The sequence below is a fragment of the Algoriphagus sp. oki45 genome, assembly GCF_036245605.1.
Taxonomy (GTDB): Bacteria; Bacteroidota; Bacteroidia; order Cytophagales; family Cyclobacteriaceae; genus Algoriphagus.
The window spans coordinates 576715-633656 of sequence record NZ_BTPC01000001.1; the positions used below are offsets into that span (position 1 = coordinate 576715).

56 protein-coding genes and 1 riboswitch (2 of these 57 only partly in view) are annotated in these 56942 nt (G+C 43.5%); of the genes, 29 read left to right on the forward strand and 27 right to left on the reverse strand.

The window, feature by feature from the left end; translation table 11 throughout:
- Together AAA942_RS02500 and AAA942_RS02505 are read left to right on the forward strand one after the other, a co-directional pair.
- Positions 1-678, forward strand: the 3' portion of a protein-coding gene (locus AAA942_RS02500; protein ID WP_338218651.1) for an MFS transporter. 1668 nt of this gene lie to the left of the window's left edge; the window shows 678 of its 2346 coding nt (coding positions 1669-2346); its start codon lies off the left edge, out of view; the stop codon is at positions 676-678.
- A 5-nt stretch (positions 679-683) separates the two neighbouring features.
- Positions 684-1568: a glycoside hydrolase family 17 protein gene (locus tag AAA942_RS02505; RefSeq protein ID WP_338218652.1), complete on the forward strand. Its 885-nt coding sequence runs from the start codon at positions 684-686 to the stop codon at positions 1566-1568.
- A gap of 39 nt (positions 1569-1607) precedes the next feature.
- Here the strand turns inward: AAA942_RS02505 and AAA942_RS02510 are convergent, their stop codons facing one another.
- The 16 genes from AAA942_RS02510 to AAA942_RS02585 all read right to left on the reverse strand — a co-directional run bounded on the left by AAA942_RS02510 (position 1608) and on the right by AAA942_RS02585 (position 17660).
- Complete coding sequence (locus AAA942_RS02510) at positions 1608-1940, reverse strand: nucleotidyltransferase domain-containing protein (RefSeq protein WP_338218653.1); 333 nt, start codon at positions 1938-1940, stop codon at positions 1608-1610.
- On the reverse strand, positions 1915-2364 hold the full coding sequence (locus tag AAA942_RS02515; RefSeq protein WP_338218654.1) for a nucleotidyltransferase substrate binding protein: 450 nt from the start codon (positions 2362-2364) through the stop codon (positions 1915-1917). Before AAA942_RS02515 ends, AAA942_RS02510 begins: the two co-directional genes overlap by 26 nt.
- Positions 2365-2407: 43 nt before the next feature.
- Positions 2408-4039 (reverse strand): M1 family metallopeptidase, encoded by a 1632-nt coding sequence (locus tag AAA942_RS02520; RefSeq protein ID WP_338218655.1) that lies wholly within the window; start codon positions 4037-4039, stop codon positions 2408-2410.
- A 27-nt stretch (positions 4040-4066) separates the two neighbouring features.
- The gene (locus AAA942_RS02525) at positions 4067-4405 is read right to left on the reverse strand and encodes a type II toxin-antitoxin system PemK/MazF family toxin (RefSeq protein WP_338218656.1); all 339 of its coding nucleotides are present in this window, start codon (positions 4403-4405) and stop codon (positions 4067-4069) included.
- Positions 4402-4695 (reverse strand): AbrB/MazE/SpoVT family DNA-binding domain-containing protein, encoded by a 294-nt coding sequence (locus AAA942_RS02530; RefSeq protein ID WP_338218657.1) that lies wholly within the window; start codon positions 4693-4695, stop codon positions 4402-4404. Before AAA942_RS02530 ends, AAA942_RS02525 begins: the two co-directional genes overlap by 4 nt.
- 91 nt (positions 4696-4786) lie before the next feature.
- The gene (locus tag AAA942_RS02535; RefSeq protein WP_338218658.1) at positions 4787-6979 is read right to left on the reverse strand and encodes a S9 family peptidase; all 2193 of its coding nucleotides are present in this window, start codon (positions 6977-6979) and stop codon (positions 4787-4789) included.
- Between the two features lie 64 nt (positions 6980-7043).
- The gene (locus tag AAA942_RS02540; RefSeq protein ID WP_338218659.1) at positions 7044-8042 is read right to left on the reverse strand and encodes a Gfo/Idh/MocA family protein; all 999 of its coding nucleotides are present in this window, start codon (positions 8040-8042) and stop codon (positions 7044-7046) included.
- 276 nt (positions 8043-8318) lie between these two features.
- The gene (locus AAA942_RS02545) at positions 8319-9437 is read right to left on the reverse strand and encodes an acyltransferase family protein (protein ID WP_338218660.1); all 1119 of its coding nucleotides are present in this window, start codon (positions 9435-9437) and stop codon (positions 8319-8321) included.
- A gap of 5 nt (positions 9438-9442) precedes the next feature.
- Entirely contained in the window at positions 9443-10780 is a 1338-nt protein-coding gene (locus AAA942_RS02550; protein WP_338218661.1) for a Gfo/Idh/MocA family protein, read from the reverse strand.
- A 24-nt stretch (positions 10781-10804) separates the two neighbouring features.
- Entirely contained in the window at positions 10805-11953 is a 1149-nt protein-coding gene (locus AAA942_RS02555) for an N-acetylglucosamine-6-phosphate deacetylase (RefSeq protein ID WP_338218662.1), read from the reverse strand.
- Positions 11938-13263 carry a sugar MFS transporter gene (locus tag AAA942_RS02560; protein ID WP_338218663.1) on the reverse strand — a complete coding sequence of 442 codons (1326 nt, stop codon included), beginning with the start codon at positions 13261-13263 and terminating at the stop codon, positions 11938-11940. Before AAA942_RS02560 ends, AAA942_RS02555 begins: the two co-directional genes overlap by 16 nt.
- Before the next feature lie 95 nt (positions 13264-13358).
- Positions 13359-14099, reverse strand: a complete 741-nt coding sequence (locus tag AAA942_RS02565; RefSeq protein WP_338218664.1) for a glucosamine-6-phosphate deaminase — start codon at positions 14097-14099, stop codon at positions 13359-13361.
- Between the two features lie 9 nt (positions 14100-14108).
- On the reverse strand, positions 14109-14582 hold the full coding sequence (locus AAA942_RS02570; RefSeq protein ID WP_338218665.1) for a hypothetical protein: 474 nt from the start codon (positions 14580-14582) through the stop codon (positions 14109-14111).
- Positions 14582-15001, reverse strand: coding sequence for a DoxX family protein (locus tag AAA942_RS02575; protein WP_338218666.1), 420 nt, complete (start codon positions 14999-15001; stop codon positions 14582-14584). The genes AAA942_RS02570 and AAA942_RS02575 overlap by 1 nt, the downstream gene beginning before the upstream one ends.
- The gene (locus tag AAA942_RS02580) at positions 14998-16149 is read right to left on the reverse strand and encodes a DUF819 family protein (RefSeq protein ID WP_338218667.1); all 1152 of its coding nucleotides are present in this window, start codon (positions 16147-16149) and stop codon (positions 14998-15000) included. Before AAA942_RS02580 ends, AAA942_RS02575 begins: the two co-directional genes overlap by 4 nt.
- Positions 16149-17660 carry a M20/M25/M40 family metallo-hydrolase gene (locus AAA942_RS02585; RefSeq protein ID WP_338218668.1) on the reverse strand — a complete coding sequence of 504 codons (1512 nt, stop codon included), beginning with the start codon at positions 17658-17660 and terminating at the stop codon, positions 16149-16151. The genes AAA942_RS02580 and AAA942_RS02585 overlap by 1 nt, the downstream gene beginning before the upstream one ends.
- A gap of 143 nt (positions 17661-17803) precedes the next feature.
- Between AAA942_RS02585 and AAA942_RS02590 the strand changes: the two genes are divergently transcribed.
- The 4 genes from AAA942_RS02590 to AAA942_RS02605 all read left to right on the forward strand — a co-directional run bounded on the left by AAA942_RS02590 (position 17804) and on the right by AAA942_RS02605 (position 21863).
- On the forward strand, positions 17804-19063 hold the full coding sequence (locus AAA942_RS02590; protein ID WP_338218669.1) for a sterol desaturase family protein: 1260 nt from the start codon (positions 17804-17806) through the stop codon (positions 19061-19063).
- An 11-nt stretch (positions 19064-19074) separates the two neighbouring features.
- Entirely contained in the window at positions 19075-20193 is a 1119-nt protein-coding gene (locus AAA942_RS02595) for an XdhC family protein (RefSeq protein ID WP_338218670.1), read from the forward strand.
- Positions 20190-20777 carry a nucleotidyltransferase family protein gene (locus tag AAA942_RS02600; RefSeq protein ID WP_338218671.1) on the forward strand — a complete coding sequence of 196 codons (588 nt, stop codon included), beginning with the start codon at positions 20190-20192 and terminating at the stop codon, positions 20775-20777. Before AAA942_RS02595 ends, AAA942_RS02600 begins: the two co-directional genes overlap by 4 nt.
- 147 nt (positions 20778-20924) lie before the next feature.
- A complete protein-coding gene (locus AAA942_RS02605; protein WP_445083330.1) occupies positions 20925-21863 on the forward strand; it encodes an IS256 family transposase, variant Zn-binding type in 939 nt (312 codons plus the stop codon).
- Positions 21864-22077: 214 nt separating this feature from the next.
- Here the strand turns inward: AAA942_RS02605 and AAA942_RS02610 are convergent, their stop codons facing one another.
- The 3 genes from AAA942_RS02610 to AAA942_RS02620 form a co-directional block, all read right to left on the reverse strand.
- Positions 22078-22686, reverse strand: coding sequence for a Uma2 family endonuclease (locus AAA942_RS02610; protein ID WP_338218672.1), 609 nt, complete (start codon positions 22684-22686; stop codon positions 22078-22080).
- Between the two features lie 63 nt (positions 22687-22749).
- Entirely contained in the window at positions 22750-23895 is a 1146-nt protein-coding gene (locus AAA942_RS02615) for a cysteine desulfurase family protein (RefSeq protein ID WP_338218673.1), read from the reverse strand.
- A 13-nt stretch (positions 23896-23908) separates the two neighbouring features.
- Positions 23909-24259, reverse strand: a complete 351-nt coding sequence (locus tag AAA942_RS02620) for a winged helix-turn-helix transcriptional regulator (RefSeq protein WP_338218674.1) — start codon at positions 24257-24259, stop codon at positions 23909-23911.
- A 115-nt stretch (positions 24260-24374) separates the two neighbouring features.
- Between AAA942_RS02620 and AAA942_RS02625 the strand changes: the two genes are divergently transcribed.
- The 4 genes from AAA942_RS02625 (at position 24375) to AAA942_RS02640 (ending at position 28337) form a co-directional block, all read left to right on the forward strand.
- Positions 24375-25142, forward strand: coding sequence for a type 1 glutamine amidotransferase domain-containing protein (locus AAA942_RS02625; RefSeq protein ID WP_338218675.1), 768 nt, complete (start codon positions 24375-24377; stop codon positions 25140-25142).
- A 9-nt stretch (positions 25143-25151) separates the two neighbouring features.
- Positions 25152-25769: an NADPH-dependent F420 reductase gene (locus AAA942_RS02630; protein ID WP_338218676.1), complete on the forward strand. Its 618-nt coding sequence runs from the start codon at positions 25152-25154 to the stop codon at positions 25767-25769.
- Between the two features lie 36 nt (positions 25770-25805).
- Positions 25806-26153: a hypothetical protein gene (locus tag AAA942_RS02635; protein ID WP_338218677.1), complete on the forward strand. Its 348-nt coding sequence runs from the start codon at positions 25806-25808 to the stop codon at positions 26151-26153.
- A 147-nt stretch (positions 26154-26300) separates the two neighbouring features.
- Positions 26301-28337: a glutamine--tRNA ligase/YqeY domain fusion protein gene (locus AAA942_RS02640; RefSeq protein ID WP_338218678.1), complete on the forward strand. Its 2037-nt coding sequence runs from the start codon at positions 26301-26303 to the stop codon at positions 28335-28337.
- 524 nt (positions 28338-28861) lie between these two features.
- Here the strand turns inward: AAA942_RS02640 and AAA942_RS02645 are convergent.
- Together AAA942_RS02645 and AAA942_RS02650 are read right to left on the reverse strand one after the other, a co-directional pair.
- Positions 28862-31024, reverse strand: coding sequence for a xanthine dehydrogenase family protein molybdopterin-binding subunit (locus AAA942_RS02645; RefSeq protein WP_338218680.1), 2163 nt, complete (start codon positions 31022-31024; stop codon positions 28862-28864).
- A gap of 2 nt (positions 31025-31026) precedes the next feature.
- Positions 31027-31485: a (2Fe-2S)-binding protein gene (locus tag AAA942_RS02650; protein WP_338218681.1), complete on the reverse strand. Its 459-nt coding sequence runs from the start codon at positions 31483-31485 to the stop codon at positions 31027-31029.
- A gap of 381 nt (positions 31486-31866) precedes the next feature.
- On the opposite strand from AAA942_RS02650, the gene AAA942_RS02655 reads away from it, so the two are divergent.
- The 3 genes from AAA942_RS02655 to hrpB all read left to right on the forward strand — a co-directional run bounded on the left by AAA942_RS02655 (position 31867) and on the right by hrpB (position 36197).
- Positions 31867-33015: a Gfo/Idh/MocA family protein gene (locus tag AAA942_RS02655; RefSeq protein WP_338218682.1), complete on the forward strand. Its 1149-nt coding sequence runs from the start codon at positions 31867-31869 to the stop codon at positions 33013-33015.
- A gap of 115 nt (positions 33016-33130) precedes the next feature.
- Entirely contained in the window at positions 33131-33643 is a 513-nt protein-coding gene (locus AAA942_RS02660; RefSeq protein ID WP_338218683.1) for a DUF2911 domain-containing protein, read from the forward strand.
- Between the two features lie 67 nt (positions 33644-33710).
- Positions 33711-36197: an ATP-dependent helicase HrpB gene (hrpB, locus tag AAA942_RS02665; protein ID WP_338218684.1), complete on the forward strand. Its 2487-nt coding sequence runs from the start codon at positions 33711-33713 to the stop codon at positions 36195-36197.
- Here the strand turns inward: hrpB and AAA942_RS02670 are convergent.
- Complete coding sequence (locus AAA942_RS02670; protein WP_338218685.1) at positions 36181-36816, reverse strand: hypothetical protein; 636 nt, start codon at positions 36814-36816, stop codon at positions 36181-36183. The genes hrpB and AAA942_RS02670 overlap by 17 nt on opposite strands.
- A 42-nt stretch (positions 36817-36858) precedes the next feature.
- Positions 36859-37380: a HEAT repeat domain-containing protein gene (locus AAA942_RS02675; protein ID WP_338218686.1), complete on the reverse strand. Its 522-nt coding sequence runs from the start codon at positions 37378-37380 to the stop codon at positions 36859-36861.
- Between the two features lie 47 nt (positions 37381-37427).
- On the opposite strand from AAA942_RS02675, the gene AAA942_RS02680 reads away from it, so the two are divergent.
- Positions 37428-38132 carry a hypothetical protein gene (locus AAA942_RS02680; RefSeq protein ID WP_338218687.1) on the forward strand — a complete coding sequence of 235 codons (705 nt, stop codon included), beginning with the start codon at positions 37428-37430 and terminating at the stop codon, positions 38130-38132.
- Between the two features lie 58 nt (positions 38133-38190).
- On the opposite strand, the gene AAA942_RS02685 is transcribed toward AAA942_RS02680, so the two are convergent.
- The 3 genes from AAA942_RS02685 to AAA942_RS02695 all read right to left on the reverse strand — a co-directional run bounded on the left by AAA942_RS02685 (position 38191) and on the right by AAA942_RS02695 (position 40057).
- Positions 38191-38568, reverse strand: a complete 378-nt coding sequence (locus AAA942_RS02685) for a TM2 domain-containing protein (RefSeq protein WP_338218688.1) — start codon at positions 38566-38568, stop codon at positions 38191-38193.
- Complete coding sequence (locus tag AAA942_RS02690) at positions 38561-38866, reverse strand: DUF2752 domain-containing protein (protein WP_338218689.1); 306 nt, start codon at positions 38864-38866, stop codon at positions 38561-38563. The genes AAA942_RS02685 and AAA942_RS02690 overlap by 8 nt, the downstream gene beginning before the upstream one ends.
- A 108-nt stretch (positions 38867-38974) precedes the next feature.
- Positions 38975-40057: an oxygenase MpaB family protein gene (locus AAA942_RS02695; protein ID WP_338218690.1), complete on the reverse strand. Its 1083-nt coding sequence runs from the start codon at positions 40055-40057 to the stop codon at positions 38975-38977.
- A 107-nt stretch (positions 40058-40164) separates the two neighbouring features.
- On the opposite strand from AAA942_RS02695, the gene AAA942_RS02700 reads away from it, so the two are divergent.
- Positions 40165-41010, forward strand: coding sequence for a hypothetical protein (locus tag AAA942_RS02700; protein ID WP_338218691.1), 846 nt, complete (start codon positions 40165-40167; stop codon positions 41008-41010).
- Positions 41011-41014: 4 nt separating this feature from the next.
- Positions 41015-41929, forward strand: a complete 915-nt coding sequence (locus AAA942_RS02705; RefSeq protein WP_338218692.1) for an SMP-30/gluconolactonase/LRE family protein — start codon at positions 41015-41017, stop codon at positions 41927-41929.
- A gap of 67 nt (positions 41930-41996) precedes the next feature.
- Here AAA942_RS02705 and AAA942_RS02710 read toward each other — a convergent pair whose 3' ends face one another.
- Positions 41997-42707 carry a DsbA family oxidoreductase gene (locus AAA942_RS02710; protein ID WP_338218693.1) on the reverse strand — a complete coding sequence of 237 codons (711 nt, stop codon included), beginning with the start codon at positions 42705-42707 and terminating at the stop codon, positions 41997-41999.
- A 230-nt stretch (positions 42708-42937) separates the two neighbouring features.
- Between AAA942_RS02710 and AAA942_RS02715 the strand changes: the two genes are divergently transcribed.
- The 13 genes from AAA942_RS02715 to AAA942_RS02775 all read left to right on the forward strand — a co-directional run.
- Positions 42938-44182 carry an aminotransferase class V-fold PLP-dependent enzyme gene (locus tag AAA942_RS02715; RefSeq protein WP_338218694.1) on the forward strand — a complete coding sequence of 415 codons (1245 nt, stop codon included), beginning with the start codon at positions 42938-42940 and terminating at the stop codon, positions 44180-44182.
- Between the two features lie 445 nt (positions 44183-44627).
- Complete coding sequence (locus tag AAA942_RS02720; RefSeq protein WP_338218695.1) at positions 44628-45311, forward strand: GNAT family N-acetyltransferase; 684 nt, start codon at positions 44628-44630, stop codon at positions 45309-45311.
- Between the two features lie 37 nt (positions 45312-45348).
- Positions 45349-46539 carry an argininosuccinate synthase gene (locus tag AAA942_RS02725; protein ID WP_338218696.1) on the forward strand — a complete coding sequence of 397 codons (1191 nt, stop codon included), beginning with the start codon at positions 45349-45351 and terminating at the stop codon, positions 46537-46539.
- The gene (gene argC, locus AAA942_RS02730) at positions 46532-47497 is read left to right on the forward strand and encodes an N-acetyl-gamma-glutamyl-phosphate reductase (RefSeq protein WP_338218697.1); all 966 of its coding nucleotides are present in this window, start codon (positions 46532-46534) and stop codon (positions 47495-47497) included. Before AAA942_RS02725 ends, argC begins: the two co-directional genes overlap by 8 nt.
- Before the next feature lie 87 nt (positions 47498-47584).
- Complete coding sequence (locus AAA942_RS02735) at positions 47585-48718, forward strand: aspartate aminotransferase family protein (RefSeq protein WP_338218698.1); 1134 nt, start codon at positions 47585-47587, stop codon at positions 48716-48718.
- 29 nt (positions 48719-48747) lie between these two features.
- Complete coding sequence (locus AAA942_RS02740; protein WP_338218699.1) at positions 48748-49692, forward strand: acetylornithine carbamoyltransferase; 945 nt, start codon at positions 48748-48750, stop codon at positions 49690-49692.
- Positions 49693-49716: 24 nt separating this feature from the next.
- Positions 49717-50517 (forward strand): acetylglutamate kinase, encoded by an 801-nt coding sequence (gene argB / locus AAA942_RS02745; RefSeq protein ID WP_338218700.1) that lies wholly within the window; start codon positions 49717-49719, stop codon positions 50515-50517.
- Complete coding sequence (locus AAA942_RS02750; RefSeq protein ID WP_338218701.1) at positions 50517-51608, forward strand: M20/M25/M40 family metallo-hydrolase; 1092 nt, start codon at positions 50517-50519, stop codon at positions 51606-51608. Before argB ends, AAA942_RS02750 begins: the two co-directional genes overlap by 1 nt.
- A complete protein-coding gene (argH, locus tag AAA942_RS02755) occupies positions 51605-52939 on the forward strand; it encodes an argininosuccinate lyase (RefSeq protein ID WP_338218702.1) in 1335 nt (444 codons plus the stop codon). The genes AAA942_RS02750 and argH overlap by 4 nt, the downstream gene beginning before the upstream one ends.
- 102 nt (positions 52940-53041) lie before the next feature.
- The gene (locus AAA942_RS02760) at positions 53042-54583 is read left to right on the forward strand and encodes a SulP family inorganic anion transporter (RefSeq protein ID WP_338218703.1); all 1542 of its coding nucleotides are present in this window, start codon (positions 53042-53044) and stop codon (positions 54581-54583) included.
- Positions 54580-55233, forward strand: coding sequence for a carbonic anhydrase (locus AAA942_RS02765; protein ID WP_338218704.1), 654 nt, complete (start codon positions 54580-54582; stop codon positions 55231-55233). Before AAA942_RS02760 ends, AAA942_RS02765 begins: the two co-directional genes overlap by 4 nt.
- A gap of 84 nt (positions 55234-55317) precedes the next feature.
- Positions 55318-55428, forward strand: a riboswitch (SAM riboswitch).
- A 170-nt stretch (positions 55429-55598) separates the two neighbouring features.
- Positions 55599-56903, forward strand: a complete 1305-nt coding sequence (locus AAA942_RS02770; RefSeq protein ID WP_338218705.1) for an O-acetylhomoserine aminocarboxypropyltransferase/cysteine synthase family protein — start codon at positions 55599-55601, stop codon at positions 56901-56903.
- Positions 56904-56915: 12 nt separating this feature from the next.
- On the forward strand, positions 56916-56942 hold the beginning of the coding sequence (locus AAA942_RS02775; RefSeq protein WP_338218706.1) for a homoserine O-acetyltransferase family protein. Its footprint extends 1014 nt past the window's final position; 27 of the gene's 1041 nt are visible here — the first part of the coding sequence; the start codon lies at positions 56916-56918; the stop codon falls past the right edge of the window.

A 56942-nucleotide genomic window follows, 5' to 3' on the forward strand; every position in this document is an offset into this window, starting at 1 on the left:
ACGCAGTGGGTTCGCTCCTTCTCCTGTACCGATGGCAATGAATTGATTCCGAACATCGCCAAAGAAAAAGGCTTGAAAACCATGGTGGGTGCCTGGCTGGGAACGGACAAGGCCAAAAATGAGGCAGAAATCGAGCAACTCATCCATCTGGGCAAGCAAGGTCTGGTAGATATCGCTGTGGTAGGAAATGAAGTACTCCTTCGTGGTGAACTCAGCGAAAAAGAGGTGTTGGATTATCTTCTTCGGGTCAAGGAATCCCTTCCAAAAGTCCCTGTAAGCTATGTGGATACCTACTACCAGCTTTCTCAACGACCTCAAATCGTAGAAGCTTGCGATGTGGTACTAGCCAACTGCTATCCATTTTGGGAAGGTTGCAACGTCGAAGAAGCACCGATCTATCTTCAGAAAATGTATCAAACCGCAAAAGGTGTAGCTCAGGGCAAGGAAGTCATTATCACCGAGACGGGCTGGCCAGACTCCGGTGAAAGTATGCATTCTGCGACTCCATCTCCGGAAAACGCCATGAAATACCTAATCGCATCCATTGAATGGGCTAAAAAGGAAAAAATTGCTTTATTCACCTTCTCGTCTTTTGATGAACCTTGGAAGGTCCATCATGAAGGGGAAGTAGGTCAGAGTTGGGGAATTTGGGATAAAAACGAAAACTTAAAATACTGATTACTATGTCATTTAATGCTGACAAAATTTTGGCACTTGCAGGGAAAAATCTGCAGGGTTTAAGCAAACAAGAACTTGCGGAATCATTCCGGGAAATCCTTGCTGAAGGAATGCATGGAATATGCATCAGTCCGTATGAAGAAGGACAAAAACCCGGTGACACGCTCACAGAGCAACAAATCCGGAGAAGATTGGAAATTCTCCGGCCCTATACTCAATGGATTCGCTCCTTCTCCTGTACGGAAGGAAATGAATTGATTCCTGTCATCGCCAAAGAAATGGGAATGAAGACGCTGGTCGGCGCTTGGTTGGGAAAAGATGACGAAATCAATCAGGCTGAGGTAGAAGGCCTGATCAAATTGGCAAAAGAAGGCTATGTGGATATTGCAGCGGTAGGGAATGAAGTCATGTACCGAAAGGACCTGACTGAAGATCAACTGTTGGAATTCATCGAAAGGGTGAAAAAGGAAATCCCCAAGATTCCGGTGGGCTATGTGGATGCCTATTACGAGTTTGAGCACCGTCCAAGGATCACCGAAGCTTGTGATGTAGTCCTTTCTAATTGCTATCCGTATTGGGAAGGTTGTGCTATGGAATATTCCCTGCTTTACATCAAGGACATGTACAATCGGGCTAAAAGAGCCGGAAATGGCAAACCTGTGATCATCACCGAGACAGGTTGGCCAAGCCAAGGCACTCCACTTTACGGGGCTGTACCTTCTGATGAAAACTTCATGAAATACTTCATCAATATCCAAACCTGGTCCAAGCTGGATGACATCCCGGTATTTTACTTTTCCTCATTTGATGAATCTTGGAAAGTCGGTGCCGAAGGCGATGTAGGTGCTTATTGGGGGATTTGGGATAAGGATGAAAAGTTGAAATATTAAAAGCTTTGAATGGCTACTCGGATTTGGGTAGCCATTTTTTCACCGTTCAAAAAACACAATTCCTACCTCGTTAATATGATCTAAGAGATCTTGATTTTTAATATGATGGAGTAATGAAATATCTATTTTGTATGGCATCATCAAATCGTCAAGTTCATTTTCTATCTCAAATTGTTTATCCAAAGTCAGGCTTTCTCCCTGAATAGTAAGATCAATATCTGAGTTAGGTCTCCAAGTACCCATGGCCCTCGAGCCGTACAATATGACTTTCTTGATTTTTCCCTGTTTGGAAAAAATCTCAATCATTCTTGTGATTTCTTCTTCGTCTAAACCTGAATTAGCAAGCTTAGAATAGGTTTCCTTGATTTCCACTTCGTTTGTCCTCCATTATAGATTGAAATTCCAAAAACGCTGGATAGTATAATTTTAGAATTTTTTCAAAAATTTCATCCGCGGTATCTTCATTGTAAGTATGTGAAGTCTTATTTCTACTATTGATCATATCCATCCACAATTTTCCATCAGTTATTAAATGAAGTTGAAAAGCTTCGCGGGTAGAATCACGACTTCCCCCAACCTCGAAATTCCCTTGAAATTCAGCATAGTCTTTCATTACATTCCAAGCAAGCTCATGGGTATATTCGAATCGTTGAATCAGACCTTCTTTTACAATTTCATCTAAGATAATATTTTCTTGCCCTTCTTTATTTGAGATATAGTTTATAGCCTCCGAAAGCTTTTTAAGTGCTTTATTGAAATTTTTAAACCTCTGTTGCCATCTTATGCCCTTTTCCATGGTCAATAATTTTAGGGTTATAATTTTTTGATAATGAAGATTATCACCTCATCTTCGCCACTCCCATATAATAATCCAAATCTACAGTCAAGTCTCCCACATCTTTTACCTGAATTTTACTCCAGCTTGCTTTTGGCTGAATTCGAACCTTTTCTCCTCCAATTTCCAAATCTACCGGCATGGTGAATGAAGGCAAACAGGAAATCCATCGGTAATTAAGTATCTGATCATCTGAGTAATAATACTCCAAAACCGGAATCCGAAAATCCCTTAAATATTGGTCAAAAACAGGTTTGAGATCCATGCCAAAGACCTGAGAAATATAGCTTTCCACCTGCTGAGTAGTCACGGTCTGATGGTAATACTCCTGATTCAAACCTCTCAGAATCTGCCTCCATTTTTCGTCATCGTTCAGGATTTCCCGAAGCATATTGAGCAGGTTACCCCCTTTGTAATACATATCTCCCGAACCCCGCTGATTGACTCCGTAAGTCCCAATAATGGGTCGATCGTTGGCGATATTTATTCGTGTACCTCGGACATATTCCTGTCCTGCCTCTTTTCCGTAGTGAAAATCCAAAAAGAGGCTTTCTGAGTAGTTGGTAAAGCTCTCGTGGATCCACATATCGGCCACATCCTTGTAGGTGATGTTATTGGCAAACCATTCGTGACCAGCTTCGTGGATGATAATAAAGTCAAACTTCAATCCCCAACCTGTTCCGCTCAAATCCCTTCCCCTATAGCCCATTTGGTAGCCATTACCATAGGTCACCGAGCTTTGATGCTCCATTCCGAGGTAAGGTGCATCGACCAGTTTGAAGCCGTCTTCATAAAACGGATAAGGCCCAAACCAATGCTCGAAAGCTTCCATCATACGTCGGGCATCTTTGAAATGGACTTTGGCTTTCTCTAAATTTTCTCTCAGGACAAAATAATCCATGTCCAGCGTGCCTTTTTCTCCCTCGAATTTTTCACCAAAATGAACGTAATCCCCGATGTTGATATTCACCCCATAATCATTGATAGGATTGGCTACAGACCAGTGATAAGTATTTTTACCCTCACCTATTTCGACTTCCACCAATCGCCCATTGGACACGTCCATTAATCCATCCGGAACTGTAACGCTGATCATTAGACTGTCTACCTCGTCCGCAGGATGGTCTTTGAGCGGCCACCAGATACTCGAACCGATTCCCTGGTTGGATGATGCGATAAAGGGTTTTCCATTGCTGTCCTTGGTCCAAGTAATTCCTCCATCCCAAGGAGGACGAATGGCTTCTTTGGGTTGCCCTTCGTAGGAAACAATCAACTCCTCAAAGTTTCCTGAAACCTGCTTTTTCTTCAAGGTCACAAAGTGAGCAGCACCTTCCCTTTTGAAATCCAGCTCCTCTCCTTCCTGAATTATGGAAGTGATTTTCAAAGGTTCCTGCAAATCCAACTGTAAAACCTGATTATCAGATAATACCTTGTATCGAATTGTATTTGAGCCTTTAATGGATTTGGTTTCGGGAAAAATTTCTACTGCCAAATGGTAGTGATTCAAGTCCCACCAAGCCCGTTCAGGAGTGATACTTCCACGTAATGTGTCAGCACGGGTGAAGGATTTTTGGGAGTAGCTTGGATTTATAGCAAGTACAACAAAAAGGATTACTGGAGCGATTAAGCGAATCATAAATTAGATTTTTGCTATGGTTTTAATTTAAAAGAGGTCTAAAACTAGGATTAATTCCAACTTAACGGCGTCAAATTCCTCTGAGGATAATTCTCCGATTTTTCTGATAAAGCGTTCCTCCGAAATTGATTTTATTTGAAAGCAGTCGGCCATGCTTTCTTTGGTCAATCCATTTGACCCAGATGGGGAAAGACCTACCAGCCACTGTTTTGGGTTTTTCAAGGCATCGGTAATAGGAACTACCACTTTCAATTTTAAACTTCCAATTGAGTTATGATTTACCACCACAGCAGGTCTGATTTTGGCTATCTCCTGTCCAATTTGTGGTGCAAAATCAACCAACCAAACTTCTTTAGATCGGATCATTTGACATCTGGATCAGCTTCAGAAAAATTATTTTGAGGATTTGAATAGTATTCTTTCACCTCTGGGTCATTTACTTCTAATTCTATTTGACTATAAACCTCATTTTTATATTTCTTCAACTGCTCAAGTTTTTTCTGGAAGTCACTTTCCTTACTGGCAGACCTTATCAATAACCCTTCAGCGGTTTCCTCAATAATCACGCTCTCCAGGCCATATTTTTTGATCAAATCCGAAGGAATGATCAAAGCTTTGCTATTACCTACTGAGGTTAATGTCTTTTCTATAGCCATAGAATTGGAATTTACTTGTACTAACCAAGTTATAACAAAATTAGTGCTTTAGCTAAATCAAATTTCAAATCACTAATTCCAAATGGAAACCTTATTTCCCTCCCGGAGGACAATACCTTTTCAAGAAATCTGTGTATAATTTTCTCAAATGAGCCGTTGTCCCCTCGCCTTCTCCGATTCCATGGGAACGGTTTGGATAAGGCATAAACTGGAAGAGCTTACCATGTTTGATCAGCTCGTTGATCAGCATTTCGGCATTGTCGTAGTGCACGTTGTCATCTCCGGTTCCGTGGATGTAGAGCAGATTTCCTTTCAGATTTTTCGCATGGGTGATGGGTGAACCTGCCACAAAATCCTCCAAATTTTCCTGTGGAAGGCCCATGTAGCGTTCCTGATAGATATTATCATAGGTCAACTGATTGGCTACAGCTGCTAGAGAGATCCCGGTTTTATAGATTTCCGGATACTGGAACATCAGGTTCAAGGTAGCCGAACCTCCCCCACTGTGTCCCCAAACGGCCACGCGCTCAGGATCTACAAAGTCCCATTTTACGATTTGTGCTGCAGCTTCTGCTTGGTCGGAGATATTTATGCGCCCGATTTTTCGGTAAATGCTTTTTCTCCAGGCCCGGCCTTTGGGTGCTGGAGTGCCTCGGTTGTCGATCGAAATGTAGATATAGCCATCCTCTGCCATATCACCGTCGTAATTTCGGTTTCTGGCCACGCCGTAGCCATCCTTTACAGTGGCACCCCAAGGTTCGGTATAGACATAAAAGACCACCGGATACTTTTTGGAGGGGTCAAAATTGGTTGGCTTGACCATCCATCCGTCCAATTCGGTCCCGTCGGCGGTGTTGATTTTAAAGAACTCCACGGTTTTGGATCCCTGATTTTGAGACAAGTTAGCTTCAATGCTTTTGCTCGGGTCAATCGGGCTATGTTTGGCTAAATTGATCCATTCAGAAGCAGGACGGGTAAAAGAATTGCTGAACTGATGCATGGCAAACTGTCCTGAAGGGGAAATAGTGTATGTGTTAGTTCCTTCAAAAAGAGCTGGCGTTACACGTTCTGCTTTGCTTTTTCCATCCAATTTGATCCGATAAAGGTACTTTTGCGTGGCATTTTCCGGAGAGGCATGGAAGTAGGCCATCTTGTTTTTTTCATCCAAGTGCAAAAGGTTGATTACGTCATAATCACCCGGTGTCAGGAGAGTTTCTTTCCCGTCGAGACCAATGGAATAGACATGTCTCCAACCGTCTTTTTCGCTAAACCACAGGAAAGATTTTTTGTCGTTTAGCCATTTGAATTCATGCCTGTAGGTCAATCCATAGACATTTTCCCAGTTGGAAAGCACATCGATCCAAGTTTCTTCTTTTTCCTCAGAGATCACTTTGGCCTCGTTGGCAGGCACATTAACTGCGTAGATTTTGCTGTGGTTTTGCTTACGGTTAAGCTGTTGAACTAGGATCAAATCCGGGCTATTCCACTCCATTCGCGGCAAATAGTGCTGCTGAGGATCACCGGGGATATTCAGCCAAGTGGTTTTTTGCGAAGCCAAATCAATCACTCCGATCCGAGCTGGGGAAGGCGATTCCCCAACTTTCGGGTATTCGACCGGAATCACCCGGGAATACACCGAATCGGTGAAATTCATCATGTAGTAATCCCGAATCTGATTGGCATCAATCTGCCAGAAGGAAATCATTTTTCCGTCAGGACTCCACTGGAATCCATCCCGACACGCAAATTCCTCCTCATAGGCCCAATCGAAAGTTCCGTTGATCAGCTTTCGGTTTCCGTCTTTCGTCAATTGGGTGATTTGACCGGAAGCCAAATCTTCCACATAGAGATTGAATTCGCTGACATAAGCGATTTTGGAGGCATCCGGAGAGAGATTGGCAAAGCGCTGAGAAGAAGCCGACAGCCCTTTTCCTGTCTTTTTCAAACTTTTGGCAGCCAGATCCATCACCCAATATTCCCCCTGGGTATCTAGTCGCCATACACGTTTAGTATTGGTGTAGATGAGGAGTTTTTGATTGTCTTGGGAAAAGGTAAAATCCCGGACACGAATTGGACTTTCGCCCGAAGGAGTCAGGTCCGCTTCAGAAAGTAGGATTTCCTTCTCCAAAGAAGGCAAAACATATTTAACAAGTTGGTTTTGCTCAATTTGAAAATAGGAATTGCCATCTGGACCCCATTGGAAGTTTTGGGCAGATACAGGACTTGTAAGAAGGAAAAGGCCAATAAAAAGCCAGCTGAGTAGGATTTTTCGGAATGGATTCATAGCGGAAAATAAAAGGAAATTCTAAGTCTGCCCAACAAAGTTTGCGGAATGGATCGAAGGAATATTAAACTTCTGAAAGAGAAACTTTTGTCCCACCTCTTCTCTTGCTTTCATCAGCTGCCTCCATAAAGGCATAAATTTCCAAGGTTTCATCATCTTCCACAGGGGATTTTCCAGTTTGGAAAAACTCGGCAATCTTCACTACCAAAGGTTCATAGCCTTCGTAATTACCCAAAACCAAGTTTCCTTCTGATCCAAAGGCTGTTCCGCCATACTCATGCTTTCCGGCTCGCATGCCTCGAAAAGTCCCTATCCGTCCATCTTTCCAAGTGCCAACGACTACCTCTCCATCCACTGTGCTGAATCGGGTTACCGACTCACAGCCCGGCCCCATGACGGTGAAAAGAATTTCCACGCCATGGATTCCATACCAAAATAAATCCGGATGTCCAGGTTCCAATTCAGCAGGACTAAAGGCGTCACAGCCCAGTACTTTTCCGATTTTGTTTTCGTGACGCACTGCCTGAGCATTTTTCAAATACCGAAGCGATGATGCTGAAAAAATAGGGACACCTGCGCTTTGGGCTTCTTGGTAGATTGTTCGGGTATCAGCCAAGCTTACCGCCACAGGTTTATCTATAAAAAACGGTTTTTTGGCCTGGATTATCTTTCTGGCCTGATCTAAACGTGGTTTTCCATCATTGGTTTCCAGAAGAATCACATCAACCATCTCCAATAAGTTTTCTATCGAATCCACAATTTTCACTCCCAAAGCTTCTACCTGCTTGATATAATCCGGGATGCGCTTATAGCTGGACTCGATATCCTGACTTCCATAAGGATAAGCGGCTACTACCCGAAATCCAGAAAGTTCAGGCTTTGGATTTTCAGCATTGAAAAGCTTGGTAAAGGCAGGTGCGTGAGAGGTGTCTAAGCCGATGATTCCGATCCTAATGGGCTCGGCTTTGGTTTTTCCTAGTATGGAAAAAGGTAGGGAACTTAAGCTGGCGGCAGCTCCGAAAGCGGTGGTTTTCTTTATAAATGATCGACGGGATAATTTCATAAACTATTGAAAATAATATTGTTATAATCCTTTTACTTAATTTTAATTCAATAAAGCTCGTGCTTTCAGCACTCTTGATAAATCTAATCTGGCTTTTACCCAGAATTGAATTCTGGGCTAAAACAGAGCGTGCTTTTGGCACTATTTAGTAATTTCGATTTGCCCTGAAGGGGCAACCTGTATTAGCCCCAAATTCAATTTGGGGCTATGAATTCAATTCATTTCCAAGAGCACCAAAGGTGCGATCTGTATATAATCGGATGCCAAGAATAAATCCTAAACCTTAAAGAAAATCTTCTTTCGATAAAGGAAATACAAAAACAACCAAACCAAGGCCAATGCACCCAGACTTTCCATCACTGGCATCCAATTTTCACCGAGTGGTTTGTAAAGACCTTCAAACAAAAGCCTACTGGTGTACCTGAAGTTGACAAAGCGGTAGATCATGTAGATCGTCAAACTGTTCATTCCAATGACTACGAAGAAGAAAGACCATTTTTTGATTTTCAGGATATCGATGATTCCATAAAAAAGGCCCAGGGAAAGAAAAGCCATTCCTGAAGTCAACATGATAAAGGAACTCGTCCACATGCGTTTGAAAATCGGGAAATGAAGGTTCCAAATCAGGGCGATTGCGATGAAAATCAACCCGGTCAAAATGAGTTCTTTCAGCTTTTGATTTTCTGAGACGCCAGCTTTTCTAAGGATTTCTCCTGCATGTGCCCCAAAAATGGTCAAGCAGATGGCAGGAAAAGTGGTCAAAATCCCGAGTTCGTCAAATTGTCCCTGAAGAAGCCTACCAGGAAGAAAAGTCCGGTCGAACCAGCCTACCAAATTCCCTTCAAAACTCAGGTTTCCTGCCCTAAACCCGGGAACTGGAATTAGGAAAATCGCCGCATAGTAAAGAAATAAAATGCTGCCTGCAATGATTAGCCTCTTTTGGGTATTGAAATTTAGAAATAGAAAAACCGTCACAAATCCTGCGATTCCGATCCTTCCAAGCACACTGCCCAGTCTGATTTTCTCCCAATCGAAAAAGGGAAAAGGGGCATTTTTGTCCAGCACACCCAGTCCTATCAAAATCATCATCCTCCAAAATGCTTTTCGATAGATTTCCTTTTTGGGCATATTTTCAGCTTTCGCTTTTCCCAAAGAAAAAGGAGTAGACACCCCGGCCACAAACAGGAAAAGTGGGAAAATGAAATCGTAAAAAGTAAAGCCTACCCACTCCGGATGCTCAAACTGGAAAGCTAAGGCATCCACCCAAGCCCAAGAAGTTTTTCCTTCAAAACTCCGGAAAAAAGCATCTGCCCCACAGATCATCAGCATGTCAAAGCCTCTCAGGGCGTCGATAGATACCAATCGGGTGGAAGGTTGTTTGAGTTGGATTTCCATGGCTCTTACAACTTAGGTTCCCAACCCGGCCGATAAGTTCTTCCCCAAAGCTTCATTGCATCCGCATCATTTTCTATTCGCCCAGTTTCGGTATTGATGTCAAGAGCTCTTCCGGTTCTGTAAGAAATATTGCCTAAATGGCAGAGCAAGACACTTTTCTTGATTTCTGGATAGGGTGAAATCAGGCTTTGGCCATGGTCGATTGCATCAATGAAGTTTTTGAAATGATCCACATCCATGTCAAATCCGGCACCTTGTTGGTTGACTAAAATATTGCTGGTTGGTTCAGCAGATTTGACCAGCTTATTGGCATTGTCATAGATCTTGTAGGAATTGTTAAGCAGTTCAAGCGTTCCGTTTTCTCCATGAAAAGAGACTCCTGAACCCATCGCGTTGATGTCGCGGGCATTGCAACTGCGACCTTCCCACAGGATTGATTTTCCATTAGAGAAATTGTATGAGGCAATTTGAGTATCAGGCGTTTCCCAATCGTCCTGAAAGTGGTAGCGCCCTCCGCTGGAATAGCATTTTTCGGGATAGTCTACTTGCAATCCCCATCTTGCCAAATCCAAAAAGTGCACGCCATTGTTGACGATTTCTCCCGTGCCCCAGTGCCAGAACCAGTGCCAATTGTAGTGAATTAAATTGTCTTTGAAATCTTTACGAGGAGCTGGACCTTGCCAAAGTTCAAAATCTAAGCCTTCAGGAACAGGTGCTGGCTTGCCATAGCCAATAGATTTTCTGGTATTGGTATACCAAGCTCTAGCATAATAAACTCTTCCTATTGCTCCGGAATGAAGCTCTTTCATCGCTTCCTGCACTCTTGGCCAGGATCGGCGCTGATTGCCCATTTGCACGATTTTGCCATACTTTTTGGTGGCTTCTACAAGTAGTTCGGATTCTGCTGGATTGTGTGAACCTGGCTTCTCGATGTACACATGCTTTCCTGCCTGTAAAGCCAAAAGGGCCGCTGGTGTATGCCAATGGTCCGGCATGGCAATAGTCACAGCATCAAGAGAAGCATCTTCTAAGGCTTTTCGGAAATCTTTGACTGCGACTGGTGGCTTTTTGCTTCCGGATTTCACGGCTAACTCCACTCCTTTTGCCAAAGCATTGGCATCCACATCACAGATATAGGCGATTTCCACATTTGGGAGCTTGGCCAAAGCCTGAATATGCTGGGAACCCCGACTGTTGACGCCAATCACGGCAACTCGGTATTTGTCTTTGAGTGGATATTGGGAAAGGATATTGAAGGAAAAAGCAGAAGATGTCACGCCAAGCCCAAGGGCTCCAGTGGCAGCTGTTTTGATGAAATGGCGGCGGTTAAGGTTATTTTTCATAGTGCTATAGTTTCTGAGTTTGGGTTAATCAAATGGTATTTCTACTCCGTTTTTGAGGACTTTGAGAAATTTTAAACCGAGGTCAGGTTGCTGTTTTGCTAAAATCAAGTCCGCATTTTGACCGATTTGAAAAGGATCAAAAGTGGGTTTAAAAAGCCTAAGAGGTCGTACGGAAGCCATTTGCCAAGCTTCGGGAAGATCTGCTAGGTTATTTCTAAGCAGAAAATTGATTCCTTGAAGGATATTCATGGCCGACCCGGCAAGCGTGTTGGGATTTCCGAAAAGGTGGAGTTTCCCTTCGGGAGTCAAGGTCACTTTTCCTCCTACTGCCGCTTCATAATTGCCAGGTGGCATACCAGCCAAAGCCACCGAGTCGCTCACTAGCATGAGCTTTTCGGATTTTACTTTTTTAAATACCTGAATGATTTCTGCAGGAAGATGAAATCCGTCGGCAATGATGGTGGCTGATAGATTTTCTGCTGCGAGTTGAGACCAAAGGTAATTGGGGTGCCGTGGGATGACTCCATGCATTCCATTTCCCAAATGGGTGGAAAGCCTTGCGCCTGCTTTCACAGCTTCTATAATTTGGTGATGATTTGCATTGGTGTGACCTATAGAGACCAAAATGCCAGATTCTGCACATTTTTCGATAAACGCGGTACTTCCCTTCCATTCCGGAGAAAGAGTAATCATTCGAATCAGTCCTTCGCTTTCTTCGATCCACTTTTGGAACAAATCCCAATCCGGACCTTGTACAAATTCCTTGAAATGGGCTCCTCTTGGTCCGTCTTCGGGAGAAATAAAAGGCCCCTCGATATGAATTCCTGAAATGCAGGAAGCAGCCAAGGGATCCATTTTTCGAAGCTGAACCACCTGTTGAATCAAGGCTGAAGTCTTTTCAGGTGAATTGGTGATAATCGTGGGAAAATGGCTGGTAGCGCCGTAGGAAAGAAGTTTTCTGGAAATTTGACCCAAAGCCAAAACATCGGATTGAATGGCATTGTAATCCAATCCTCCGTAGCCATTGACTTGAATATCTGTAAATCCAGGGCCGATCCAGAGATTTTCAGGACTGGTTTCGACAAATGAAACTGCCTTAATCTTTCCTTCGGAAACACTGATTTCCAATTGCTTTCCGTCCAAAAAAGACTTTCCAATCAGGCGAGTTTCCATTTTCTGATTTTATGACCTTGAACTGCATAAAACACCAAATACAGGTAGCAAGGGAAAAGTACCCAATAGGCCAGTTTCACGGTATAGAGATCCGCAAAATACCCGTAGACCATCGGCATGATGGCATTGCCACAAAGTCCCATGATCATGATCGATGCACCCAGTTTAGTATATCTGCCCAAACCATCCAATGCCAAAGGCCAGATTCCGGCCCAAACCAAAGAATTTGCCAGGCCCAAAAGCACCACAAAAAGGATGGAAATATCCACTGTCATGCCCCAAAATGGAATTGGACCACTCGTGAACACGATTAGCAAGGTCAGGAAGGTTCCCAACAAGGTGCAAATCCTCAGCACATTAACTTGAGAAATCACCTTTGGAATCAGGGAAATCCCAATCAAATAGCCCAAAATCGTAAATGCTAAAGTAAAAGATGGAAACACTTTCGCATCCAACAGGGAGATCCCGAAGGAATTGGCATAGGGAATGACCGTATCAATCGCAATGACCTGAGTGCCTACATGGAGGAAGATCGCCACCGCTCCCAAAATCAGATGCGGAAACTGGAAAATGGACGTTTTTCCTGAGTTGGCTTCAGCAATTTCTGCAGTCTCATGCTCGGTATCAATCTCCGGCAAAGGCGAAAACCTTACAAAGATTCCCAAACCCAAAAGCACCGTTCCGACTACAGAATAGGGTAAAATGACTCTTCGGATCAATTCATCTAAGGCAGCGTCTTTCGCATCCGGAGTCATGGAATCCAACTGCTGGAAAAGCTCATTATCCCCTACTCTCAGGATGACTGCAGCAAATAAGATAGGCGCCAAAATTCCCGCTCCTTTATTGAAAATGCCCATGACACTGATTCTTTGGGCAGCCCGCTCCTTAGGTCCAAGGACCGTCACGTACGGATTTGCAGCAGTTTGAAGTACAGCCAATCCGGTTCCTAAAGTGAATAAGCCCAAGAGGAAAACTTCATACGTTCGGCTCATCGCTGCCGGCACAAAAATGAAAGCTCCAACCGACATGGCAAAGAATCCGACCATCATCCCTTTCTTGAATCCCACTGCTTTGAGCAAATAGGAAGAAGGAACCGACATGATGAGGTAGGAAATGTAAAAGGCAAATGCAACGAGGTAGGAATCAAAGTTGCTAAGGGTAAAGGCGATTTTGAAATAGGGAATCAAGATCGCATTGACCCAGGAGACAAAGCCAAAAATGAAAAAAAGCATCCCAATGATGCCAATGGAGATCCAAGTGCCTCGTTGGCTTAGCTGATCGGCACGAACCGCAGCGGTGGTTTTTGACATAGGAAGGTTTTGGGTTTAAGGCAAAAGGAAATCATATTCGATTTCCTTTGTCCTTAAATACCAAATTTTATGTCAAGCATCCAAAGATTTTCAGACTAATGGCTGGAAAGCAAGGATGAAGATTCCTTATCCAGAAAGATTTGGCAATCCGGATGATTTTGTAAAACTGAGGCCGGAAATAGGTTAATGACTTTTCCTTCTAGGCAATTCTTAACTGCTTGGGCTTTTCGAAGGTCAGGGACAGAACAAATAATGCTTTTGGAATGCATGATCTGATGGATGGACATAGAAATGGCTTTTTTGGGGACTGATTCCAAATCAGGAAACCAACCCTCTCCCAGCTGCTGCATGCGGCAGGCATGGTCCAAATTGACTACCAGATAAGGCTTCTCTATTTCAAAATCAGCAGGAGGATCATTGAAAGCCAAATGCCCATTTTCCCCGATTCCTACAAAAGCAATATCGATGGGATGATTTTGAATTAAGGTCGAAAGTCGGGTACATTCTTTTTCTGGGTCATTTTCTCCGTCAATCAAATGATAGGCTTTGAGCTGAGGAACGTGATTGAAGAACCTTTCCACTAGATATTTCCGAAAACTCGCCGGATGCTTGATGGGAAGTCCAAGGTATTCATCCAAATGAAAGACAGTGACCTTGCTCCAATCAATTTCTTTTTCAGCCAAAAGCAGTTTCAACGTTTCAAACTGACTGGTGCCAGTCGCCAAAATAATATTGGCAAAACCTTGGGTTTCGATGGCTTTTCGAATCAGTTCAGCTCCGGTTTTTCCGGCCTTTTGACCCAATTCGATTGGATTTGGAGAAATGGAAATAGTCATGATTTAGGTTTATTCAAGGTCCTCAAGGCGATATTCAAAGTCACTTTGCAAATCTTCATGAAGGGTAGAAATCAGTTTTTTTGCCTTTCCAAGCTGGACTTGGTACAGGTTTGCAATGACGGGATGCCTAAATCCGAGGTATCCATATTTCTTGAGCATTTCGCAGAAATAGAGAATTAATTCGGCTTGATCGGCTTTGTTTTTACTGAGCTTTAGAGATTTATTCAATTTTCTCCGAATGGCTTGGGCTGATTTCTTGGCGAGATGGTAGTTTTTGGTGTTGGCAGTTTGAAAAGCCTCATCCAAGTCCTCTTTTACCTCATTCACAAATAGCTGAGGTTGGTCTCTTTCATTGAGTTTGAAATAAAGAAAGGCTTTGTTATCTCTTGAAAACTTGGCCAAATCGGCAATCAGATCAATCAATTCCTTTTCAGAGAGGTAACTGAGATCTTTTTTGAGTTGGGCCAAACTGGGGATTTCCATCAGGGCTTGCTTTTTCTTTCAAATAAATAAAAATCTAGACTAAATCTCCCCGAACCCATCAGCCCTAATCCTAAAAAGCAGAGACTCAACATAAATGGTAACAGCCCGTCTTCCAGGATTCTGCCTCCATGGGCGAAAATTACCGCGACAATCAGGGTAAATGCCATGGAAAATGCCCCTAGTCGGATTCCTGCCAATACGAAAAAGGCAGAGATCAATTCCACCCATTGGGAAAGCGGGGCCAAAATATCCGGGATTGGCCAATTGAGACTTTCCAAAAACCCTTGGAGTTCCGCCATTTTCCCTTCAAAAAGATAAGAACTGCTGGCTTTTGCCATGTAAATACCCAGGCCAAACCGAAGGATAAGAATTCCAATATCCAAAAAGGTTAAGCGATATATGCTTTTACTGTTTTTCATAGGACCCAAGTGGTAAATAGGTAAATAGTCAACATTCCCCAAGCCGTCCCGGTCACCATACTCAGAATAGCCAATAGAACTGCGTGTGGCATTAGATCTTTCCGATAGGCCGCTGTGACGGCAGGCGCGGTGGAAATTCCTCCCAAATTGGCCATAGATGCGATGGGAACCCAAATCAGATTTAATCTCAAAACTCTGGAAACAAGGATCATCCCTATGAAATGAAAGATTAGCCAAATTAAAACCAAACCTACAAAAGTGAAAGGCAGGGTCAAATTGCTAAAGTCCAATCTTAAGCCCAAAATGGCCATGACCAGAACGATGCAGATTCCTCCTAATCTTAAGGAGAAAGAGGTATTCCAATTGGGAATCAAGTTGCCTAAGATCATTCCAATAATGGAAAGACTGATGACCAGGTTTAAGAAGGAAAGTTCCAGCCAGTACATGGTCCCTGCTATTCCCAGAAAAAACAAAAGAATTGCCCAAGAATGGATTTTCTTCCCCGTGCTTTTATCCTCAGAAGCAAGATTGGCAGGCAAAGGGTCCTTGATTCCAAAAAGCTCGCTCAGTCGCTCTCCTTTTTTAATAAACTGAAACATAAGAATCGTCCAGATATTCACCAGAATATTATCCAGTACCAAAACAGACAGAAAGATATTCTCGGGAGTTTGGGCAAGTTCTTTCAGAATCAATTGGGAAGTACTTCCTCCTATCCAGCCTCCTACGATTGGCACCAAACCTTTCCAATAGTCCTGACCGATGAAAATTGCCTGATTGTCTGGAGAAAAAACCGTAAAAATTCCCACCAGAAGAACCGGAAGCGTGGCAATAAAAAGGCTACCTGCAAAAAACAAGATCAATGGCCTTGCTCCTACGATGGCTAACTGTTTTAAAGGTAAAGCAGACATCACCGCCAAAAGGGTGATCGGGATAATCCAGTTTCTACTCCAGGAATGTAAAATCACTCCGGAAAGATCCCAGTCAAATGCATGGGTAAATCCGGCCGGAATAACATAAGCAAAGAGAATGGCCGGAATCCAATTCAAGATTCCTTGAATCAGTCGATTATTTATTTGATTGATTTTCAATACAAAAATAACCGTAATCAAAACAATCACTATAGCCAAAACATCCGTGTTGAGCTCCATCAGAAGGCCTGAGTTAAAAGCCCAAGACAAGTCTGAATACCTTCCAGATAATTCCCGATTCGGATATTTTCATTGGGACCGTGGATGTTGTTGTCCGGGTTGGGGATCCGCACGGAGACTGCAGGTGCACCCAGAATATTGATAAAGGGAGCCATGGGTTGGGATCCTCCCGTTTGGCGGGTTTTGATATACTGATCTCCAAATACCTGCCTCATTCCCCGATCCAGCCAATTGGCAAAGTCGGTATCCATTTCTGCCCGGAAGGGTTGGGAACCGTTTCTCGTTTGGAAGGAGGCGATTTTTGAGTATTTCTTTCTTTCCTCCTCTGTGGGTTCCTCTCCTTCGATCAAATAAAAGCCTTGATCTAATATGAACTTTTGTAACAGAGCCAATTGCCGCTCGTTGGGAGTTTCCTTGACTGTTCGGATATCTATTTCTACTACTGCTTCGGCCGGAATCAATGTTCTGACTTCCGCTCCTGTCCAGCCTGATTTCAGACCCCGGATGTTCAAAGATGGGAATTGGAGCGCTTCCTGATAGTTTCTGCCTACTTTTTCGGCTTCCGCAAAACCCATTTCATGGGCCATTTCTTGATTGTCTTCAGGAATCTGGCTCATGACTTCAAAGTCAGCTTCGGAAATATTTACTCCCTCATAGAATCCCGGAATCAGGACTTTTCCTTCTTCATCTTTCATAGCAGCCAAAAGTCTTGAAAGCTGGAAAGCAGGATTAGGAGCAAAGTTTCCATACTGCCCACTGTGAAGGTCATTGGAAGCCCCAAAAACTATGATGGTGGCAGTGACTATGCCCCTGGCACCAAAAGCTAAATTGGGAAGATTGGAAAAGTGCCGGGTACCATCCATGATCAGAATGCCATCGGCTTGAAAAAGGTCCTTATTGGCAGCTACAATCGGCGCCAACTCGGGAGAACTGATTTCCTCCTGAAAATCAAGGATGAACTTGAGGTTGACTGTTGGCTCTATCCCTTTTTGTTTCAGAATATCCAAAGCAGAAAAGAAAGCCATGGTGGGTCCTTTGGAATCCGAAGCCGATCGGGCAAATATTTTCCACTCCGGATTGATTTTTCCATCCAAAAAATTCCAATTTATGGGTTCCCACTTTCCATCTATTTCCTCCATCAACTCAGGAATGTATGGGCTCTCCTGATTCCAGGCAGAAGAATCCACGGGTTGTCCGTCCACTTGCATGTACACAAGGATAGTTTTCTTGTTTGGGTCCATTTTCCCCTGAGCAAATAGGTGCGGAACTCCGTTTCCGGTTAAAACTCGAGTCTTAAAACCCCTACTTTCCAGTGCGGCTTGAGTCCACTCCAAATTTCGGGCAATATCCTCCGGAACTTTCCCATTATTTGGGAGACTGAGGTATTCCCGAAACTCAATAAGTGAAGCACGTAATTGAGCTTCTGAGGCCTGAAGAATTGCTTCTTTGGAAAGTTGGGCATGAACAGTTCCTGAGAAAAACAGGAAAACAAGAAAAAACGATTTTCGCATAGAAGGTGTTTTGGATAAGGAATTTAGGAATCTTTGGGTAAATCAAAAGTTTTGACAGAAATCAAAATCTCCCAAAGCTCAAGTCCCGGTCTTGAATGAAAGTCTTGTATTGACTAAGTTTAGCAGCAGAATAATAAACTCAAATGGAAACCTACGGAAAGATCTTGTTGATAGCGATGCCAGCGTTTTTTGTGTTGGTCTTGTTTGAAAAATTTTGGGGGATATGGAAGCAAAAAGACACCGTACCGCTCACAGATATGATCTCCAGCCTGAGCTCGGGCATGACCAATGTGACTAAAGATGTGTTGGGATTGAGTGTGGTGGTGATTTCCTATGATTGGCTTTATGGAAAATTTGGGTTTTTCCAGATCGAAGCTACTTGGTTGGTTTATGTGCTTGCCTTTTTCGCTTTGGACTTTGCAGGTTATTGGACCCATCGGATTGCTCATGAGTACAATATATTTTGGAACAATCACATCATCCATCACAGCTCAGAGGAATTCAACCTTGCTTGTGCCCTTAGACAAAGCATTTCATCAATCGTCAAGATTTTTGCTGTTTTTCTTATTCCCGCTGCGATTTTAGGGGTTCCTCCGGAAGTGATCGCCATCGTGGCTCCATTGCATCTATTCGCTCAGTTTTGGTACCACACTCAGCATATAGGAAGGATGGGTTTTCTTGAAAAAATTATCGTCACTCCCTCCCACCATCGGGTACACCATGCTATCAATCCAGAGTATTTGGACAAGAATTATGGGCAGATCTTCATCTTTTGGGATAAATGGTTTGGTACCTATCAGGAGGAAAAAGAAGAAATTCCGGCGGTCTACGGAGTCACCCGTCCGGTGCAGACCTGGAATCCGATCAAGATCAATTTTATGCATCTTTGGCTATTGATCAAGGATGCCTGGAGGACCAAAAACTGGTCTGACAAGCTGAAAATCTGGTTTATGCCCTTAGGCTGGAGACCTGCCGACGTGGCCGAAAAGTATCCTGTCGATAAAATCAAGGATGTCTACCATTTTGAAAAATACAATCCTCAACTGACCAAAGGAATGCTCATTTGGAGCTTTGTGCAATTGATTGTGATGCTGCTACTCTTGAGCTATTTATTTGGAAATCTTGCTGCTATTGGTTCTCCGGGTATCTTTTACTACGGTGGATTTGTATTCTTGACAGTCTTTGCCTACACGGAGCTCATGGACAGAAATCCAAACGCTTGGGCATGGGAGCTTCTCAAAATAGCCTACACCATGTATTTTGTGGTTACCACCGGGGATTGGTTTGAATTGAATAAGTTTTTGCCTGGCTCTCTTTATATTTTTGTTGGGTATTTGGCACTTTCTGCAGCTTTTTCGATCTGGTTTTCATTCAGAAAAGAAAAAATGCAATTGGCCAGCTGAGCTAGAGATTCATGAAAGAACTTCAACAAATCATTCAAGCCTACGAGGTCTACAAATCGGAAAACCTAGCCATGGCATTGGCTACTGTGGTCAAGGTGGATGGTTCGGCTTACCGAAGACCCGGGGCCAGAATGCTGGTGACCCAGGATGGGGCATTGACCGGAGCGATTAGTGGCGGATGTTTGGAAGGAGATGCGCTTCGCAAAGCCCAAACGGTGATATTTCAAGGGAAATCAATGCTGGTCACCTACGATACCACCGATGAAGATGATCAAAAGTTTGGAGTTGGTTTAGGCTGCAACGGCATCATTCACGTACTGATCGAACCGATTGATCTCAATGATCCCAAAAATCCAATTGAGCTGATTAAAGAGGCGCTTTCTGATCGTCAAACCAGCTTACTTTTAACTGTTTTTTCTATACCCAGATCCAAATCTGAGCAGATTGGGACGGTTTTTTTGAAAAAAGGTCATCACGAATACGGGTCCACGGACAAAATCCCACCCCAACTTTGGCTGAGACTGAAGCATGAGCTGAAGGCTTTTGAAGGCGGAAAAAGTCAGATTCATACATTTGAGGATTTGGAGGATATTTCAGTTTTCTTCGAAATCATCAAGCCTGTAACCCGAATTCTTCTTTTCGGTGCGGGAAATGATACGATTCCGGTTGCCAAACTTGCGGATATATTGGGATTTGAATTGGTATTGATTGATGGGAGAAAAAACCTGGCTACTCCTGCCCGCTTTCCCCAAGCCAAGCAGATTATTCAAGGGGCTGCTGAAGAGGTGGTTGGCCAAATAGAAACTGATTTAAATACGGTAGCGCTCCTAATGACCCACAATTTCGAATACGAAGTGGTGGTTTTGGAAAAACTTTTGACTTGCATGGTTCCTTATGTTGGCATTTTAGGACCAAAGCGAAAGACTGAGAAGCTGGTTCAAAGGCTAAATTCTAAAGGAATTAAAGTATCAATGGAAAATGTCTATGCCCCCATCGGTTTGGAAATCGGAGCAGAAACTTCTGAAGAGATTGCTCTTTCCATTTTTGCCGAAATCAAAGCAGTTCTGAATCAAAAGCAACCTATTTTTCTTCGGGAAAAAGAAGGACCTATTCACGAAATAGGAGCATGAAGACTTGCATCATCCTTTTGGCAGCTGGTTCTTCTTCCAGATTAGGTAGTCCCAAACAACTGGTTGAATTTCAAGGTGAAAAACTGATACAAAAAGCCATTGATGAAGCTCAAAAAAGTACCTCGGATTCTCTGGTTGTAATTTTGGGTTGGAATCCGGACTTGATCAAGACTGGTTTTAACTCGGAGAATATCCCCCACGTAATCAATGACCATTGGGTGGAAGGAATGGCGAGCAGCATGCAGTCTGGACTTCGATATGTGATGGAAAAAGAGAATCCAGATCAGGTGATTTTGATGCTGGTCGATCAGCCCTTTGTGGATAATCAGTTGCTGAATCGATTGATTGCAGAAAAGTCCAAATCAGGAAAAGGAATCGTCGCCTGTTCTTATTCCAATACCTTGGGAGTTCCGGCTATTTTTGATCAAAAGTACTTTCAGGAATTGCTTCAATTGAAGAGTTCAGAAGGTGCAAAAAAGGTGATTCTGAAGAATAAAGAAGATGTTTTCGCAGTGGATTTCCCGTTGGGAGCCGTGGATTTGGATACAGCCGAGGATTTGATTCGATTGGAAAATTGGATCTAATGGTCAAAAATAGTTGGTGAAAAGCCTCCTAATGTCCTGATATTTAATTAATTACAAAGACCTTATTGAAACCGATTTCAATAAGGTTTTTTTGTTTCATGAAAACTTCAAAAAAAGCGTTGTTGGGCCTGTGGGTTTCTTGACTCAATCAAGTGGGGAAAGCAGGCTGGCAAGCAGCGGTATAAGTGTAAAAATTGCGGCATTCTTTTCACGGGTTCGAACCCTTCTGTAGCCAAAAGCAACCAGTTTGTTTGGTTCAAAAAGTGGATAGACGGGAAACGTACTTTTGAACAGTTGGTTGTTGAAACTGGGTTGAGCAAAAGCACGATTCAGCGACTTTTCAGAGGCTATCTGAAAGAACCGCCGATGCTGAGTGTCTACCCTTCCGAGCGGGTGAATTTACTCATTGACGGCACGTATTTTAGCAGGGATTTATGCTTGATTTTGTACCGGGACAACACGATCAAGTTCACCCAGCTCTATCGGTTCAGCGATGGAGAACGATACGAAGAGCTCAAAGAAGACCTGGAAAATCTACTGCTTCTTGGAGTCCAGATCGAGTCAATTACCTGTGATGGACATCGCGCATTGCTCAGAGCGATCCGCAAAGTTTGTCCCCAAGTCACCCTTCAGCGATGTGTGATCCATGTGCAGCGAATGTGTAGAATATGGCTTTCCAGCCGTCCAAAGAGTATTCCCGGTCAGGAACTTCGGAAAATTGTCTCTACCCTACATCTGATCAAGTCCAAACAGGAACTCAGTTATTGGCTGCTCGAACTGGCTAACTGGGATCATCGACACCATGAGTTTGTCCATGAAAAAACGGTCAATCCCATTACGGGAAAGTTTTGGTATAAACACAAACTGTTGAGACGTTCCTTCTCGGTTTTGAAAAGCGCCTTGCCCAACCTTTTTGCCTACCTGGACAACCCCAGAATCCCAAAATCCACCAATGGGCTGGAGTCATTTTTCGGACATTTAAAAACCAATTTGAATATCCACCGAGGTCTTTCAACCGGAAACAGAAAAAGCTTTCTGAGGTGGTATCTGTACTTCAAAAACTCCGGAAGAAAAAGGTTTTCTTAGCCATAGAACAAGAAGAATGAAGCATGAAAAAAGGGCTCCGAAAAACGAAGCCCCTTCATTCCACTTGGCAGATTCTATTGCTGGTAAGTTGCTCCTCAGCAGAGCTTACGTCCTCTTCAAACCTGCGCGGCATGTTATGAAATTTTTCGATCAAAGTCACCAACTATTTTTGACCACATTACCAAAATTGGAAGATTTGAAAATTGAAAATTTACTACTCGATATCCTTAAAAAAATCCTCTAAGTCTAATACAAAGCCTTCAAGTACATCTGACTGGACTACGTCTCCAGAAGTAAGCAATCGGGATGGCACATAAATTCCATTTACCAATGTGTAAATCATCAGGTTTTGGTTTTCTGGATGGATAATCCAGTATTCCCTGACCCCATGAGATTCGTAAAGCTTGTACTTGTGCTTGAGTTCAGTTTTATTGTTTCCCGGAGAAAGGATTTCTACAATCAAATCAGGGGCGCCTAGGCATCCTCTTTCATCCAGCTTTTCAGGATCACAAATCACGCAGATATCTGGCTGGACGACGTCATGAATTTTGTGGTCTTCTTTGGATCCTTTTAGGAATCGCACATCAAAGGGAGCATCATATACCTGACATTTTTTGCCTTCCAAAAAATGATAAAGTTTACTTACTAATTTGACCGAAACGCGTTGATGAATTCTCTTGGGTGCAGCCGCAGCCTTCTTAAATCGAATTCCCTTGATCAATTCTACTACTTCATCGATCGGCCAAGTCAGATAGTCCGCATAAGAATACATTCCATATTCTGCTTCAGGTTCGTTAACAGTCTCTGGCTTTTTGGTTTCCATAGCCTAAATATACTGATATTTAACTGTTTAAGTTCTGATTATTCTAACTTCAGTTTTAATTTTTCAAGGCTTCCTTAACTCCAAAACCCCTTTTTTCACCCAATTTAGAACCATCTCAATCTCCGATTCAGTGGTATTTTTTCCCAGAGAAAAGCGAATGGAAGCCCGACCCAAATCCGAGGATAACCCCATGGCTGCCAGGACATGGCTGGGTTTGGGTGAAATGGACGTACAGGCCGAACCGGAGCTAACGGCCACCTTTTGGTTCACCATCTTGAGCAACTCCTCTCCTTCTACTCCACCAAAGGCAATGTTGGTTACATGTGGCAAACGGGATTGCTGACTCCCGTTCAGAAAAGTGTTTGATATTTCCAAAAGTCTGTTTTCCAGTTTATTTCGCAGGATTTCCAAACGCTGAGCCTCAGCTTTAATTTCTGCCAATCGAAGTTCTGCTGCTTTTCCAAAACCTACGATTCCAGGCACATTGAGTGTACCGCTTCGCATACCTTTTTCATGTCCACCCCCATGGATTTGTGCCAAGGGTTTGGGTAAATCATGGTTGTGCCGAACATAAAGTGCTCCCACCCCTTTGGGTCCATATAGTTTATGAGCAGATATGGCCATCAGGTGAATTCCTTTGGTGAAAACCGGGATTTTTCCTGCTGCCTGAACGGCATCCGTGAAAAAGATAATGTTCCTTGATTCGGCCAAATCGGCTATTTCCTCAACAGGATGAATGACTCCCGTTTCATTATTGGCCCACATCAGACAAATCATTTTGGTATGCGGGAGAATGGAGTTTTCAAGTTCCTCCAGACTGATATTTCCGCTGGAATCGACTGGAAGATAGGTGACCTCAGCACCTCTTTTTTCGATTTCTGCGAAGGTATCCAATACGGCCTTATGCTCGGTCAGGGCAGTGATGTAATGCTGCTTTTCTCCCTGATACGATTCAAAGGTTCCTTTTATTCCCAGATTGATCGATTCGGTAGCTCCCGAGGTGAAAATGATCTCTTTCGGCCTGGCTCCGATCAAATTGGCTACTTGCTCTCGGGCTGTTTCCACGGCATTTTCTGCCAACCAGCCATAGGGATGACTTTTGCTGGCGGCATTGCCAAAATGGGTTCCAAAGTAAGGAAGCATGGCTTCTATGACCTCAGGAGCACAGGGCGTTGTGGCGTTATAGTCCAGGTAAATCGGGTAATTCATAGCCTGAAATTGCTTATTTTTTCTCTCCTACCCCAAACTCTTCCATCAGTTGCAATCCATAATTTCTAATGGTATCGATGATAGGAATGGCGGTTAATCCACGTTCAGTAATGGAGTATTCAACTTTTGGCGGAACTACAGGATAGACTTTTCTGTGAATAAAACCCTCCTCCTCCAATTCCCTCAGCTGGCTGGTGAGCATTTTGTGGGTGATGTGCGGAATGTCTTTTTTCAACTCCCCGTAGCGCATCACGCGATCTTTGAGTCTCCAAAGGATGGGCATTTTCCATGTACCTCCAATTCGGTCCATGGCAAACTCGACCGGGTTGTAGTACAGCTTTTTGTTAAATAAGAAATCAGGCATATCTTCTCAATTTTCTATTTCTTTCTAAAAAGTGCATATCTACATCTTTGGTAAGTATATAGCCAAAGATAGCATTCATTTCAATCTTTGATTCCATCAACTAGTCAAAACAATCATGAATCAAATTTTAGAGAAAAACACTTACGTACATTTTCACGGCGCTCCCAGCAAAGGAAAGATCTTGATGGTAGCTAGTTCACCTACCGTCTCTAAGCAAACAGGTTGGCCTATCGGCTTCTGGATCGCCGAATTGACCCATCCATTGCGGGTTTTCCAAGAAGCTGGATATGAAGTGGAACTGGTATCAACCGAAGGAGGAAAATTGGAAATGGATGCCTATTCCAATCCCACCGGTGCGAGTGGCTATTCCGCACATGATGTGATTTCCTTGGGCTATTTACAAAAGCCGGAATTCAAAGCCATGCTGGAAAACACCAAAAAACTGACGGAAGTCTATCCTGCTGACTATGCAGCCATTTTTTTGGTCGGGGGTCAAGGACCCATGTATACCTTCCGGGGAAATAACGATTTGGAAAAGCTTTTTGTGGAGTTCTATGAAGCCGGCAAGCCCAGTGCCGCAGTTTGTCATTCGACTACCCTCCTTTTGAAAGCCAAAAAATCAAACAGAGAACTGCTTGTGTCAGGAAAAACCTGGACAGGTTTTGCCGATGCGGAAGAAGAGTTTGCAGATCAGGCGGTAGGAATGAAAATCCAGCCTTATCGGATTGAAGATGAGGCTCGAAAACTTTCCGGAACCAATTTCAAAGTTGCTGCGCCGTTTTCCTCTTATACCATTCAGGATGGAAATTTGATCACGGGTCAACAGCAAAACTCCGGTGCTGCAGCGGCTGAGTTGGTGGTGAATTTTTTAAATAAACAGTAACTTATTGCTATGAAAATCGCAATCATCGGCACCGGAAATGTAGGTGGTACTTTGGCCACTAAGTGGGCCAAAGCCGGACATAAAATCAATCTTGGAGTTCAGGATACAGCCAATTTCAAAGGAAAAGAACTCCTGAACAATCCCAACACACAGGTTTTTCCGATAACAGAAGCCGTCAAAGAATCTGAAGTAATCCTGATTGCCACCCCTGCCCCTGCTGCTGTGGAAGTTGCCATAAGTTTGGGTGATACCACCGGCAAAATCATTATCGACTCGATGAACATCGTCATGGGACGAGGACCTGCCGGCTTCAAAACCACCGCAGAAGCCATCCTCGCGCATACCCAAACCCGAGACCTAGTCAAATGCTTTAACACGACAGGATTTAACAATATGGCCAATCCAAAATATGGGGAAACGGCTTTGGATATGTTTGTGGCTGGAGATAGTGAGAAGGGGAAAAGTGTAGCAATTCAGCTAGCCAAAGATACTGGATTTGGAGAATGCTATTCCATTGGTGGGAATGACAAATTTGAGCTAATGGAGCAGTTTGCCTGGTTTTGGATCAATCTGGCCATGTTTCAAGGTCAGGGAAGGGAAATTGGGTTTAAGTTGCTGAAGCGGTAAGTTTCTCCGACCTTGGTATTGAAGAATCCGATTATCATGCAAGAAACCTGGACTTTTGATTTTTCCCCAACCTCCAATACAAAAGGGGAATTGGAAGAAATTTTAGCCGAAAGAGAACAGGAACTCGGGATTTTCCTCTCCTATTATTACAAAAAAGAAGGAGCTGTCGCTGAAAAAGTCAAGCTCATATCCGATCCTGAATTTGAGTCAATTACTACTGGCTCCATGGTCTTGGAGTTTGAATTAGTGCATTTCAATGCCTGCTTGGCTATTCACGAGCAGCAAAAAGAGGAAATGAAAATCGGTTTTGAGATAGACTGGGAGGATCAAAAATTGATATTAACCGGGCCCTATTGGCCTGAGCGAGGCATGGACGAGATTTAAGACTTTAGACACAAGATTTTAGATCGCTAACATCCGACATCGGTCTTCCCCGCCTGCGTCGGGCAGGGGTCTTCCATCTCCAGTCTTCACTGCTTTTTAATTGCAATTCCTTTCAATTAAAGTATTTTTGGGCCTCTATTAAGAATTATGAAAGAATCTACCGAGTCCCTGAATTTTATAGAACATATCATCGAGGAAGATCTGGCTGTAGGGTTTTCGAAAGAAAATCTTCGATTCAGATTCCCACCCGAACCCAATGGCTACCTTCATATTGGCCATGCGGCCTCCATTTGTTTGAATTTTGGTTTAGGAGAAAAATACCAAGCTCCTGTAAATCTGAGATTTGACGATACCAATCCATCCAAGGAAGAACAGGAATATGTCGATGCCATCAAGCGGGATATTGCTTGGCTTGGATTCAAATGGGCTAATGAATGCTATGCCTCTGACTACTTCCTGCAGCTCCACGATTGGGCAGTAGAGCTTATCAAAAAAGATAAAGCTTACGTCGATCAGCAAACTTCAGAGCAAATCGCTTCGCAAAAAGGCACTCCAACTACCCCCGGAACTGACAGCCCATATAGAAATCGTCCAGTTGGAGAGAGTTTGGATCTTTTCGAACGGATGAAAAATGGGGAATTCCCTGCTGGAAGCTATGTTTTGAGAGCCAAAATCGACATGGCTTCTCCCAATATGCACATGCGGGATCCGATTTTATACCGGATCATCAATGCCCATCACCACCGAACCGGAAACAAATGGTGCATTTACCCCATGTATGACTGGGCACACGGCGAATCGGATTACATCGAGCAAGTCTCTCACTCCCTCTGCACCTTGGAATTCAAAGCTCATCGTGAACTTTACGATTGGTATTTGGACCAAATCGTGGATCCGGCCAAGTTGAGACCGAAGCAACGAGAATTCGCCAGAAGAAATCTTAGCTACACCGTTATGAGCAAGCGAAAGCTACTCGAATTGGTACAAAAGAAAGTGGTAGCAGGATGGGATGATCCAAGGATGCCTACCATATCTGGATTAAGAAGACGAGGCTATACTCCTACCTCCATCCGTAAATTCAGCGACTTGGCAGGTATTGCCAAGCGGGATAATGTGACTGATGTTTCCTTGTTGGAATTCTGCATCCGGGAGGATTTGAACCAAACTGCTACCCGTGTGATGGGAGTTTTGAATCCTGTGAAATTGGTCATTACCAATTATCCAGAAGGAAAATCAGAAATTCTTCATTTGGAAAATAACCCTGAAGAGGCAAATTCAGGTACGCATGAGGTGCCATTTTCCAGGGAATTATACATTGAGCGAGAGGACTTTAAAGAGGACGCTGGAAAGAACTTCTTCCGACTTTCTCTGGGAAATGAAGTTCGGCTGAAAAGCGCCTATATCATCAAAGGAGAATCAGTGATCAAAGATGCTTCCGGTGAAATTCAGGAAATCCATTGTACCTATGATCCGGAATCCAGATCCGGAAGCGGAACAGAAGCCAGTGAGCGAAAAGTGAAGGGAACCTTGCATTGGGTATCCATTGCCCATGCGATCAAAGCTGAGGTTCGGGAATACGATCGATTGTTTTTGGATGAAGCACCGGATGCCCATGAGGAAAAGGGCTTTTTGGAATTCATCAATCCAAACTCATTGAATATCATCAAAGAAGCTTATTTAGAGCCCTTTTTGGCCAAGGCGACTTTGGAAGATAAATTCCAATTCCAGCGCTTGGGTTATTTCACCTTGGATCCTGATTCCAAAGAAGGCCGGTTGATTTTCAATAAAACAGTGGGTTTAAAGGATACTTGGGCGAAGCAAAATACTCAAGCTCCTGCCCAAAATCAGCCCAAACCCCAAGCTCAGCCACAAAATCAGCCTCAGAAAAAGGCAATCAATGAAATCCAGCAAATAGGGAAAAAGTTGACCAATCTATCTGGCGACAAACTGGAAACGGCTATGAATTCGATTCGTGAATTTGCCGAGGAGGTAAGCTATGAGGAGTTGGAGCCACTATTTGGAACAGCCGTAAAGAAAACCGGAACTCGAATCGCGGTTGCGTTAGCTTTGGGAGTTTTATTGAAAAAAGGACAAGCCAAAAATCAGGCGATTGGGGAGTTCATTGCATCAGCCAAAGCGGATGAAAATGAAATTCTGAGTGCGGAAGCGAAGAAATTGGATTGAAAGATTACAAGATTTGAAAATTGAAAAACTGATCAAAAGATCAACTCTATAATCTCTCACAAAGCATATTTATATTTAAAGAGCCTCTAATTGATTTTAGAGGCTCTTTTCATTTTCCAGCTGAGAAATATGCTTTGCCTCGAAAAGAACAAGCTGGGAAGACATTTTACAAAAAGTCCAATTCAAAAAAATTAACCACATAGACACAATAGAAGACATACAAGTATTGCTATTCATCTCAAATCCTATGTGCCTATGTGGTAAAATTAGTTAGTCTTTCTTCTCTATTGGCAGGACTTTCCTCAGACAAATGCTGCTTTTGGAAAAGCAGCATAACATCAAGATCGTGAGCCATTTTTACTGGAAGTCAACCTTCAAAAATTTTTAACCACATAGACACAATAGAAAACATAGAGCATAGCTATGCACCCATAAACTATCTGAATCTATGTGCCTATGTGGTGAATAAATAAAAAATGCTGCCTCTGAAGAAGCAGCATTGGTATGGGTTATCATTCCTCCCCTTAGGCTCTTCGAATCTCCAGCTTAATATCGGAGAATTCCTTCTGCTCGATAAACGGCTGGCTTCTGAGTCTTCGACCTGTCGCGGAGAAAATCGCATTGGCAATCGCTCCGCCTGTAGGTGGAAGGGCTGGTTCACCCAAGCCAGTTGGATCAAAACCGGAATCCAAGAAGTGGGTTTCGATCTCAGGCACTTCTTTGAGTCTGATCAAACGGTAAGAATCAAAGTTTCTCTGCTTGGGTACCCCATTCTCGAAAGTGAGGTTAGTATACATTGCGTGGCCCATGCCGTCTACGATTCCACCTCGTACCTGATGATTGGCGCCCGTCGGATTCACGACCATCCCGCAATCGGTCACGGCAGTGATCTTTTTCAAAACCGGTGTACCGCTTTGCATTTCGATATTAGCTACCTGAGCCACATAGGATCGATGGGAGAAATACACTGAGAAACCTTGCTTCACATTCGGATCTTTGCCCCAATTGGACTTTTCAGCTGCCATTTTCACTACGCCGATCATTCGGTCCACATCGTAGCCCAGCTCGCCGACGGGATTGGTTTTGGCTCGATTGAGTAATTCCAAACGGAATTCTACCGGATCTTTTCCAGCTTCCAAGGCCACTTCATCCAAGAAGCTTTGCTCTGCATAAGCCAAGAAGTTAGTAATCGGAGCTCTCCAGGCGTTGGTAGTGATGCTTGACTCATAGTTGACACTTTCGATTAAAACGTTGTCCACTGCACCGGATGGGAAATTGTTTTCGCGGGTAGAATTCCCGGCATTCATTCCCACACCTCGAAGTTTGTAGCCGATCATTTCACCGGATTCATTCAATGCCGCCTCAAATCGATAACGAACTGCAGGGCGATAGGCTCCTCCGGTCAATTCATCTTCCCGGTTCCAAGTTACTTTTACCGGAGCGTTGATAGCTTTGGAGATATGAACTGCTTCTTCTATATAATCGGCTCTTAATCTTCTTCCGAAACCACCTCCCAGTCGGGTGATTTCCACGGTAATATTTTCCGCAGGAACACCCAAAATCTGTGCGGCAGATTGCCTGGCACGATCCGGAGTTTGGGTAGGCCCTATCAATTCGCATTTGTCACCCTGCACATGGGCAAAGAAATTTTCCGGCTCCATCGGTGAATGAGCCAAGAAAGGGCACTGATATTCGGCAGTGACAACTTTTGCCGCACCTTTGAAGACCGCATCCACATTGCCGTCTTTTCTTCTTACTTCTGCCTTGCCTGAAGCCATTAAATCGGCAAAAATTCGGTCATGATCCGCCGAGCTTTCGACGGTGCCGTCTGGTTCGTATTCCACTTTCAACAACTTTTTGGCCTTCATCAATGGCCAGGTGGACTCACCTACCACTGCCACGCTTGTGCCAAAAGTGACCACATCTGTAATTCCTGAAACTGCTCTAGCGGCAGCATCATCTACGGATTTGATCTTCATTCCAAAAGGAGCTCGCTGAACCATGGCCTGTTTCATTCCCTCCCGATAGAAATCCAATCCAAAAAGTGGTTTTCCGGTGTACATTTCCTTGGCATCTACGTTTTTCACCGGAGTGCCGATGATTTTGAAATCCTTCTTATCCTTCAACGTCACCTCATCTGGTGCTTGAATAGTGGCAGCCTCTGCAACAAATTCCCCAAAATGCCCGCTCTTACCAGAGTTTTTATGGGAAATGATTCCTTTTTCTACGCTGATTTCTTCAGCCGGAACATTCCAGGTTTTTGCCGCAGCGGCAACCAAAACATATTTTGCGGTAGCACCCGCTTTTCGGAGTCTTTCCCAGCTATGAGGCATAGCTCCTGATCCACCGGTAAGCTGACGGTCGTATTTTTCCGTATCCAAATTGGCTTGGACTACACGCACTTTTTCCCAATCCGCATCCAATTCCTCGGCCACGACCATGGGGAATGATGTCTTGATATTCTGACCCAACTCGGGATTTGGAGAGTAGATGACCACATCTCCGGTAGGAGAAATAGAGAGGTACGCATTGAAGGATTTGGCTTGTGCCAAAATTTCATCCGTGCTCAATGCCTCAATTTTGGGAGAATCACAGCTAAACCAATTGAAACCGATAAACAAACCACCTGCTGTGGTTCCTGCTATTTTGAGAAAATCTCTTCTGCTTGCTCTGCTTATTGTTTTCATGATTATTTGGATTTAGCGGCTAGGGCAACTGCTTCACGAATCTTGTGGTAAGTCCCGCATCGACAGATATTTCTGTTCATTGCGTTGTCTATTTCCTCCATAGAGGGGCTTGGATTCTGTTCCAAAAAAGCGGCCGCTGTCATAATCTGACCAGCTTGGCAATAGCCACATTGAGCTACATCGACTTCTTCCCAAGCTTTTTGTACCGGATGATCTCCTTTTTCAGAAAGCCCTTCGATGGTAGTCACTTCTGAATTTCCAACGCTGGAAATGGGAGTCACACAGGAAAAAGTAGCTTTTCCATCCAGATGTACCGTACATGCTCCACATTGGGCAATGCCGCAGGAAAATTTGGTACCGACCATGCCCAAGTGGTCTCGAAGTACCCAAAGAAGCGGGGTATCATCTTCGACATCCACGCTATGGGATTTGCCGTTGATTTTTAAGTTATAGTTTGCCATGGGTAAATTAACGTTTGGAAGTAAATTAAAGAAAATCAGTCCTTTTTGAAAGCCGTTTTTTCATAATGATCCCAATTCCATATGAATGGTTCAAATCATTTTTAGAAATGGTTAAGGTTTGGAGTTTGGTTTTTTCATTCTCGGTATTCAAGGAGCGCTTTGAATTGCTTCTATTGGAATAAAATGAACTTTCATAATTCGATCAGTTGAAATGCCACAGAATAAACATGCAGCTGTAAACTTTGGGGAAAGGAAAATCTAAATGGATCTTTTGAGCTGATTTCCAAGACTTCCTGATTTTGAATTTCGATTTTGAGTGATTTCATCCCAAAATTTCTAAATTCAAGCCCTATTTATAATCTACAAAACCAAAATAAACCTATGTCCCAAACCATCAAAGCGGCCATTGTAGGCACTGGATTTATCGGACCAGCGCACCTTGAAGCTCTCCGAAGAATTCCCAATGTAGAAGTGGTAGCCCTCGTAGAAGTCAATCAGGAATTGGCCGATGAAAAAGCAAAATTGCTTGGAATTCCTCGGGCATATCTTTTCGATGAGATGCTCAAGCAGCCGGATATCGATGTAGTTCATATCTGTACTCCAAATTTTCTCCATTATGCTCAAGCCAAGGCCGTGCTGGAGGCTGAAAAGCATGTCATCTGCGAAAAACCCTTGGCAGTCAAAATCCACGAAGCCGAAGAGTTGGTAAAAATTGCCTCAACGACCGGCTTGGTCAATGCGGTACATTTCAACCTCCGCTATTACCCTATGGTCCGCCAAATGAAGGTCATGCGTGAAAAGGGAGAATTGGGCGAAGTGTATAACATCATGGGGTCATACCTTCAGGACTGGTTGTATTTAGCCACAGATTACAACTGGAGATTGGAACCGGACAAATCAGGAGATTCCCGGGCTATAGCAGATATCGGATCACATCTTTTGGATATCACGGAGTATGTGACCGGCTTGAAAATCACCGAAGTGATGGCTGATTTCTCCACCGTTCACAAGACCCGATTGAAGCCTTTGAAGCCGATCGAAACCTACTCAGGAAAAATGCTGACTATGGACGACTATGAAGAAGTGCCGATCAATACTGAAGACCATGCCACGGTACTACTTCGCTTTGATAATGGTTCTAAAGGTTCCATCACCGTTTCTCAGGTAAACGCGGGCCGCAAAAACCGTCTGAATATCGAGATCGCAGGCTCTAAGTCAAATTTTGAATTCAATTCAGAAAGACCAAACGAGCTTTGGATCGGTAAGCGTGAAAAAGCCAACGAGCAGCTGATGAAAGATCCATCCCTGTTCCACAGAGAGGCTTCATCCCTGATCAGTTTCCCTGGAGGTCACAATGAAGGCTTCCCGGATACTTCCAAGCAGATGTTCAAAGAGGTCTATGCCGCTATTGCCGAAGGCAAACAGCCCTCCTCTCCCACTTTCCCGACTTTTGCAGATGGTCTGAGAGAATTGATCATTGGCGAACGAATCGTAGAAAGCAACAAAAAACAAGCTTGGGTTAAAATTTAATTTGGTCCGCTTCAGGTCATTTTGAGCAAAAGCTCAATTTGACCTATGGTTTTTATAATTTAATGTTCTTATTTACGTTCATTATCCTCAATCACTTACCTAAATCAACATTACCATGAACATCAAAAAAGCACTACTTTCTTTCTTTCTTCTTGCAGTGTCTGCATCCTTCGTTTTAGCTCAGGAAAAAGCAAGTCCAGCAATGACTGCCGAGGGTACTGCCGGAGGTGCAAAAATCACCATCAATTATTCTTCTCCTGCCGTAAAAGGCCGAACCATTTGGGGAGACCTAGTTCCATTGGGTCAGGTATGGAGAGCAGGAGCCAACGAAGCGACTACTTTCACTACTGACAAGGACATCTTGGTAGAAGGTCAAATGTTGCCTGCAGGTACCTACAGCTTCTTTATCATTCCCAATGAAGGTTCCTCTACCCTTATTTTCAACAAAGTGGCCAAGCAGTGGGGCGCATTTAACTACGACGCCAAAGAAGACCAATTGCGGGTCAATGTGCCTTCAGAGCAGACCTCTACTATGGAAGAGCGATTGGTTTATCGGGTGAATTCAGGTGGGTTTGAAGTGGCTTGGGAATACGGTAAAGCCGCTGCCAAAATTGCTTCTGCGAATTGATCAGAAAATAGGTTTATCTACTTAGCCATCCGGTTTATTCCGGATGGCTTTTTTATTTTTGTGCTCCATGTCCAAATTCAATCCTTTTTCATTTGATCTCCCTGTTTCGGAAATAATTCCTGAGGTCAAAAAACAACTATCCTCTTCCAATTCCTTAATCATTCAAGCTCCTCCGGGTGCCGGAAAAAGTACGCTTTTGCCTTTGGCATTACTCGACCAACCGTGGCTAGCAGGAAAAAAAATCATCATGCTCGAACCACGACGATTGGCTACGAAAAGCATTGCCCAGCGAATGGCGGACATGCTTGGAGAAAGTGTAGGGAAAACAGTCGGATATCGGATCCGCTTCGAATCGGCCATTTCCAATCAAACCCGGCTGGAAGTCATCACAGAGGGAATCCTTACTCGAATGATGCATCAGGACAATGCCCTGGAAGAAGTTGGCCTGGTGATTTTTGACGAGTTCCATGAGCGGAATCTATTTTCTGAGGTTGCCTTGGCTTTGGCCAGAGAAGTTCAGCAAGTCCTCCGACCTGATCTGAGAATTCTTCTGATGTCTGCCACTATTGACGCAGAGCAGCTTTCCGAACTTTTGGGATCCAAAGTCATTGAAAGTCAAGGGCGACAATACCCTGTGGAGGTCCATTACCTCAATGAAGTCGATGAATACGCCATCGGTGAGGATACAGCCCGTAACATCATCCCTTTGACCAAAAAGCATTCGGGAGATTTTTTGGTCTTTTTGCCAGGACAAGGAGAAATCAAAAAAGCAGAAGAAATCCTCAGAAAAGCGCTTCCCGAGGATGCAATTGTTCCGCTTTACGGACAACTTTCTCCATCGGAGCAAAATCGGGCTATTCTCCCGCATCCTTCGGGGAAAAGGAAAATTGTACTCTCTACCGACATTGCCGAGACTTCGCTTACTATCGAGGGTGTTCGAGTGGTCGTAGATTCTGGTTTTGCCAAATCCAATCGTTTTGATCCACGTTCAGGTCTTTCCCGACTTGTACTTCATCGGATCAGCAAAGATTCTGCGGATCAAAGAAGTGGGCGGGCAGGCCGATTGACTGCGGGTCAGTCCTACCGCCTTTGGACCAAAGCCATTCAAGCTCAATTGGCAGAATATCGCACTCCAGAGCTTTTGGAGGCAGATCTGACTTCGCTTGTGCTCGATATGAAGGCTTGGGGAAAAGACGATATTCGATCCATGACCTGGCTGACTCCCCCTCCTGCAGGTACTTTGGCCCTTTCCGAAAAAGTGCTGGAAGCCATCGATGCTGTGGAAGATGGAAAACTTACCAATCACGGAAAGGAAATCCATCAGCTACCTGTTCATCCCCGTATTGCACATATGCTGATCTACGCCAAGCGGATGGATCAATTGGCTTTAGCCACTGATGTTGCCGCTGTTTTAGAAGAACGGGATCCACTGCCAGCAGATGCAGGGGTGGATTTAATTCTGAGAATTGATGCCCTTCGAAGATATCGTGATCGGGGTGTCAGCATGTCCCGAATCAAAAAAATCGAAAAAGTAGCAGCTCAGTATCGCAGTCTTTTTACTATTCAGCCGGAAAACAAACCTGCCGATCCTTGGGCTACAGGATTACTTTTGGCTTATGCTTATCCTGAGCGGATCGCTGCAGCTCGGCCGGGAAACAATGCTCAGTTTCAGCTTTCCAACGGAAAAATTGCTCAAATCGGCCATCGGGATGATTTGGCACATGAGTCTTGGCTGGCTGTTGCCCATGTAGATGCTCGGGAAGGCATAGGAAAAATCTGGCTAGCAGCACCCTTGAATCCCAAAGATTTGGCTCCCATGCTCAAGACCAAAGAAGTCCTTGAATGGGATCGAAAGAAAGGAGGATTGATTGCCCACTCAGAGATCCGGATTGGAGCCATAATTTTGGGTACTAGGCCCCTGCAAAAGTTTGACCAGTCCTTGGCTAAGCAAGCCATTCTTAAGGCAATCCAAGAAGAAGGCCAATTTCTTCTCGACTGGAATGAGGATGCGATGCAATTGATCTGCCGTGTGCATTCGTTAAAAAAATGGAATCCAGATCAAAACTGGCCTGAATGGTCGATAGCTATTCTTTGCAAAAACTCACCGGAATGGCTGGAACCCTACTTGGATACGGTTTCCAAAAATGAGGATTTTAAAAAATTGGACCTGAGTCAAATCCTACTGCACCACCTTTCATTTGAGCAGCAGCAATTTTTGGAATCGTTGGCACCAGCCAAAATCTCCGTGCCTTCAGGCAGTCAGATCAAACTGGAATACAAAGAGGACGGTGGTACTCCCCTGCTTTCTGTTCGTTTGCAGGAATTATTTGGTCTTCTGGACACCCCAAAAGTCAATCAGGGAAAAGTGGCTGTTTTGATCGAAATGCTATCTCCAGGCTTCAAACCCGTACAGCTTACCCAGGATCTGAAGAGTTTTTGGGCAAATGGATATTTTGAAGTGAAAAAAGAACTGAAACGTCGCTATCCCAAGCACGAGTGGCCTGAAAATCCTTTAGAAGCTGAAGCGGTAAGGGGTGTCAGGAGGAAATCTTAATTTCTAAATGATCCAAAAAATCCAAAAGTTGAAGAAATGAAGCGATGGTGAAAGGAGTCATTTCTCGATGATTGATTTCGCTAAGATAGATTTCCCTCAGTATTGAGTAGTCGTCTGGATTGTAAAGTCTAGCCAAGGTCACACCTCTAAAGGCATAATAAACGAAGTTTTGCGTGCGAAACTCATGCTGATTTCTTTGGGCAAATTCCTTTTCTAGGAGCTGGGGTTTGATCATCTGATCCAACCAATGAAAACCATGACTGACAAAAAATTTTTCTGCCGCCATTATAGCTTCGGCAAGTTGAGAATTGTTTGAAAGGACAAATCTTTTGGGTATTTCTTTTCCAATTTTATCAGGAGTCTGAATTAAGGTGATGGATCTTTCGGCATAATCGCTCAGCGTAGGCAAAAACTGATGGATAATTTCTTCTACCTGATCTATTCGGATTCCTAATTTATATTCCAAATAAGCGGCATCCGGATACTCCTGATAATGAATGAAAATCACCTGCTTGCCATGCTTCTGTGATTTTTCAAGAATGAAGGTGGAAGGATGTAGGCTATAGCCAAAATCCTCAAAGAAATTCTGTTGTAACTCAATGACTTCAAACCCATCCATACATGATTTTAAACTTCCAAAAAAATCAAATGTTGTATCTGGTCAGTTAAATAATTCTCTCATCTCTTGAAGCATAGGTTCTACTTCCAATTTTTTGATGGCCAGACTTCCTTCATCTTCTGGATTGTGCAGGTAGTGGTTCCAGTGCTTCTCTGCTTTGCGGATGGTTCTTGGAGTGATGTCAAACTCCACACTGTCGAGTAAGTCTTTTGCTAAAGTAGAAGCCTTGAAATTGCCAAATAGATAAACTTTCAATAAGTCTACAAAGCGGTCACTTAGGTCAAATTCTTCGAGTACTTGTACCAGTTCTCCTTGTACTGATTTATTCTTTCGATCGAAAACAGCTTCAAATATTGCATCAAGAGATTCTTCATTCCATTGAGTCTTGGAAAGAGAATGACAGGCCAAGAATGCTGTCTCCCAATGATCACCTTTTACCAGATCAATCAGTCGGTTCTTTACCTCTTCGTCTGCCATTTTTCCCAGTTTTTCTGCAAAATGATACGCATCATTTTCTTTGGGGTCAGTCATTCGGGCAAAAAGCTTTTCGATTTCCTCGCTCATGATTTCTTGGTTTATTTGCACAAAGATAGCCTTTCAAGCCATCCGGTATGTTGAAAATTCCCGATTCCCTTTTCATTGATCAAAAGAAATGTGAAGAAATCCTGAAGAGGGCTTCCCAGGAAGGATTGGAGATCAATTACTTGTCGGCCAAGCATCAAGTTGTTTTAGAGAAAAAACAGGAATGGTTGGCAAAAATCTTTCTGTCTTGGGGCACAATTTGGGATGCTGAAAAAGGAATGGCACCTATAGATAATGCTCATTTTGCTTTAGCACTTATCAAATCAGGCCAGGCTGCATTAGGGTATTTTCATCGGGGAAAATTGGAGGATCACAAAGTATTTCGTGCATACATGGTTCGAAAAAAACAGGGAAAATCTCAAATCAAACATCTGAAAACCAAAGGGAAATCCAGGGCAGGTTCAAGAATCCGACTGGAGGAAACACAACGATTTTTTGAGGAAATCAATGAACGGCTCAATGCTTATGACCATCAGTTTCTTTTGGATTTTTGGGGAATAAGCTGCTCAAAAACCCTTTGGCCTTTTTTGTTTTCCTCTTCCAACCCTCCTCCATTTTCTTCGGATTCCAGGCAGTTGATTGAGCTTCCTTTTCATGTATCTCAGGCATCTTTTGAGGAATTGCAGCAAGCCGGAAAGCTTTTGAGCGGATTCCATCTTCTGCTTTCTGAAGCAGGTGAAAGTCACTTTTCGGATCTTTTCCATTCTCGGGAAGATCAAGAAGATGACTGGTAAAGAAAAACCCCTGAAAACCTAAGGAAATCAGGGGTCAGTTAATGTGTTTTGTTAAATCTTAGATTTGAGAAGATCCTGTTCCGGGAAAGTTGTTGGTGATCATAGATAGGGTCTCATGGGCCATTTTGATATTGTATTCGTATGCCAGACTCTTGTAATTGACCAAGTCCACGATGGTACCGATAAAACACAACCCCACGGTCAGGATATAGAGAATTCCTAATCCTACCTGTCCAAGGATAAAGCGATGAAGGCCTGCAAATCCAAAGAAACCGATCAGAGTCAGGATCAGGATCATTTGAGAATCCTTTCTTCTTGCCCGGTATACCTGAGCAAATAAAGAAGCTTGATCTTCATCCATGTTTTTCATCAATCCCTGGATGTAGCCCAGTTCCATTCCTTCCAGTTCGGGAAGGTGTCTCAATACATTAGCCATAATTGTGTGTTGTTTTTAGGTTTTTGATTAAAGTCCAAATTCTGTGAAAGATCACCCCATAAGCCAGCATAGCCAATGGATGCATAGACCAAGAAGCTTCAAAATCCCCTCTTGCCAGAAGGTTCATTGACCGTCCCAATCCACAACCCGGGCACCAGCTAAATCCCAAATGATCCAAGGGACAGAGCGTGAAATGTGCCTCAGCACTCGGCTGAATCGTCAGGATGGCAAGCAAACTTCCGATCCAAAAAACCAATTCCAAGGGAACACTTCTCAGCTTGGTGATGAATTCTTTCATGTAAGGGAATGTACGAAAAAGGTGCCAGCTGGCAAATCTGCCTCAAAATGCGATTCAGGGCATACTATTCAAAACAATTGTTAAAATAGTGGACAAGTAAGTGTCCGTTTATGTACGCTTCAGTTCAGGAAGGCTGATTTTCAATACTTGGCCAAAGCGCTCTTTTTGCTGTTTTTCCAGATTTCTTCGGATGCTGGAGTACCCTTTTTGACCTCCGTAATTTTTCCAGCCCAAAAATGTAAACATCAAGCCCAGAATATCACCTGAGTAGCTAATTCCTTTTTCCAAACCAAGCACATCGGCAGGTTCCTTTCCCAAAAAGAAGCGGAGAATCCCCTGAACTTGGGTTTGAATTATAGGTTCAGGTATGGCTTCTTCGTAAAATGAGATCAAGGATCGGATCAATTTTTTTCCGGCTGCAGAAGACTTGAGGTGTCGCTTTCGAATATGCCTATCCAGTTCAATAGCCTCTTTTGGTGTATCAGGCCAGAAGGTGACATCGATCCCCATCAGTTCCCCTACCCACTTCCAATAGCAAAGTACGTCCGCCTGTTGCCTCTCTGTTGGGGCAAATCCCATTTTGGTCAGTCCTCTCAGGACGATAAAGCTGAAGGCCAAATTGGTGCCAAGCATGTCTTCCTGATTGACTGGTTTACCGAAGGAATCGTCCCAGTCTTGAGCATATCGACGGATAAAAAAACGGCTAAAGGCATGAATCAAACGAACTTTTGCACAGACTAGATAAGCCTCCCTGCTTTCGAAAAAAGCTCCAGGTTTAAAGATCTCCATCACAAAAGCACTGGTTTCACCCAATCGCTCGCCGATTTGATCCACAATTCGATTCGATCGGACCAAAACTTCGGCACCATCAGCAAAGGCATAGCAGTATGGAAGGGAATAAAAACCCAGCATAGCTAAATACAGATCGCCTCTTTTCTCAAAAAATGCCTGAGCTCTAGCCAGCAAATTTTTGTCGGCTCCTTGGGCTTTATCCAGGTAGAACTGGAAAAAATCTTTCAATTCTTCCGGAAAATCATCTGGAAATGCCTCTGGAATCATCTTCCAACCATTGATTACAGAAACATGCTTTGGGGATTGAATCAAAAATAAAACCGCCTTGTCTGCAAGAGGATCTTCCTTTTGCCTCAATTCGTCGAAAAAAGAATCCGTATAAAGCTTTAATTTTTGCACATCATTCTAACACCCATTTTGTAATTTGGTTGGCAAAAGTCAATGCCTTCATGATTAAATGTTTCCGAATTTCAGTTCTTCTTTATTTTTCAATCACCCAAGTCCTTATGGCCCAGACGCCTACGGATTTATGGGTGATAGATACCCAAGGGAAAGGAGAAAAAATGGAACTGGATTTTTCTACTGCCAAACCACTGACCAACCGGAATTATTATGATAATCAACCCTCATTTATCAATGATTCCGAATTGGTGTTTTCGGCAGCTGATGAAAAAGGCAACCACGACATTATTCTTTACAGTTTTCGCACAGCAAATTTCACCAACCTCACCCAAACCTCCGATCGAAGTGAGTATTCGCCGGCAATCACTGACTGCAAGCAATACATCTCGGCAGTGGTGGTAGAACCGGACGGAACTCAGAGACTTTGGCTTTATCCTATCGTGGAAGAACCCGCAGAATTGCTCTATGATGACATTGCGCCAGTTGGGTATTACGATTGGGTGGACAATAAAGGGGCTCTTTTCGTTTTAGGCAACCCGAATAAACTGGTTTATGTAAAAGGCAAAGGAGATATTTTAGAAATAGATACTCAGGTGGGCAGATCCATTAAAAAGCGACCAAAAACCTGGGAAATCACTTATATCAGCACCAAAGAAGCCTCTGAAAATCAAGAATCAAATACTAACAGGATTTTTGCTTTTGACCTGAAAAAAAATAAAACCATCACATATGGAAAGACTGTTGCCGGATCGCAGGATTTGATCTGGATGGATAAAAATTACCTACTGATGGCCAGTGGAAATGAGTTTTTCGTCCGAAACAAAAACAGCGAAGACTGGAAATCGTTGGGGAAAATCTCTTCGGATTCCCATTCTGAAATCACCCGATTGGCCTACAGTCCGGAGCTGAATAAACTGATATTTGTAATGAACCGAAATCAAACCCAATAAACCCATGCAAAAGTACCCCCTTCTTTTCCTTTTCCTTTTTGTCTCATGGACATTTTCATTTGCCCAGATTGAGGATAAAAGAGGACTAGTAGCCAAAGGCGCTGAATTAGTAAAAGTTCAGGATGGTTTTTCCTTTACTGAAGGACCAGCTATCAACAGGCAAGGTGACGTATATTTCACTGACCAGCCTAACGACAAGATTTACATCTGGAATCCCAACAGCAATCAAATTTCTCTATTCCGAGAAGGTGCGGGAAGGTCCAATGGACTTTATTTCCAACTTGACGGGACTTTGATCGCTGCAGCCGATCTGAACAATGAACTTTGGGCGATTGATCCCAAAACAGGGAAGGAAACGGTTTTGGTCCCTTCTTTTAAAAGCAAAAAGCTGAACGGTCCTAACGACATCTGGGTGAGACCCAGTGGAGGCTTGTATTTTACGGATCCACTCTATCCCAGACCCTATTGGGAAGGAATCCGGGGAAAAGAAATGGAGCAAGACGGGCAGCACGTATATTTCCTCTCTGCGGATCGCACGGAGCTTTTTCGTGTAGCTGAAGATCTCAAACAACCCAATGGAATCGTAGGAACGCCTGATGGAAAAATACTGTATGTAGCCGATATTGGGGATAAGAAAACTTGGAGATACGATATCAACGAGGATGGCTACCTAACCAACAAAACCCTCTTTTGTGAGATGGGTTCTGATGGAATGACCATAGACGACCGTGGAAATTTGTATCTGACGGGAAAGGGTGTAACCGTTTTTGACAAAAAAGGCGAGCAGATTGCCCATATTCCAGTTCCTGAAAATTGGACTGCAAATGTCTGTTTCGGCGCTACTGACCGCCGAACTCTTTTTATAACGGCCATGGGTTCTGTCTATACCCTAAAAATGAAGGCCAGAGGAGTGTGGTAAAAAGTAGGAAGATGGAAGACCGAAGACGGAAGCTTTCTTTCATCATCGGCCTTCCTGCTTTAAGCTTCTACCAACAATTCCCGTCCACATCACAACTTTCGCCATCAGTGCTGGAAGCGATGTCGAGTACGGGATTATTTTTTGCGAATTCTGCCCAAGCTTTTTCCAAAGTCTGATCAAAAACCTCATCAGGCTGAGCTCCTGAAATCCCAAACTTTCTATCCAAAACAAAGAAAGGTACTCCCCTAACTCCAATCAGTCTGGATTCATAAACATCCTGATTGACAGCGTCTTCATACTGATTAGAATTAAGTAAAGCTTTAATTATTTCCTCATCAAGGCCGACCTCTTTTCCCAATTCCAAAAGGGTATCGAAATCATCTACATTTCTGCCTTGGGAGAAATAGGCTTTCAGCAAGCGCTCTTTCATGGCATCTTGCTTTCCGGATTCTTTTGCCAAATGAATCAGTCGATGTGCGTTTTTCGTATTGGCCACCACTGCACGGTCAAAGTCAAAGGTCAATCCCTCTTTCTTGGCCATAGCTGAGACATTGGAGGATATTTCACGTGTCTGCTCCAGAGACCAACCCTTAGATTGAGCGAGGTGCTCTACAGTACTGATATTGGGATTGGTTTGCAAATCTGGATTGAGCTGGAAGCTTTTCCATTCGATTTCCACATGCGATGCAAAGGGAAATTTTTTAAGAGCCTTTTCCATTTTTCTCTTTCCGATATAGCAAAAAGGACAAACTACATCCGACCAAATTTCGATTTTCATAGGAATTTTGATTTACTTATAGAGCAAATCAGATTTCAGCCCAAAGAGTTCAAGCCTGCCTGTGAAAACCAAAGAATGTCCTTCCTGCGCCATGGAGGTCGATGCAAAAGCAAAAGTTTGTCCGATCTGTCAATTTGAATTCCCCAAACGCTCGCCGTGGATCACTTGGATGGCTTTGTTTCTGGTGATTATCTGGCTTCTCTCTTATATCCTTTAACCTCCCGGTAACTATGAACAAAAGATCCTTTCTCAAATATTTAGCGGCATTAGGCCTAGGAAGTCCTTTACTTTCCGGAAAAGCAGAAGCTTTCAATTGGAATAATATGGATTGGAATTCGGAGGATATTTGGGCGCAAATCAGAGCGGGGTATAAACTTAAGCCTGATTACATCAATCTGGAAAACGGATATTACTGTTTTTTGCCGGAAGAAATTCTGGAAAAATACATTCAGCATGTCCGAAAGATCAACTACCAAGGGTCTTATTACATGCGGACGGTTAAAGTAGAGGACAAAGCCAAATCCGCTGCTAAGGTGGCCGAACTGGTAGGTGCTGATCCTGAGGAGGTCGTTTTGACCAGAAATACCACGGAGTCCCTTGACTTGATCATTCAGGGTTTTCCCTGGAATCCCGGCGATGAGGCCATTTATTCCAATCAGGATTACGGAAGTATGCAGACCATGTTTGAGCTGACTGCTAAAAGGCGTGGAATCAAAACAGTCCGAATAGATATACCTATCCATCCCGAAAGCGACGAAGAGATAGTGGAAGTCTATCGAAAAGCCATCACTCCAAAAACCAAGCTGATGATGGTTCCGCATATTGTAAATATCACCGGACACATCCTTCCAGTGAGAAAAATAGCCGATATGGCTCATTCCCATGGTGTAGAAGTGATGTTGGATGGGGCACATGCTGTGGGTCATTTTACCTTTAATATGCATGATTTGGATTGTGATTATTATGGATCCAGCCTGCACAAATGGCTAAGCGTGCCTTTGGGCTGCGGAATGCTCTATGTCAAAAAGGAGAAAATCGGGAAACTGGAGCCGATGATCGCACCATTCAATTTAGAACTAAAGACTTTGGAATACCTGAACAATACCGGCACACACCCGGCAGCAACAGATTTGGCTGTTTTGGATGCGGTGGATTTTCATGGAAAAATCGGTGCCAAAAGGAAAGAAGACCGGCTGAGATATATTCAGCGGTATTGGTCTGACCAAGTGAGAGATGTCCCGGGTATCCAAGTAAATACCCCCATCGATCCTGAGCGTTCCTGTGCCATTGCCAATGTAGGAATCGAAAAAATGAGCCCTGCCGAGATGGCCAAAACGCTGATGGACAAATATCAGATATTTACGGTAGCAATCGATGGGGCCGGAGTCCGTGGCTGCAGGATTTCACCCAATATTTATACCTCTACTGAGGAATTGGATCGGTTTGTAGCGGCATTGAAAGAGATGGCATCTTGAATTTTGTTATCGGTTTATCGTTCGGAATAGCCATTGATGTTTTGATTGATCCCTTATTCGAAAGATTATTTTCTTATGGCAAATCGATCTGAATATTAATATCATTTAACCCATTGATACAGAACAATTAACTTCACCATTAATATTTTTTGGTATTTTTCTTGCAATTAAATCACTAAAACACAACATTTGCACCCTCTTAAGCATGATTGACACCAAATCCATATCGGCCCAGTTTGCAATTGAAAGTTCTTCTTTCGAGGCTGGGATGACTATGGTTAATTTTTCTCCTCTTTCTAGGTCCAGGCAGACTTTTAGGGTGTAACCCTGCGCTATAGTTTGTTTTCCTACGCGGAAAACGCATCTCGACCCTTTTGTTTCCTGTCCTTACTTAACCTACTTATCCTGCGCTCTACCAAGAGACAGAATCAATTTATTCATGTCCATGGAAGATATCTCTTTCAAAATCGTAGTTGCTGAACCCTCTCACAAGGTTTATTCCACTCAGATCACTGAGGAAATGGAAAACTCTGCTAAAGCCAGAGGTACAGGGATCGCTAAACGTACTCCTGCCTACGTGGAAACCAAAATGGAAGAAGGCAAAGCTGTCATTGCACTTACTTCTGATGGCATTTGGGCGGGATTCTGCTATATTGAAGCTTGGGGCCACGGAAAGTATGTGGCCAATTCCGGCTTGATTGTAGCACCTCAATTTCGCAAATACGGCCTTGCCCGCAAAATCAAGCAGGAGATATTCAAGCTTAGTCGAAAGAAATATCCTGAATCCAAAATCTTTGGCTTGACGACCGGAGCAGCAGTAATGAAAATCAATTCTGAACTGGGCTATATTCCGGTTTCCTATTCGGATTTGACTGATGATCAGGAATTTTGGAAAGGTTGCCAAAGCTGCGTCAACTATGAAATCCTGATGGCTAAAAACAAGCAGAATTGCCTCTGTACCGCCATGCTTTACGATCCCAATGCCAAGAAAAATCATACGGAAGAACTGGCACTTCGCGAAAATTTCAAAAAAGAAATCAAGCTGTTTGACCGATGGGTCCGACTCAAAAAATTTATCATGCTTCGTCTGAATAAATCCAAAGACGGCGTAAAAAGTATTTTCCTTTAATCAATCATCCCGAGATGGGACAAACCTACTAAACTCCATGAAAAAAGTTGTTTTAGCCTACAGTGGGGGCTTGGATACCACGTTTTGTGCCTTGCATTTGACCAAAGATTTGGGCTATGAAGTACATGCAGCCATTGTCAATACGGGTGGATTTTCTGCTGAAGAACTAAAGACTATCGAAGCAAGGGCAAAATCGCTAGGAGTTTCCTCTTTTACAATATTAGACGTAGTAGATTATTACTACGAGTCGGTGATTAAATACTTGGTTTTCGGAAATGTGCTTAAAAACGCCACTTATCCCCTTTCCGTTTCTGCTGAGCGTATCGTACAAGCCAAATCCCTCGCAGAATATGCCAAATCCATAGGTGCAAAAGCAGTTGCTCATGGTTCTACAGGTGCCGGAAATGATCAAGTCCGTTTTGATATGATTTTCCAAACCATAGTTCCTGATATCGAAATCATCACTCCTATTCGGGACCTTAAACTTTCCCGTCAGGAAGAAATCGAATACCTGAAAAAACATGGGGTATCCATGAATTTTGAGAAGGCAGCTTATTCCATCAACAAGGGGATTTGGGGTACATCTGTTGGTGGAAAAGAAACCCTGACTTCTTCAGAATACCTACCGGAAGAGGCTTGGCCTACTCAAATCACTGAACACGAGCCCAAAGAAATCAAATTGACTTTTGTTCAAGGAGAATTGAAAGGTGTAAATGGCCTGAGCTATGCTAATCCTGTCGATGCCACCTTAAAAGTGCAAGAATTGGCAGCGCCTTATGGAATCGGTCGTGACATCCACGTGGGTGATACGATAATCGGTATCAAAGGTCGAGTGGGATTTGAAGCTGCTGCACCTATTATCATTATCAAAGCTCATCAACTGCTGGAAAAGCATACCTTGACCAAGTGGCAGATGTTCTGGAAAAATCAACAGGCTGAGTTTTACGGAAATCACCTGCATGAAGGACATTACCTTGATCCAGTGATGAGAAATCTGGAAGCTTTCCTTTCATCCACTCAGGAATTTGTCTCCGGAGATGTTCGGGTATTGCTTCAGCCTTACCGATTTACATTATTGGGAATTACGTCCAAGCACGATCTGATGTCTTCCAAATTTGGAAGCTATGGAGAAATGAACAAAGGCTACACGGGAGAAGACGTGAAAGGATTTACCCGAATCCTGGGTAACCAAACTGCAATTTTCCATAAAGTCAACAGCGATGACTAAGATCAAAACAGCGGTCATCGGGGCAGCAGGCTATACCGGAGGCGAACTCCTTCGGATTTTGGTACATCATCCGGAGGTTGAATTGGTCTGTGTGCACTCCAATAGCCAAAAGGGAAAAAAAGTCATTGAATCTCATCCTGATTTAATCGGAGACTGTGATTTAATTTTTACTGATGAGGTTCCAACTGAGGTCGATGCTGTGTTTTTGGGCTTGCCTCATGGGGAGACCAAGGGCTTTTTGGAAGCTCATCCTTTCTCCCCTGATACGGTCATCATCGATCTTTCTTCAGATTTCCGTGATGAATCCAATGGATTTGTTTACGGTCTACCAGAAGTCAATTCCGAAAAGATCAAAACCGCCAAGCGCATTGCCAATCCGGGCTGCTTCGCTACAGGAATCCAATTGGCCTTGGCTCCTGCTATAGCTAAAGGTTGGATTAAAAATCAGGTTCATATTTCAGGAATTACCGGATCAACTGGTGCTGGGAAAAAACTAGCCGAAACCTCCCACTTCAGCTATCGAACAGGGAATATGTCGGTGTATAAGCTTTTTACCCATCAGCACCTTAAGGAAATCAAGCAGACATTCAGGCAATTAAATCCTGACTTTGGGTCAGAGTTGCTCTTTGTCCCCTACCGAGGAAATTTCTCACGAGGTATCTGGGTAACTGCCTATTTTCCTTTCGAAGGAAGTGAGGAAGAGGCAGTAAAAACTTATCAGGCGTTCTATAAGGATGCGGCTTTTACTTTCATATCCACTCAGGATATTGATCTAAAGCAGGCTGTGAATACAAATAAGTGCATTCTTTATGTCCAGAAAGAAGCAGGTCAATTGGTCATCTACTCCGCTATAGATAATCTACTCAAAGGAGCCTCAGGACAGGCTGTTCAAAACTTCAATTTGGCATTTGGGCTGGATGAGAAGTTGGGACTCAATTTGAAGTCAATCGCATTTTAATTTCGGATTTCGGATATATGATGTCGGGTTTTCCGAAATCCGAAATCTCAAATCCGAAATAGAAAAAATCGTAAATCGTAAATATCAATGAATCTTTTCGACGTATATCCCCTCATTCCTGTCACCATTGACCGTGCCGAAGGCTGTCGGCTTTGGGACGATCAGGGGCAAGAATATTTAGACCTTTACGGAGGTCATGCGGTGATTTCCATAGGCCACACCCATCCGCATTATGTGAAGCGAATCAAAGACCAGTTGGACAAAATCGCGTTTTATTCCAACTCAGTTGAGATTCCAATCCAAAAGGAATTGGCACAAAAGCTCGGACATCTTTCCTGCCTCCATGACTATCAGCTCTTCTTGGTCAATTCCGGAGCAGAAGCCAATGAAAACGCGATCAAGATGGCCTCCTTTGTCACTGGAAAATCCGGGTTTGTGGCATTCTCTGGAGCTTTTCATGGAAGGACATCCGGAGCAGTAGCCCTCACTGACAATCCCAAAATCATCGCTCCAGCCAATGCAAGGGAAGATTTTTACATCCTGCCTTGGGGAGATTTGGAAGCGGTGGAAAAAGCCTTGAAAACAGGAACCATCGCAGGGATAATTATCGAAGGAATTCAGGGAGTTGGGGGAATCCAAGTTCCCGAACCTACTTTTCTGAATGGAATTGCCTCTTTGGCCAAATCCTATGGTGCCAAATTGATTTTGGATGAGGTTCAATCAGGCTACAGCCGAACAGGCCGCTTTTTTGCCCATCAGTGGGTGGATGGATTGATGCCTGACTTCATTACCATGGCCAAAGGAATGGGAAATGGTTTTCCAATCGGTGGCCTTTTGATTTCACCTGAGTTCAAGGCAAGTTATGGACTGCTTGGGACCACTTTCGGGGGGAATCATTTGGCCTGTGCTGCCGGCTTGGCTGTTTTGGAGGTTTTGGAAAAAGAAAACTTGCAGGAAAAGGCCTTGGAATTGGGAGACCGCCTGATCGAAGAGTTGAAGCAGATTCCCCAAATCCAAGAAGTAAGAGGGAAAGGATTGATGATCGGAATCGATCTGGATCGGGATGCAGGCCCAGTGAGATCAAAATTGGTGAAAAAACACCGGATTTTCACCGGTTCTGCGGCAGGAAAGCAGACGATTCGCCTGCTGCCTCCTTTGTCAGTAGAATGGAATCAATTAAATTCGTTTTTAACCGCTTTGAAAGAAGTCCTTAACGCTTAAATCCAAATAGGATTAATTGCCCCAACCCCATGAAGTATTTTACCCAATTTGAATCCAGAGAGTTAGGTCAGGAATTGATTGACTTGGCGCTTCTTTATAAAAATCAGCCCCGACTGGATCAAGCCAAAGGACAGGGAAAGCGAGTGGGTTGTATTTTTCTCAATCCCTCTCTCCGAACCCGGGTCTCTACCCAGATTGCTGCACAAAATTTAGGAATGGAAGCCATAGTCCTAAATATGGACAAGGAAGGATGGGCCTTGGAAATGCAGGAAGGTGCCATAATGAATAAAGGTACCGTGGAGCACATCAAAGATGCAGCCGGAGTTTTAGGATCCTATTTTGACATTTTGGCTATCCGGGCATTTCCATCCCTGACCAACAAGGATGAAGATATGACTGATTTTATTTTTGGTCAGTTTATAAAATACAGTGGAATACCTGTAGTGAGTCTTGAATCAGCCACTCGTCATCCTTTGCAGAGTTTGGCAGATCAGATCACCATTCAGGAACATCTGAATGGTAATAGGAAACCCAAGGTGGTCCTCACTTGGGGCCCGCACATCAAGGCCATACCCCACGCAGTGGCCAACAGCTTTGCCGAATGGTCATTGGGAATGGGTCATGAACTTACAATTACCCATCCGGAAGGATATGAGCTTCATGAGTCATTTACCAAAGGTGCGACCATCGAATACGACCAAAGCAAAGCCCTGGAAGATGCTGATTTTGTGTATGTAAAAAACTGGTCGGCATTCAATGACTATGGAAAAATCCTGAGTACAGACTCAAGATGGATGCTGACTGAAGATCATTTCAAAAAAGCACCTCATGGAAAAGTAATGCATTGCCTGCCCGTTAGGAGAAATCTGGAACTCTCGGATGAAATTCTCGACAGCCCCAGATCCTTGGTTCAAAAGCAAGCCGAAAATAGAATCTACGCAGCCCAGGCTGTGTTGAGCAAAATCCTGGAATAATACTCTTTTTCAACTCTCAAGCCTATGAAGATATCCATCATCAAAATCGGAGGAAACGTCATCGACTTCCCGGACAAACTGGAGGAGTTTTTGACTTTATTTTCCAAGTTTCCAGGGCATAAAATCCTGGTCCACGGAGGAGGAGTTTTGGCATCCCGCTTCGGAGAAAGCTTAGGTGTCATGCCTGAGATGGTGGACGGTAGACGAATCACCGACAAAGACACGCTTGATATCGTCACCATGGTATACGCCGGATTGATCAATAAAAACATGGTGGCTAAACTCCAAGCACTGAATGTGAATGCAGTTGGCCTTACCGGAGCTGATGGCAATCTGATCCAATCTGTAAAACGTCCGGTAAAAAATATTGATTATGGCTTTGTAGGGGATATTCAAAAGGTGAACACTGATTTTTTGAATACTCTTTTCGAAGGAGGAATTCACCCTGTTATCTGTGCCATTACACACGATAAGTCCGGTCAACTCCTCAATACCAATGCAGATTCCATTGCCTCGGCTTTGGCTACTTCTCTTGCTAAAGAGCACCATGTCAACCTTTATTTTTGCTTTAACAAGAGCGGAGTTTTGGTAGATGAGAAAAACGAAAACTCCATCATCCCATTGATCAATGAGGAGATTTATACTGAGCTGCGCAAAGAGAATGTAATCCACTCCGGGATGATCCCCAAGCTGGATAATGCTTTTGAGGCCCTAAAGAAAGGGGTTCACCATGTGTGGATCGGAAAAGCCGAAAATCTGCTTTTGGCAGCCAAAGGAAAACTGTCAGGGACCATTATCGAACGCCACCGCTACGACTTGTACTGATGGAGGATTTGGATTTAGCCTTTGACAAGGCGCTAGAGTTGCTCAAAAGCCTGATTTCTACTCCTTCGTTTTCCCGGGAAGAAGACAAAACTGCTGACCTTATCCAATCCTTTTTGCTGGCAGAAGGGATTATCCCTACCCGTACAGGAAATAATGTGTGGGCCTACGCCAAACCCTATGATAAAGACCTCCCTACCCTTTGGCTCAATTCTCATCATGACACGGTAAAACCGAATCAGGGATATACCCGCGACCCATTTTCACCGACCATTGAAAATGGAAAGCTGTATGGTTTGGGCTCAAATGATGCTGGAGGAGCTTTGGCCTGTCTGATTGCCACCTTTCTTTATTTTTCCAAAAAAGAACTCCCTTTTAATCTTCTCCTGATTGCCTCTGCAGAGGAGGAAATTTCTGGAAAAAGCGGAATCGAATCCCTGATTTCTACCCTACCATCTGCTGAATTGGCAATTGTAGGCGAACCCACTCAGATGCGTTTGGCAGTAGCTGAAAAGGGACTTTTGGTCATCGATGCAAAAATCCATGGAAAAGCAGGACACGCTGCCCGAGAAGAAGGAATCAATGCGATTTACCTGGCTTTGGAAGATCTGGAGGAAATCAGAAACTTTCAATTCACAAAAACATCCCCGTTTCTGGGCAGAACCAAAGTAAGTTGTACTGTCATCAAAGCAGGGCAACAACACAATGTGGTACCTGACCTTTGTGAATATGTGCTGGATGTAAGAGTCACGGATGCCTATACCCTGGAGGAGGCTTTGGAGGAACTTCGAGAACTCCTGAAAGCAGAATTGACTCCTCGTTCCCTTAGACTTCAGTCTTCTCACTTACCCAAAAACCACCCAATGTATCGTGTGGCTGATGCCTTGGACTTGGAGACTTTTGGGAGTCCTACCCTGTCAGACCAAGCACTGATCCCTTATCCATCAGTAAAAATTGGTCCAGGAGACTCCGCCCGATCCCACACAGCCGATGAGTTTATCTATATAGATGAGCTTAAAGCAGGAATCTCCGGGTATATTAACCTTATTGATCACTATGCGATGCTTCGCAAAAGTAAAACCATAACCTCATGAAAATCTGGCAAAAAGCTACCGACAGCAAAAAAGAAGTCGAGCAGTTTACCATTGGTAGAGATCCCGAGTTTGATATAATTTTGGCACCTTTTGACGTGTTGGGATCTATGGCCCATGCCCATATGTTGGCCAAAATCGGACTGATTTCACAGGAGGAAAACCAAATCCTTCAGAAAGGCCTAAAGGAAATCTATCAGGAAATTCAATCTGGAAAATTTGAAATAGCGCCTGGAGTAGAAGATGTTCACTCCCAAGTGGAATTCTTGTTGACTGAACGATATGGGGAAGTAGGAAAGAAATTACACAGTGGTCGCAGCAGAAATGACCAGGTTTTGGTGGATTTGAAACTTTTCTATCGGGCTGCCATCCAAGAATTGGTTGAGGAAACCCAAAAACTTTTCCGATTGCTGATCCAACTAGCTGAAAAGCACAAGACTGACTTGATGCCAGGTTATACTCATACTCAACTGGCTATGCCTTCCTCTTTTGGATTGTGGTTTGGCTCTTTCGCAGAAGGTTTGGCAGAAGACATGGCCCTACTTAAGACGGCCTTTGACCTGAGTAATAAAAATCCTCTGGGTTCAGCCGCAGGATATGGATCTAGCTTTCCTTTAGACCGAACCATGACCACTCAGCTGTTGGGCTTCGCTGATTTGCATTATAATGTGATCAATGCCCAAAATTCCCGAGGCAAAACGGAACGGACCCTTTCATTTGCCCTTTGTGGATTGGCAGGGACACTCAATCGCCTGTCTACAGATGTGTGCCTTTTCATGAATCAGCATTTTGGATTTATTTCTTTTCCCGATGAGCTCACTACGGGTAGCAGCATCATGCCCCACAAGAAAAATCCGGATGTTTTTGAGCTGATTCGTGCCAAAACCAATCAAATCCAGGCAATCCCTGTCAAGGTGGGTTTTCTTTTGACCAATATGAGCACAGGCTATCACCGAGATCTGCAACTGCTCAAGGAAGAAATTTTCCCTGGAATTGCCACTTTAAGAGAGTGTTTGAAAATGACCACATTCATGCTTGAATCCATTCGAGTAAAGCAGGGCATACTCCAAAATCAGTTTTTCAAGCATCTTTTTTCGGTGGAAGTAGTCAATGACCTGGTGCTACAGGGGATGCCTTTTAGGGATGCATACAAAAAAGTGGGTTTGGATATTGAGGATGGCAATTTTCATCCTGATCAGAGCACACTCAATCATTCCCATGAAGGAAGCATTGGCAATCTGTGCCTTGAAGAGATACAGAAGCAAATGAACCAGCAAATGGCTTCTTTTGAATTTGAAAAAATCACGGGAAGCTTGGATAAACTTGTCAAATAAGCAGACTAGAATGGAGGGGCCTATTTTCAATTAATTATAAAATCTTATTTTTAACATAATTATAGCTTATACAAATTCTTTCCAGCAGACTAGCCCAATTTTATGACCTCTTTTTTCAGTTCAAATTTAAAAAGTGATCTAAAAGCCAGCTTAGTGGTGTTTTTGGTGGCATTGCCACTTTGCTTGGGTATTGCTATAGCCAGTGGTGCTCCATCCATTTCGGGGTTGATAGCAGGAATTATCGGAGGAATCGTTGTGGGTAGTATTTCCGGTTCCGGTACCAGCGTAAGTGGTCCCGCAGCAGGGTTGACAGTGATTGTCTTGGATTCAATCGCCACTTTGGGCACCTTTGAATTATTCTTGGCAGCAGTAGTGGTTGCCGGACTCATTCAGGTTCTGTTTGGCCTGTCCAAAGCCGGAGTCCTAGGTTATTTTTTCCCACATGCAGTGATTAAAGGAATGCTGACTGCCATCGGGCTGATCTTGATTTTAAAGCAAATTCCTCATGCCTTGGGTTACGATAAAGACACTATGGGGGATGAATCCTTTCTTCAGGCAGATCAGCACAATACAATCACAGAGATTGGTTATGCCATTCAATATCATAGCCCAGGCGCGATCCCTATTGTATTGATTGCTCTTTTTATTCTGATTTTATTTGAAAACCCCAAGATCAGAAATCACCGATACTTTGGTATCATACCCGGTGCACTTTGGGTGGTGATTTTAGGCTTAGTCATCAATGAATCCTATGGTATTTGGAAACCCAGTTGGAAGCTGGACGGGGAGCATTTGGTGAATATTCCTCAAGCAAATTCAATCAGTGAATTATCAGGACTTCTTACTTTTCCTGATTTTGGTCTTTTTGTCAAACCCGAATTTTGGGTGGTAGCAATCACTTTGGCAGTGGTGGGAAGTATAGAAACTTTGCTTAGTATAGACGCTGCGGATAAAATGGATCCTCAAAAGCGGATTACTCCCACCAATCGGGAACTCATAGCCCAAGGGGTGGGGAATTCCCTCTCAGGTCTCATTGGAGGCTTGCCTATCACAGCAGTAATCGTAAGAAGCTCAGCAAATATCACCTCCGGGGCCAAGACCAAGCTTTCAGCAATTTTTCATGGGCTTTTACTTTTGATATTGGTATTATCCATTCCTGGGATTCTGAATAAAATCCCGCTAAGCTGTCTTGCCGCCGTTCTATTTGTGGTGGGATACAAATTGGCGAAGCCTTCTATTTTTATTGAAATTTTTGAAAAAGGCTTAAATCAATTTATTCCTTTTTTGGTCACCGTATTGGCCATTCTGTTTACTGATTTGCTGGTTGGAATAGGCATCGGGATGGTTTTCGGGTTGTTTTTTGTGATCAAAACCAATTTTCAGCGAGCCATCACCATCACTGAACACAACGGAAACTACCTTCTCAAACTCCAAAAAGATGTATCTTTTTTAAATAAAGCATTTTTGGTCAAAAAGCTTGGTGAAATACCGGATGGGGCAAAAGTAATCTTAAATGCAAATAAGGCACAGTTTATAGATAATGACATTAAGGAAGTGCTGGATGATTTTATTCAGTCCTGTCCTTCCAAAAACATAGAAATTACCATAGAAGGCTATCATTACCATCTTTCCAAATCCCTATGAATCCTTACGAAAAACTTCTTTTACAAAACAAAGCTTGGTCCGAGGAGAAAATTCAAACAGACAAGGATTTTTTCAAGCGACTGGCAAATCAGCAAAAGCCCAAGTTTCTTTGGATTGGATGTTCAGATAGCCGGGTTCCCGCCAATGAGATTACAGGTACTGATCCCGGAGAAGTGTTCGTTCATCGAAACATTGCCAATATGGTCGTTCACACAGACTTGAATCTATTGTCTGTCCTTCAGTATGCGGTAGAAGTATTAAAGGTAGAGTATGTAATCATCTGTGGTCACTATGGATGCGGGGGTGTCGAAGCTGCTATCTCCCATCATTCGTATGGCTTGATTAATAAGTGGTTGAGAAATATCAAGGAAGTCTACAAGCTATACCAAGAAGAAATAGAGTCAATCAAGGATCACAAAGCCCAAGTCAATCGGCTGGTAGAATTGAATGTAATCGAACAGTGTCAGGATCTGATCAAAACGTCCATTATTCAAAAAGCCTGGAAGGAACGCCAAGCGCCGCACGTTTATGGTTGGGCTTATGGTTTGGAAGATGGAAAAGTAAAAGAGCTGGTAAAAATCGCCCCTGACTTGGAAAATGTTCATCCCATTTTTCGCTATTCAGATGATCAACTGAACACGATTTTATGATTTTGCCTTTGATTTAGAGACTTATTTTTGGGATTGTCAAAATCCCCTGTTTAATTTGCTACATCCTTACACTTTTTGTGCAGGGATTTATAAAGAAGAGGCGAGAGACAGGCTCTACGACCCTCTGGCAACCTTCCAAAGTGGAAAGGTGCCCATTCCTGCCGGAGAAGAGGGTCTTCTTCGGAACTATAAATTCCTTGCGGCATGAACAAATACTCCTCCCTCTATTACTTTCGGCTAAGCAGTTTTTCCTTTTTGGAAAGATCCGAATCCCTATTGGCTTTGCCTTCAGTTCCAATTGGCTTTGTTATTAATTCATCAGCCAATTCTTTTCCTTGTCTTTTAACCCTTTAATCCTATAAACCATGTCTAGTAATTATCGATTTGAAACCCTTCAGCTTCATGCTGGACAAGCACCTGACCCGACTACCAATTCACGGGCAGTTCCCATCTACCAGACCACTTCCTATACCTTCAACAGTGCGGAACATGGAGCCAATCTATTTGGCCTAAAGGAATTCGGAAATATTTACACCCGAATCATGAATCCCACTACGGATGTCTTTGAAAAAAGAATCGCAGCCTTGGAAGGGGGTGTGGCTGCTGTCGCCACTAGTTCTGGTCAGGCAGCTCAGTTTTTGGCTTTGAATAATATACTTCAAGCCGGTGAAAACTTTGTTTCCACCTCTTTTCTTTATGGAGGCACATACAACCAATTCAAAGTAGCATTCAAGCGAATCGGTATAGAAGCCAGATTTGCCAAAGGTGATTCTCCAGAAGCTTTTGAAAAACTGATCGACGCAAAGACTAAAGCCATCTATCTGGAAACCATAGGAAATCCGGAATTCAACATACCTGATTTTGAAGCTATCGCTGCCCTGGCGAAAAAGCATGAAATCCCACTGATTGTAGACAATACGTTTGGTGCTGGAGGGTATTTATTCCGACCTATCGAGCATGGAGCGAATATTGTGACCTCGTCTGCTACCAAATGGATCGGAGGACATGGTACCTCTATCGGCGGAATTATCGTCGATGCCGGCAATTTCAATTGGGGAAATGGAAAGTACCCTCAATTTTCTGAGCCGTCCGAAGGCTATCATGGCTTGAATTTTTGGGAGGTTTTTGGAGAAAACAATCCTCTTGGGCTTCCCAATATCGCCTTTGCTATCCGGGCTCGGGTAGAAGGCTTGCGGGATTTTGGGCCGGCGATCAGTCCTTTCAACTCCTTTCTCTTGCTTCAGGGAATAGAAACCCTTTCCCTTAGAGTACAAAGAACGGTCGAAAATGCCCTTGCAATCGCTTCTTGGCTAGAGTCTCATCCCAAAGTGTCCAAAGTAAAATACCCAGGATTGCCCTCATCTCCTTATCATGCCTTGGCCAAAAAATACCTTAAAAATGGGTTTGGAGGAGTTTTGAGTTTTGAATTAAAAGGAGACAAGGAGTCCACCTCTTCTTTTATCAATAATCTGGAGCTTATCTCCCACTTGGCCAATGTAGGTGACGCTAAAACACTGATCATCCAGCCTTCAGCCACCACCCATCAGCAGCTTAGCAATGAAGAGCAAGTAGCCGCAGGGGTGACACCTACTTTGCTGAGACTCTCCTTGGGTATTGAGCATATTGAGGATATCAAAGCTGACCTTCAGCAGGCTTTTGACAAATTATAATTAAATATTCCGATGGATCTCCTCCTTTCTTCTGAGGAT

What these genes read in the sequence shown, in the direction of transcription:
- AAA942_RS02505 (WP_338218652.1), top strand. Translation starts at nt 684, where the DNA reads ATGTCATTTAATGCTGACAAAATTTTGGCACTTGCAGGGAAAAATCTG.
- AAA942_RS02515 (WP_338218654.1), bottom strand. Translation starts at nt 2,364, where the DNA reads ATGGAAAAGGGCATAAGATGGCAACAGAGGTTTAAAAATTTCAATAAA.
- AAA942_RS02520 (WP_338218655.1), bottom strand. Translation starts at nt 4,039, where the DNA reads ATGATTCGCTTAATCGCTCCAGTAATCCTTTTTGTTGTACTTGCTATA.
- AAA942_RS02525 (WP_338218656.1), bottom strand. Translation starts at nt 4,405, where the DNA reads ATGATCCGATCTAAAGAAGTTTGGTTGGTTGATTTTGCACCACAAATT.
- AAA942_RS02530 (WP_338218657.1), bottom strand. Translation starts at nt 4,695, where the DNA reads ATGGCTATAGAAAAGACATTAACCTCAGTAGGTAATAGCAAAGCTTTG.
- AAA942_RS02535 (WP_338218658.1), bottom strand. Translation starts at nt 6,979, where the DNA reads ATGAATCCATTCCGAAAAATCCTACTCAGCTGGCTTTTTATTGGCCTT.
- AAA942_RS02540 (WP_338218659.1), bottom strand. Translation starts at nt 8,042, where the DNA reads ATGAAATTATCCCGTCGATCATTTATAAAGAAAACCACCGCTTTCGGA.
- AAA942_RS02545 (WP_338218660.1), bottom strand. Translation starts at nt 9,437, where the DNA reads ATGGAAATCCAACTCAAACAACCTTCCACCCGATTGGTATCTATCGAC.
- AAA942_RS02550 (WP_338218661.1), bottom strand. Translation starts at nt 10,780, where the DNA reads ATGAAAAATAACCTTAACCGCCGCCATTTCATCAAAACAGCTGCCACT.
- AAA942_RS02555 (WP_338218662.1), bottom strand. Translation starts at nt 11,953, where the DNA reads ATGGAAACTCGCCTGATTGGAAAGTCTTTTTTGGACGGAAAGCAATTG.
- AAA942_RS02560 (WP_338218663.1), bottom strand. Translation starts at nt 13,263, where the DNA reads ATGTCAAAAACCACCGCTGCGGTTCGTGCCGATCAGCTAAGCCAACGA.
- AAA942_RS02565 (WP_338218664.1), bottom strand. Translation starts at nt 14,099, where the DNA reads ATGACTATTTCCATTTCTCCAAATCCAATCGAATTGGGTCAAAAGGCC.
- AAA942_RS02570 (WP_338218665.1), bottom strand. Translation starts at nt 14,582, where the DNA reads ATGGAAATCCCCAGTTTGGCCCAACTCAAAAAAGATCTCAGTTACCTC.
- AAA942_RS02575 (WP_338218666.1), bottom strand. Translation starts at nt 15,001, where the DNA reads ATGAAAAACAGTAAAAGCATATATCGCTTAACCTTTTTGGATATTGGA.
- AAA942_RS02580 (WP_338218667.1), bottom strand. Translation starts at nt 16,149, where the DNA reads ATGGAGCTCAACACGGATGTTTTGGCTATAGTGATTGTTTTGATTACG.
- AAA942_RS02585 (WP_338218668.1), bottom strand. Translation starts at nt 17,660, where the DNA reads ATGCGAAAATCGTTTTTTCTTGTTTTCCTGTTTTTCTCAGGAACTGTT.
- AAA942_RS02590 (WP_338218669.1), top strand. Translation starts at nt 17,804, where the DNA reads ATGGAAACCTACGGAAAGATCTTGTTGATAGCGATGCCAGCGTTTTTT.
- AAA942_RS02595 (WP_338218670.1), top strand. Translation starts at nt 19,075, where the DNA reads ATGAAAGAACTTCAACAAATCATTCAAGCCTACGAGGTCTACAAATCG.
- AAA942_RS02600 (WP_338218671.1), top strand. Translation starts at nt 20,190, where the DNA reads ATGAAGACTTGCATCATCCTTTTGGCAGCTGGTTCTTCTTCCAGATTA.
- AAA942_RS02610 (WP_338218672.1), bottom strand. Translation starts at nt 22,686, where the DNA reads ATGGAAACCAAAAAGCCAGAGACTGTTAACGAACCTGAAGCAGAATAT.
- AAA942_RS02615 (WP_338218673.1), bottom strand. Translation starts at nt 23,895, where the DNA reads ATGAATTACCCGATTTACCTGGACTATAACGCCACAACGCCCTGTGCT.
- AAA942_RS02620 (WP_338218674.1), bottom strand. Translation starts at nt 24,259, where the DNA reads ATGCCTGATTTCTTATTTAACAAAAAGCTGTACTACAACCCGGTCGAG.
- AAA942_RS02625 (WP_338218675.1), top strand. Translation starts at nt 24,375, where the DNA reads ATGAATCAAATTTTAGAGAAAAACACTTACGTACATTTTCACGGCGCT.
- AAA942_RS02630 (WP_338218676.1), top strand. Translation starts at nt 25,152, where the DNA reads ATGAAAATCGCAATCATCGGCACCGGAAATGTAGGTGGTACTTTGGCC.
- AAA942_RS02635 (WP_338218677.1), top strand. Translation starts at nt 25,806, where the DNA reads ATGCAAGAAACCTGGACTTTTGATTTTTCCCCAACCTCCAATACAAAA.
- AAA942_RS02640 (WP_338218678.1), top strand. Translation starts at nt 26,301, where the DNA reads ATGAAAGAATCTACCGAGTCCCTGAATTTTATAGAACATATCATCGAG.
- AAA942_RS02645 (WP_338218680.1), bottom strand. Translation starts at nt 31,024, where the DNA reads ATGAAAACAATAAGCAGAGCAAGCAGAAGAGATTTTCTCAAAATAGCA.
- AAA942_RS02650 (WP_338218681.1), bottom strand. Translation starts at nt 31,485, where the DNA reads ATGGCAAACTATAACTTAAAAATCAACGGCAAATCCCATAGCGTGGAT.
- AAA942_RS02655 (WP_338218682.1), top strand. Translation starts at nt 31,867, where the DNA reads ATGTCCCAAACCATCAAAGCGGCCATTGTAGGCACTGGATTTATCGGA.
- AAA942_RS02660 (WP_338218683.1), top strand. Translation starts at nt 33,131, where the DNA reads ATGAACATCAAAAAAGCACTACTTTCTTTCTTTCTTCTTGCAGTGTCT.
- hrpB (WP_338218684.1), top strand. Translation starts at nt 33,711, where the DNA reads ATGTCCAAATTCAATCCTTTTTCATTTGATCTCCCTGTTTCGGAAATA.
- AAA942_RS02670 (WP_338218685.1), bottom strand. Translation starts at nt 36,816, where the DNA reads ATGGATGGGTTTGAAGTCATTGAGTTACAACAGAATTTCTTTGAGGAT.
- AAA942_RS02675 (WP_338218686.1), bottom strand. Translation starts at nt 37,380, where the DNA reads ATGAGCGAGGAAATCGAAAAGCTTTTTGCCCGAATGACTGACCCCAAA.
- AAA942_RS02680 (WP_338218687.1), top strand. Translation starts at nt 37,428, where the DNA reads ATGTTGAAAATTCCCGATTCCCTTTTCATTGATCAAAAGAAATGTGAA.
- AAA942_RS02685 (WP_338218688.1), bottom strand. Translation starts at nt 38,568, where the DNA reads ATGGCTAATGTATTGAGACACCTTCCCGAACTGGAAGGAATGGAACTG.
- AAA942_RS02690 (WP_338218689.1), bottom strand. Translation starts at nt 38,866, where the DNA reads ATGAAAGAATTCATCACCAAGCTGAGAAGTGTTCCCTTGGAATTGGTT.
- AAA942_RS02700 (WP_338218691.1), top strand. Translation starts at nt 40,165, where the DNA reads ATGGCCCAGACGCCTACGGATTTATGGGTGATAGATACCCAAGGGAAA.
- AAA942_RS02705 (WP_338218692.1), top strand. Translation starts at nt 41,015, where the DNA reads ATGCAAAAGTACCCCCTTCTTTTCCTTTTCCTTTTTGTCTCATGGACA.
- AAA942_RS02710 (WP_338218693.1), bottom strand. Translation starts at nt 42,707, where the DNA reads ATGAAAATCGAAATTTGGTCGGATGTAGTTTGTCCTTTTTGCTATATC.
- AAA942_RS02715 (WP_338218694.1), top strand. Translation starts at nt 42,938, where the DNA reads ATGAACAAAAGATCCTTTCTCAAATATTTAGCGGCATTAGGCCTAGGA.
- AAA942_RS02720 (WP_338218695.1), top strand. Translation starts at nt 44,628, where the DNA reads ATGGAAGATATCTCTTTCAAAATCGTAGTTGCTGAACCCTCTCACAAG.
- AAA942_RS02725 (WP_338218696.1), top strand. Translation starts at nt 45,349, where the DNA reads ATGAAAAAAGTTGTTTTAGCCTACAGTGGGGGCTTGGATACCACGTTT.
- argC (WP_338218697.1), top strand. Translation starts at nt 46,532, where the DNA reads ATGACTAAGATCAAAACAGCGGTCATCGGGGCAGCAGGCTATACCGGA.
- AAA942_RS02735 (WP_338218698.1), top strand. Translation starts at nt 47,585, where the DNA reads ATGAATCTTTTCGACGTATATCCCCTCATTCCTGTCACCATTGACCGT.
- AAA942_RS02740 (WP_338218699.1), top strand. Translation starts at nt 48,748, where the DNA reads ATGAAGTATTTTACCCAATTTGAATCCAGAGAGTTAGGTCAGGAATTG.
- argB (WP_338218700.1), top strand. Translation starts at nt 49,717, where the DNA reads ATGAAGATATCCATCATCAAAATCGGAGGAAACGTCATCGACTTCCCG.
- AAA942_RS02750 (WP_338218701.1), top strand. Translation starts at nt 50,517, where the DNA reads ATGGAGGATTTGGATTTAGCCTTTGACAAGGCGCTAGAGTTGCTCAAA.
- argH (WP_338218702.1), top strand. Translation starts at nt 51,605, where the DNA reads ATGAAAATCTGGCAAAAAGCTACCGACAGCAAAAAAGAAGTCGAGCAG.
- AAA942_RS02760 (WP_338218703.1), top strand. Translation starts at nt 53,042, where the DNA reads ATGACCTCTTTTTTCAGTTCAAATTTAAAAAGTGATCTAAAAGCCAGC.
- AAA942_RS02765 (WP_338218704.1), top strand. Translation starts at nt 54,580, where the DNA reads ATGAATCCTTACGAAAAACTTCTTTTACAAAACAAAGCTTGGTCCGAG.
- AAA942_RS02770 (WP_338218705.1), top strand. Translation starts at nt 55,599, where the DNA reads ATGTCTAGTAATTATCGATTTGAAACCCTTCAGCTTCATGCTGGACAA.